At 47.1% G+C, this 41,741-nt stretch carries 46 protein-coding genes (1 of these 46 only partly in view); 15 read left to right on the top strand and 31 right to left on the bottom strand.

Annotated features, from left to right (window positions below; translation table 11 throughout):
- The first annotated feature begins 120 nt into the window (after positions 1-120).
- Complete coding sequence (locus OGH69_RS10815; RefSeq protein ID WP_265174482.1) at positions 121-567, top strand: thioredoxin family protein; 447 nt, start codon at positions 121-123, stop codon at positions 565-567.
- A 433-nt stretch (positions 568-1,000) separates the two neighbouring features.
- The gene (locus tag OGH69_RS10810) at positions 1,001-1,561 is read left to right on the top strand and encodes a dihydrofolate reductase family protein (RefSeq protein WP_265174481.1); all 561 of its coding nucleotides are present in this window, start codon (positions 1,001-1,003) and stop codon (positions 1,559-1,561) included.
- A gap of 77 nt (positions 1,562-1,638) precedes the next feature.
- On the opposite strand, the gene OGH69_RS10805 is transcribed toward OGH69_RS10810, so the two are convergent.
- The 3 genes from OGH69_RS10805 to OGH69_RS10795 form a co-directional block, all read right to left on the bottom strand.
- Positions 1,639-2,145: a DUF6169 family protein gene (locus OGH69_RS10805; protein ID WP_265174480.1), complete on the bottom strand. Its 507-nt coding sequence runs from the start codon at positions 2,143-2,145 to the stop codon at positions 1,639-1,641.
- The gene (locus OGH69_RS10800; RefSeq protein ID WP_265174479.1) at positions 2,129-2,281 is read right to left on the bottom strand and encodes a hypothetical protein; all 153 of its coding nucleotides are present in this window, start codon (positions 2,279-2,281) and stop codon (positions 2,129-2,131) included. The genes OGH69_RS10805 and OGH69_RS10800 overlap by 17 nt, the downstream gene beginning before the upstream one ends.
- A 106-nt stretch (positions 2,282-2,387) precedes the next feature.
- Positions 2,388-4,781, bottom strand: a complete 2,394-nt coding sequence (locus OGH69_RS10795) for a TonB-dependent receptor (RefSeq protein ID WP_265174478.1) — start codon at positions 4,779-4,781, stop codon at positions 2,388-2,390.
- Positions 4,782-5,060: 279 nt separating this feature from the next.
- Here OGH69_RS10795 and OGH69_RS10790 point away from each other — a divergent pair, with 279 nt between their 5' ends.
- Both OGH69_RS10790 and OGH69_RS10785 read left to right on the top strand, forming a co-directional pair.
- Positions 5,061-6,404: a sensor histidine kinase gene (locus OGH69_RS10790; protein WP_265174477.1), complete on the top strand. Its 1,344-nt coding sequence runs from the start codon at positions 5,061-5,063 to the stop codon at positions 6,402-6,404.
- Positions 6,401-7,090, top strand: a complete 690-nt coding sequence (locus tag OGH69_RS10785) for a response regulator transcription factor (RefSeq protein WP_265174476.1) — start codon at positions 6,401-6,403, stop codon at positions 7,088-7,090. Before OGH69_RS10790 ends, OGH69_RS10785 begins: the two co-directional genes overlap by 4 nt.
- Before the next feature lie 153 nt (positions 7,091-7,243).
- Here the strand turns inward: OGH69_RS10785 and OGH69_RS10780 are convergent, their stop codons facing one another.
- Complete coding sequence (locus tag OGH69_RS10780) at positions 7,244-8,209, bottom strand: GlxA family transcriptional regulator (RefSeq protein WP_265174475.1); 966 nt, start codon at positions 8,207-8,209, stop codon at positions 7,244-7,246.
- 301 nt (positions 8,210-8,510) lie between these two features.
- Here OGH69_RS10780 and OGH69_RS10775 point away from each other — a divergent pair, with 301 nt between their 5' ends.
- The 6 genes from OGH69_RS10775 (at position 8,511) to OGH69_RS10750 (ending at position 11,646) form a co-directional block, all read left to right on the top strand.
- Positions 8,511-9,005 (top strand): hypothetical protein, encoded by a 495-nt coding sequence (locus OGH69_RS10775; RefSeq protein WP_265174474.1) that lies wholly within the window; start codon positions 8,511-8,513, stop codon positions 9,003-9,005.
- Between the two features lie 51 nt (positions 9,006-9,056).
- The gene (locus tag OGH69_RS10770; protein WP_265174473.1) at positions 9,057-9,470 is read left to right on the top strand and encodes a DoxX family protein; all 414 of its coding nucleotides are present in this window, start codon (positions 9,057-9,059) and stop codon (positions 9,468-9,470) included.
- A 94-nt stretch (positions 9,471-9,564) separates the two neighbouring features.
- Positions 9,565-10,098, top strand: a complete 534-nt coding sequence (locus OGH69_RS10765) for an SRPBCC family protein (protein ID WP_265174472.1) — start codon at positions 9,565-9,567, stop codon at positions 10,096-10,098.
- Between the two features lie 2 nt (positions 10,099-10,100).
- Positions 10,101-10,598, top strand: coding sequence for an SRPBCC family protein (locus tag OGH69_RS10760; RefSeq protein WP_265174471.1), 498 nt, complete (start codon positions 10,101-10,103; stop codon positions 10,596-10,598).
- Positions 10,599-10,616: 18 nt separating this feature from the next.
- Positions 10,617-11,045, top strand: a complete 429-nt coding sequence (locus OGH69_RS10755; protein ID WP_265174470.1) for a VOC family protein — start codon at positions 10,617-10,619, stop codon at positions 11,043-11,045.
- Between the two features lie 100 nt (positions 11,046-11,145).
- Positions 11,146-11,646 carry a DinB family protein gene (locus OGH69_RS10750; protein WP_265174469.1) on the top strand — a complete coding sequence of 167 codons (501 nt, stop codon included), beginning with the start codon at positions 11,146-11,148 and terminating at the stop codon, positions 11,644-11,646.
- A gap of 66 nt (positions 11,647-11,712) precedes the next feature.
- Here the strand turns inward: OGH69_RS10750 and queG are convergent, their stop codons facing one another.
- The 5 genes from queG to OGH69_RS10725 all read right to left on the bottom strand — a co-directional run bounded on the left by queG (position 11,713) and on the right by OGH69_RS10725 (position 15,519).
- Positions 11,713-12,633: a tRNA epoxyqueuosine(34) reductase QueG gene (queG, locus tag OGH69_RS10745; protein WP_265174486.1), complete on the bottom strand. Its 921-nt coding sequence runs from the start codon at positions 12,631-12,633 to the stop codon at positions 11,713-11,715.
- Between the two features lie 31 nt (positions 12,634-12,664).
- Positions 12,665-13,018, bottom strand: coding sequence for a four helix bundle protein (locus tag OGH69_RS10740; RefSeq protein ID WP_265174468.1), 354 nt, complete (start codon positions 13,016-13,018; stop codon positions 12,665-12,667).
- A gap of 84 nt (positions 13,019-13,102) precedes the next feature.
- On the bottom strand, positions 13,103-14,128 hold the full coding sequence (gene ruvB / locus OGH69_RS10735) for a Holliday junction branch migration DNA helicase RuvB (protein WP_265174467.1): 1,026 nt from the start codon (positions 14,126-14,128) through the stop codon (positions 13,103-13,105).
- A gap of 28 nt (positions 14,129-14,156) precedes the next feature.
- A complete protein-coding gene (locus OGH69_RS10730; RefSeq protein ID WP_265174466.1) occupies positions 14,157-14,459 on the bottom strand; it encodes a GNAT family N-acetyltransferase in 303 nt (100 codons plus the stop codon).
- Between the two features lie 223 nt (positions 14,460-14,682).
- Positions 14,683-15,519, bottom strand: coding sequence for a DUF5694 domain-containing protein (locus OGH69_RS10725; protein WP_265174465.1), 837 nt, complete (start codon positions 15,517-15,519; stop codon positions 14,683-14,685).
- 92 nt (positions 15,520-15,611) lie between these two features.
- On the opposite strand from OGH69_RS10725, the gene OGH69_RS10720 reads away from it, so the two are divergent.
- A complete protein-coding gene (locus tag OGH69_RS10720; RefSeq protein ID WP_265174464.1) occupies positions 15,612-17,030 on the top strand; it encodes an APC family permease in 1,419 nt (472 codons plus the stop codon).
- Positions 17,031-17,578: 548 nt separating this feature from the next.
- Here the strand turns inward: OGH69_RS10720 and OGH69_RS10715 are convergent.
- From OGH69_RS10715 to OGH69_RS10680, 8 genes are read right to left on the bottom strand one after another with little or no spacing between them, the layout of a single operon-like run.
- Positions 17,579-19,390 (bottom strand): cytochrome c oxidase subunit I, encoded by a 1,812-nt coding sequence (locus tag OGH69_RS10715; RefSeq protein ID WP_265174463.1) that lies wholly within the window; start codon positions 19,388-19,390, stop codon positions 17,579-17,581.
- 31 nt (positions 19,391-19,421) lie between these two features.
- Entirely contained in the window at positions 19,422-20,642 is a 1,221-nt protein-coding gene (locus OGH69_RS10710; protein WP_265174462.1) for a cytochrome c oxidase subunit II, read from the bottom strand.
- Positions 20,643-20,661: 19 nt separating this feature from the next.
- Positions 20,662-22,191 (bottom strand): urease accessory protein UreE, encoded by a 1,530-nt coding sequence (locus OGH69_RS10705; protein WP_265174461.1) that lies wholly within the window; start codon positions 22,189-22,191, stop codon positions 20,662-20,664.
- A 25-nt stretch (positions 22,192-22,216) separates the two neighbouring features.
- Positions 22,217-22,759: a c-type cytochrome gene (locus OGH69_RS10700; RefSeq protein WP_265174460.1), complete on the bottom strand. Its 543-nt coding sequence runs from the start codon at positions 22,757-22,759 to the stop codon at positions 22,217-22,219.
- Between the two features lie 8 nt (positions 22,760-22,767).
- Complete coding sequence (locus OGH69_RS10695; RefSeq protein ID WP_265174459.1) at positions 22,768-23,292, bottom strand: DUF3341 domain-containing protein; 525 nt, start codon at positions 23,290-23,292, stop codon at positions 22,768-22,770.
- Between the two features lie 5 nt (positions 23,293-23,297).
- Positions 23,298-24,728 (bottom strand): NrfD/PsrC family molybdoenzyme membrane anchor subunit, encoded by a 1,431-nt coding sequence (gene nrfD / locus OGH69_RS10690; protein ID WP_265174458.1) that lies wholly within the window; start codon positions 24,726-24,728, stop codon positions 23,298-23,300.
- Positions 24,729-24,765: 37 nt separating this feature from the next.
- Positions 24,766-27,828, bottom strand: coding sequence for a TAT-variant-translocated molybdopterin oxidoreductase (locus OGH69_RS10685; protein WP_265174457.1), 3,063 nt, complete (start codon positions 27,826-27,828; stop codon positions 24,766-24,768).
- 34 nt (positions 27,829-27,862) lie between these two features.
- Positions 27,863-29,194 carry a cytochrome c3 family protein gene (locus OGH69_RS10680; protein WP_265174456.1) on the bottom strand — a complete coding sequence of 444 codons (1,332 nt, stop codon included), beginning with the start codon at positions 29,192-29,194 and terminating at the stop codon, positions 27,863-27,865.
- Positions 29,195-29,407: 213 nt separating this feature from the next.
- Between OGH69_RS10680 and OGH69_RS10675 the strand changes: the two genes are divergently transcribed.
- Positions 29,408-29,797 (top strand): SPOR domain-containing protein, encoded by a 390-nt coding sequence (locus tag OGH69_RS10675; RefSeq protein ID WP_265174455.1) that lies wholly within the window; start codon positions 29,408-29,410, stop codon positions 29,795-29,797.
- Positions 29,798-29,929: 132 nt separating this feature from the next.
- On the opposite strand, the gene OGH69_RS10670 is transcribed toward OGH69_RS10675, so the two are convergent.
- A complete protein-coding gene (locus tag OGH69_RS10670; protein ID WP_265174454.1) occupies positions 29,930-31,165 on the bottom strand; it encodes an ABC transporter permease in 1,236 nt (411 codons plus the stop codon).
- Positions 31,166-31,171: 6 nt separating this feature from the next.
- Here OGH69_RS10670 and OGH69_RS10665 point away from each other — a divergent pair, with 6 nt between their 5' ends.
- Both OGH69_RS10665 and OGH69_RS10660 read left to right on the top strand, forming a co-directional pair.
- On the top strand, positions 31,172-32,467 hold the full coding sequence (locus tag OGH69_RS10665; RefSeq protein ID WP_265174453.1) for an exo-beta-N-acetylmuramidase NamZ family protein: 1,296 nt from the start codon (positions 31,172-31,174) through the stop codon (positions 32,465-32,467).
- Positions 32,468-32,711: 244 nt separating this feature from the next.
- Entirely contained in the window at positions 32,712-32,924 is a 213-nt protein-coding gene (locus OGH69_RS10660; RefSeq protein WP_265174452.1) for a hypothetical protein, read from the top strand.
- Here the strand turns inward: OGH69_RS10660 and OGH69_RS10655 are convergent.
- The 3 genes from OGH69_RS10655 to OGH69_RS10645 all read right to left on the bottom strand — a co-directional run bounded on the left by OGH69_RS10655 (position 32,921) and on the right by OGH69_RS10645 (position 34,150).
- Positions 32,921-33,169, bottom strand: coding sequence for a hypothetical protein (locus tag OGH69_RS10655; protein WP_265174451.1), 249 nt, complete (start codon positions 33,167-33,169; stop codon positions 32,921-32,923). The two genes, OGH69_RS10660 and OGH69_RS10655, sit on opposite strands and share 4 nt — an antisense overlap.
- An 85-nt stretch (positions 33,170-33,254) precedes the next feature.
- Positions 33,255-33,659, bottom strand: a complete 405-nt coding sequence (locus OGH69_RS10650) for a PH domain-containing protein (protein ID WP_265174450.1) — start codon at positions 33,657-33,659, stop codon at positions 33,255-33,257.
- Positions 33,656-34,150: a YkgJ family cysteine cluster protein gene (locus tag OGH69_RS10645; protein ID WP_265174449.1), complete on the bottom strand. Its 495-nt coding sequence runs from the start codon at positions 34,148-34,150 to the stop codon at positions 33,656-33,658. Before OGH69_RS10645 ends, OGH69_RS10650 begins: the two co-directional genes overlap by 4 nt.
- 39 nt (positions 34,151-34,189) lie before the next feature.
- Between OGH69_RS10645 and OGH69_RS10640 the strand changes: the two genes are divergently transcribed.
- On the top strand, positions 34,190-34,891 hold the full coding sequence (locus OGH69_RS10640) for a class I SAM-dependent methyltransferase (protein ID WP_265174448.1): 702 nt from the start codon (positions 34,190-34,192) through the stop codon (positions 34,889-34,891).
- A 32-nt stretch (positions 34,892-34,923) separates the two neighbouring features.
- On the opposite strand, the gene OGH69_RS10635 is transcribed toward OGH69_RS10640, so the two are convergent.
- The 10 genes from OGH69_RS10635 to OGH69_RS10590 all read right to left on the bottom strand — a co-directional run.
- On the bottom strand, positions 34,924-35,739 hold the full coding sequence (locus OGH69_RS10635; RefSeq protein WP_265174447.1) for a DUF2059 domain-containing protein: 816 nt from the start codon (positions 35,737-35,739) through the stop codon (positions 34,924-34,926).
- A gap of 113 nt (positions 35,740-35,852) precedes the next feature.
- Positions 35,853-36,251: a hypothetical protein gene (locus OGH69_RS10630; RefSeq protein ID WP_265174446.1), complete on the bottom strand. Its 399-nt coding sequence runs from the start codon at positions 36,249-36,251 to the stop codon at positions 35,853-35,855.
- Complete coding sequence (locus tag OGH69_RS10625) at positions 36,244-36,459, bottom strand: hypothetical protein (protein WP_265174445.1); 216 nt, start codon at positions 36,457-36,459, stop codon at positions 36,244-36,246. Before OGH69_RS10625 ends, OGH69_RS10630 begins: the two co-directional genes overlap by 8 nt.
- A 227-nt stretch (positions 36,460-36,686) precedes the next feature.
- On the bottom strand, positions 36,687-37,319 hold the full coding sequence (locus OGH69_RS10620) for a 7-carboxy-7-deazaguanine synthase QueE (RefSeq protein ID WP_265174444.1): 633 nt from the start codon (positions 37,317-37,319) through the stop codon (positions 36,687-36,689).
- Positions 37,320-37,414: 95 nt separating this feature from the next.
- Positions 37,415-39,118, bottom strand: coding sequence for a tetratricopeptide repeat protein (locus OGH69_RS10615; RefSeq protein WP_265174443.1), 1,704 nt, complete (start codon positions 39,116-39,118; stop codon positions 37,415-37,417).
- A 49-nt stretch (positions 39,119-39,167) separates the two neighbouring features.
- Positions 39,168-40,088, bottom strand: coding sequence for a PstS family phosphate ABC transporter substrate-binding protein (locus OGH69_RS10610; RefSeq protein WP_265174442.1), 921 nt, complete (start codon positions 40,086-40,088; stop codon positions 39,168-39,170).
- Between the two features lie 2 nt (positions 40,089-40,090).
- Complete coding sequence (locus OGH69_RS10605) at positions 40,091-40,855, bottom strand: energy transducer TonB (RefSeq protein WP_265174441.1); 765 nt, start codon at positions 40,853-40,855, stop codon at positions 40,091-40,093.
- A 3-nt stretch (positions 40,856-40,858) separates the two neighbouring features.
- Positions 40,859-41,320, bottom strand: a complete 462-nt coding sequence (locus OGH69_RS10600; RefSeq protein ID WP_265174440.1) for an energy transducer TonB — start codon at positions 41,318-41,320, stop codon at positions 40,859-40,861.
- Positions 41,310-41,558 (bottom strand): hypothetical protein, encoded by a 249-nt coding sequence (locus OGH69_RS10595; protein WP_265174439.1) that lies wholly within the window; start codon positions 41,556-41,558, stop codon positions 41,310-41,312. Before OGH69_RS10595 ends, OGH69_RS10600 begins: the two co-directional genes overlap by 11 nt.
- Positions 41,559-41,570: 12 nt before the next feature.
- Positions 41,571-41,741, bottom strand: partial view of an energy transducer TonB gene (locus OGH69_RS10590; RefSeq protein ID WP_265174438.1) — the end only. The gene runs 657 nt beyond the window's last position; 171 of the gene's 828 nt are visible here — the last part of the coding sequence; the start codon falls outside the window, past its right edge; its stop codon occupies positions 41,571-41,573.

The raw sequence follows: 41,741 nt of genomic DNA, 5'->3' as shown, positions 1-41,741 counted from the left end.
TTTTTTTATTTAAAAATATGAACAATCTTATTAAGTTATCAGTCTCCCCCGGACCCCCTCTTTTAAACATCATCATCAAGAGGTAATTTAATCTTTCAAATCTAAAGGAATCTTTGTGTAATGAAAACAACATCATCACTTATACTTTTATTTTTTGTCTTCATCGGCTACAGCCAAAGCCCAGCCATAACCTTTGAGGAGCTTCCGCAGAAACTGGCCGAAGAGCCGCGCCCTATCCTGGTAAAAGTCTACACCACCTGGTGCGCCGTCTGCAGGATACAGGACAAGAAGATCGAAAAGGATGAAGCGCTCAAAAAGCTGCTGTCTGAAAAATGCTATTTCCTTGAGCTGGATGCGGAATCGCGCAAAACCATTTTCTTCAATAACACCGAGTATCGTTTTTTAGGCAGCGGTACGGGCGGGATGCAAAGCCTTGCCGCTGCCATGGCCAACCCGAAAGACGGCTACCCCACCTGGGTGCTGCTGGATGCCAATTACAAGTTTATTGGCAAGTATAACGGATTGGTGGAGACAGAACAATTGAGGAAATTGCTGGAACAGCAATAATTCCAAAATTCATTTAACCACATAACTTGTCCCGCAACAGCGGGAGGCGGTCTATAGTTCTTTACTGAATGTAAAGTAGATATAGTAAAACATAGTGAAGCGACGCTTCAACTTTGTGGTACTTAGTTGAAACCTGTATCCGCAATTTAAAACCTATGTACCTATGTGGTTAAAAATGAATGGCTGCAAAATTTACATTGTTATCCAATCTTGTCGCATCATCCCCCCGGAATTGTCTTTTTAGCGGGCTTTGAATGTGGCAATTCAATAGTACATTTACAATAGGCATTAGTAAATGTACAAATTCAAAATCTATTCGATCCTATTGTCACTTCGAGCGCAGTCGGGAAGCAAAAAACAACGAAAATGCCGCATTCGACTGCGCTCAATCTGACATTTTCATTGTTTTTTACAATTTTAAATTATGGCAATCATGAGAAAACTGATCTACGGCATAAACGTTACCCTTGACGGGTGTTGCGACCATACCAAAGGAATGGCAAATGAACAGGTGCATGAATACTTTACCGGCCTGCTCCGTGACGCGGACGTACTGCTCTACGGAAGAAAGACCTACGAACTGATGGTGCCGTTTTGGCCCGACATGGCAAAAGACAGTTCCGGCCCTAGTGATGCCACACATGAATTTGCCCGTATATTTGATGCGGTAGGGAAAATGGCAGTAGTATCAAAATCACTGGAAAATATTGACAGCAACAAGACTGAGATAATCCGTTCCAACCTGCGGGACCAGGTACTCCAACTGAAGCAGGAAGAAGGCAGGGCCATTTTAACCGGCGGCGTGGATGTCCCGTCGCAGCTCATGCAGATGGGGCTAATCGATGAGTATCACGTTGTTGTGCATCCCGTTATTGCGGGAGAAGGCAGAAGGCTTTTTGATGGTACCAGCCTGCCGGAACAGCTGGAATTAAAGCTTGCGGAATCAAAGGTTTTTGGATCGGGGCATGTGGCTTTAAGGTATGTGAATCGCTAGTAAAAAATGCGCTTTAGGAGTGTAATTGAACTTATTTAGTTTTTGGAATATTAAAAAGTGCCATAAACATTATGGACTTATTTATCAGACTCCATGATGAAACTAAATGCTTCAATAACGTTATTTGCAAATGGATTTTTAGTATTAACAATTAATGAAACATGTTCAGATTCTGGGGAATCTGGATAAACAAGTTTTCCATCATGCTTCTCAATCATTTCCCAAGAGTAATTTTTATACCACTTATCAAAAAGCTTACTTCTTGCAGCTTGCTTACCATCGCTTTTGTCACAAATGTACAAAATGGCATTTTCTTTAACACTCAGTACATTTTTCATTGAGGTTGCTAAAGTTTCTGCAATCCGTAAATCTTTGATAGGCCTTATTCCCTTGTCTATAGGAGCAAATTGAAATTCTAAAATTTCTGTATCACCAATATCTGAAGTTTCATCAAAATAATAATCAGTTGACGAGACATAGCGAACAACATACTGGATGTTATGCTCAGTGATAAATGTATAAGACACCTCTGTGCCTTCTTGACTTATTAAATCGTATGGGATAATTTCAGACTGGCCTGACAACTCTACGGTTTTCTTGTGATTTGAAATCCTCTACTTTTCCGCCATTAGCAAAATGTTCTACGAAAGCTTGTTTTTCTTTTACAGCTTTCATTAAACCGGCTTTCATTTTAGCTATTTGTTGCGTAGTTGGTTTCATAATACCGCAAATATATAATTTAATTAGTGAATAGCAAAAACAATGCTAAAGTTTTTGAAATGAGGTTTTTTCATTTTTTACGAACACTTGGAGAACCACCGAACCTTTACAGCCTCCCCTTCTCATCCGCATCCTGCCTTTGCTTGTCGCCCAGCTTTTGGTTGCCAAAGCGGTAGCGGAACTGTATGCGGAAACTCTGCGTATCGCCATAGGAATCTGCCACCCTGTCTTGGTTGGCATAGCGCACCGTGGTGGTTTGCTGCTCGCCCCGGTAAATGTCGGAGAAAATAAACGACAGCTCGGCTTTGCCATCGAGCATTGTCTTCCTGAAACTGGCCGAAAGGCTGGACATTTCACCCAAACGGAATGCCCCTGACACTCCCGGCGAAGAGTAATAATAACCTGTCTCGGCAATCCATGTTTTTTTCTTGTCGAGTGTAAAGCGGTGGTTCATGTACACAAAGAAGTTTACAATTTTGTTCTTCTGCATGGTGCCGTCAATTCCCTGGAAGGTATCTTCCTTATACATTGTGCTCGCCTGCAGGCCCGACTGCCACCATTCTTTCAGTTCCAGGTTGGTATTGAAGTCAAGCCCTGCCGCAAAGTTATGGTCGATGTTGGTTACCTTGCTTATGATGGTACTTGTCTCATAATCCTGGTACAACACCTCCATGGCCGGGTCCTTTTCGTAACGGTAGTACAGATCGAAATTATATTTATTCTTCAGGGTATAAAGCAAACTGAAGTTATGCGTTATGGCGGGCTGCAGGCGTGGGTCACCCGTTACGTAAGCATACGGCGTGCTGTACAGCCGGAATGGGTTCAGGTACGAATACGGTGGCCTGCTGATGCGCTTGCCGTATGACAGCCCTATCTGGTGGTTATCGGAAGCCTTGTACAATGTATACAGCGTTGGGAACAGCTTAAGGTAATCCTGTGAATTCACTTCGGCAGTAGTGACCGAGTTGCCGTCCAGCGAGGTGTATTCTCCCCTTAGGCCTGCCTTCAGCGCCCATTTTCCAAACTCCCTGTCAAGCCCGAAATAGCCCGCAAACACGGCTTCGTCATACAGGAAGCGGTTGGACAGCCCGTTGATATTTACGGGCACACCGTCAATTTCCTGCGCATAGTCGAAGTCGTTCTCGGCATTTACGTTGCCAAAGCGCAGTCCCGTCTCAATGTTGTACTTGCCCATTGCCCCGCTGTAATCGGCCTGCGCCGAAAAGAGGCTGATACGGCGGTTGTCATCGCTGGCCAGGAGCTGCGAACGGTAGGGCGCTTCGCCCGGCAGCGAGAACAGGGTGTTCACGTCCTGAGACTGGTTGAAGTAATGCCAGGTATAATCGGACATGAGGATGAGCTTCCCCTTGCGGAACTTATGTTCGAACGAGCCGTTGAGCGTATTGTTCTTCTGCGGGTAGTCGCGGTGGTTTTTGGCATCAAATACCGAATCGAGCACCCCGTTGCCGTCGTAAATGTAAGTCGGCGTATTGATGTTGGCAGTGCTCTTCATGCTAAAGAAACTGTTGCCGCCAAAGGTTACGGTATTCAGGCTGTCGATCTGGTATTCCAAATTCAGGTTGAAGCTGTTTTGCGATGTGGCCCTGTAGTGTGCCTGCTCCCGTATTTTCCAGATGGAGGACACGTCACCGTTGTCATCCCTATATTTTACGGTAGCATAATTTCTGCCATAATAATGCCCCGACCCAAACATGTACCCACCATAGGCCGAAAGGCGGTTGCCCTTGTAATAATGGTTGGTTGCCACAACACCCTTGGGGTACATGCTCTGCTCATAAGCCCCCACAACTGAACCCTTGTAGCCCTCGTTGGAACTGCGCTTCATTTTGATGTTGAGCACGGCACTGCCCTGCGCCTCATATTTGGATGGTGGGGTTGTAATCACCTCTATGGACTTGATGTTGTCGCCATCGGTATTTTCCAGCAGGTTTTTGAGCTCATCGCCGGTAAGGTATACTTTTTTATCGTTGATGGTCACGAGGATGCTGTTGCTCCCGCGGATGGAAATACCGCCTCCGGAAAGGCTTACCCCCGGTGTTTTGCGCAGTATCTCCCACGCGTTTTCAGAAGAGAGTATGGAATTCTCCACATCAAATTCCAGACGGTCGATCTTGCGGTTCACCACCGGCCTGCGGTAGTTGATCTCAACATTGGAAAGCTGTTCGGTACTTTCCTCCAAAACGATGTCGGCCAATACCGAATTTTCAGGAAGGGAAATTTCGGCACTGTACGGCGCATAGCCCATGGTGTTTACCTTAAGGGTGTACTTGCCGTGGGGCATGTCCTTAAACTCAAAGCGCCCGGCCTCATCGGTATACGAGGTTTTGGCAGGATCAGTTTGAAAGAGGGCTACACTGGCGAATGCAATGGGCTGTCCGGCCCCGTCAATTACTTTCCCCGAAAGCCCCGCTGATTGGGCGGAGCATAAAATCGGGAAAACTAACGCAAAAAACAATTTGATGATTGATGATGAACTCATGGTTGAATGATTGGTTGGTGCAAATCTCTGAAAACCGGATTGATGGGTGGGTTAATGGACGGTTAATGCAAGGTTAATGGAATTTCAGATTGTAGATTTTAGATTTTAGATTGAGCTTCACTCGAATGTGCTCACTCATACCTCCATTAGTTTATACGACATGAGTGCAGTTGCTCCCCTCTCCTTCGGAGAGGGGCTGGGGTGAGGACTTTCGGTTAACGCACGGTTAACACACATCATCTCCACCACATAAATCATTAAAAATTATAGCTTTGCAGGATGAAGCGGAAAATATACTTCCTCATTGCCGGATGCATCATCACTGTGGCTGCCCTTGCGCCCATACAGGGGTATTTCATTTACAATACCTATCGATTATACGCGAAGGAAGCCAATGCCCAGATCACCCAGGAATTACTGCGGCTGGAAACCGATGGCAAGCTGGACACCATCAACTCGGTGTGGATGTCGCGCACGCAGCAGTTCATGAGGGATTATGCCGAGGGAAAAGTAAAAAGCACGGAGTACGAAAAAGCCATGCGAGGGCTGTCGGATTCGCTCTCGGGGGAAGTGCAGCAGTGCATTGCAAGCGACTCGATGCTGGCCAAATACGATGTGACCTACACCAACTACGTTACTTCCGCCCGCATTTGTAAAGACACGACCCAACCCGCTGACACCATCTTTAAAGGAAAAATGCTGCTGTATGGCACTAACGTTGAAAACGTGCCCGAAGACAAGGCCTCGCAGTCTACCTGGCGGGATAACACAAGGCAGAACGACAGCCTCTCAGGGGCGTTTGAGGTGGTAACCACCCGCTACTACAGCATTGCCAACTGGGAAAAGCTGGTTTTCGCACGGATGTCGGGGCTGTTGATTTTCTCGGTGCTGCTGCTGGTATTCGTTGTGGTGCTGTTCTACCTTTCGATAAAGAACCTCATTGCCCAAAAGAAGATAGCCGACATCAAGACCGACTTCATCAACAACATTACCCACGAATTCCAGACACCGCTTGGCGCCATGGACATTGCCGTGAAAATGCTGCAACGCAACGATGGCGGACTTACGGAGGAGCAGTTTGGGCACTCCATTTCCATCATCGACAGGCAGAACAAGCGGATGCAGAAACTGTTCGGGCAGGTAACTGACGCATCGCTTTCCACGGAAATTGATACGACACAGGCCACGATAATATCCCACACCGACATTGCCGAAATAGTAAATGATTTTGCGCTTTCGCATCCAGAGATAATGACCATGCAGCCGCAAATGGACGATGCCGCGCTATTTATGGACAAGTTCCACATTGGCACCATCCTGAACAACCTGCTGGACAATGCCGCAAAATATGGGGCGACAAAAATACTGGTATCCCTGAAAGACTGGGAAAAGCAGGCAACGCTAACCATTGCTGATAATGGCATGGGCATTGCCGAAAAAGACCAAAAGCTTATATTTGATAAGTTTTACCGGGTCGAAAAAGGCAACATCCATACCGCAAAGGGCTTGGGCCTGGGGCTATATTATGTAAAGGAAACCGTGGCCGCCTACAAAGGCACCATTACTGTGAAGAGCGAACCCGGCAAAGGCTCGGAATTTACCATTACACTGCCGAAACCATGAAGCACATCCTCTTAGCTGAAGACGACATCGACTACGCCAGCATCCTGAAACAGTACCTTGAAATTTCAGGATTTAAAGTAACGTGGGCCAAAGACGGTGCCGAGGCATTGGAACTTTACCCCACAGCAAAGCCGGATATTTGCGTATTTGATGTGATGATGCCGAAAATGGACGGTTTTACACTAGCAGAGAACATCGTTGCTGCCTACCCCGAAACACCCGTGGTTTTCCTTACCGCCAAAGGAATGAAGGAAGACAAGATAAAAGGACTGAAGCTGGGCGCCGACGATTATGTGGTAAAGCCTTTTGAAGCCGATGAACTCGTACTCCGCATTACCAATATCCTGAAACGTAGCCAGCGCACTGTTGCTGTACCTGCAGAAAAAGGGCAAACCATTACCATAGGGACTTACGCCTTCGATGCCTCGAACTATACACTTACCCACCCCAACATCATGCACCGCCTTACCGAACGCGAGTCGCACCTGATCAGCTACCTGTTTGCCAACCGCAACCGCATGCTGAAGCGCGAAGACATCCTGCTCGAGGTATGGGGCAGCGACGATTTCTTTTCCGGCCGCAGCATGGATGTTTTTATCAGCCGGTTGAGGAAGTACTTTTCCGAAGATGCTTCGATAGCGATTACCGGGTATAGGGGGTTGGGATTGGAGTTTATTGTGAAGTAGATGACGGTTTACGTTCCTCCATTTCGACGATAGGAGAAATCTCAAAATATTTTCGATGATTTGAGATTTCTCACTCCGTAAACTCCGTTCGAAATGGAAAACCGCATTCCTTCCAAAAGACTTACATCCGGGTGAAGCTCAATCTGAAATCCGTTAAACCATCTGCCCGCTAAACTTCTCCCGGTACATCTTGGGTGTCATGCCCACAGTTTTTTTGAACAATGTCCGAAATGTTTTGAGGTCGTTGTAGCCCGATTCGAGCATTACTTCCAGAATACTGTACCGCGACTGTTCCAGCATCTGCTTGGCGGCCTCGATACGGGTTTTTTGCAGGTACTCTATGGGTGTGATGCCCGTTACCTGCTTAAAGCGGCGCACCAGGTTGCGGCGGCTGGCGGGCACATCGATAATCAGTTCCTCAATGGTATTGGCGGTACTGAATTTCTTCTTTATCTCTTCCTGCGCCTGCTTTACAAGGTCGTCACCATGGTCCTGGGACGGCATGAACGTGCCGAAATAGGTCTGGCGATTCCGGTCCAAATCAATCGAAAACACTTTCGCAGCTTTCACAGCAACTTTGCGGCTGCAATACACTTCGAGCAACAGCATCAGCAGGTGAAAGGTATTGGTCGCCCCGCCACTGGTATAGATGCGGTCTTTTTCAGTTACTACGGCTTCGGCCTGCAGCAGTACGTTAGGGAACAATCTGGCAAAAGAAGCTTCGGCGTTGATGTGTGTGGTAGCCGGCTTACCGTCGAGGAGCCCTGTAGCGGCAAGTACGAAGGCCCCGGTACAAAAGCTGGCCAGTGCCGCACCTTCCCGGTATTGGTTTTGCAGCCACGGGATCCAGCCCCGGTTAGCCTGCATAGCTTCTCCTACGCCGTCGTGCGTGAAGGAGGGTATCAGCAACAGGTCATAATAATTGTCGGCATCAGCCTGTACGGCATTATGCCCCGGATAGGTTATGCATTCATGCTCCGGCAGGTGCAGCAGGTCGATGGTAAATGGCGCCGTTTCGCCTTCTTCAACATAAAAGCGGTTGGCGGTCTCCAATACATCCAACAGTGCTGCCACACTGAGCAGGCGGTGGCCTTTGGTCAAAAGAATTCCTATTTGCATAGTTTACATCTTAATTTAATATTTAACCACATAGGTACATAGCATTAACCGAGTGTAAAAGTTTTACCGGGTACACAGAGCGAGAAGCTACGCTTCTTCTATGTGGGCTGTATCATTCCTGGAAAGAAACTAATGACCCCTATGAATCCTATGTAACTATGTAGTTAATAAGTTTCAGGTAGCCATTGTTATAAAACAAATATAAAACTTTTTGTCTCAAACACCCCCTTTGGTTGACTTTTCAGCACACCGTACGCTATAGCACTTCGCCATATCTTTGTAATGCAAACAATTAAAAACTATGGAAACAGCAAAAGACAGCAGGGTGACATCATTGGTTAACCTGTATGACTGGCAAACGACATTCTTTACCAATGTGCTCGACGGAATTTCTGACGCTGATGCCCACAAGCGGCTCGGGACCCCGGCCAACCACGTTGCATGGCTTGCCGGAAGCCTGGTACAGCAGCGCTTTGAATTGGTAAACGAACTGACGGACAGCAGCCATGAACAGCTTGCGGACGAACTTTTTAAAGACAACCAGGGCATAAAGGACGGTGTTACATATCCGTCATTGGAACAATTTAAAACCTCATGGGAAACAATAACACCAATTGCCAAAGAAGCCTTACAGAATGCCACAACCGAAAAGCTAAACAGCATCCTGAAAATGCCGGGCATGGAAATGCCGCTGTATGACTATGTGCTGTTCACGATATACCGCGAGGCCAACTGCATCGGGCAGATTGCACTGTGGCGCAGGCTGTTGGGCTACGGGCCAATGAAGTATATGTAATTGTAGAAAATTTGCTACATTTACTATGCAAACCTTAAAACCAAATAAACCATGAAACGACTTTTAGGCCCGGACGCTTTAGACAAAAACCTTGCGGCATTATTATTACGAATTCTTGTCGGCGGATTGATGATCATGCACGGATGGCCAAAGCTGGCAAATTATGACCAGTATGTAGCTGAATTCAACCCTATCGGATTGGGCAACGATCTTTCACTATCGCTGGCAATATTTGGCGAGTTCATATGTGGCATCTTCCTTGTGTTGGGCTTCATGACGCGTCTCTCTACGATTCCCGTATTGATCACTATGATTGTGGCGTTTTTTGTAGTGCATGCCGCCGACCCTTTCCAGATTAAAGAGCTGTCGTTTCTTTACATGGGACTCGCTATAGTCATCTTCTTCCTGGGCGCAGGCAAGTATTCTGCGGATGCGCTGCTGTTCAAAAAGAAGTCTTTAGAATAAGCATTCAATCATAAAGGATCTTATCTCCCGGATTCCCCCGGGGTGGCTTGCCTTACCTTACATTGAAATAAAACAAACGATAAAAAAACATATCATGAAAATTTTAAAGGGGATAGTATTTACCATAGGAGGGATTATCATCCTGCTGCTGCTGATAGCATTATTCGTCAAGAAAGACTACGCGATAGAGCGTGAGATTGTCATTAACAAGCCGAAAGCGGAAGTGTTCGACTACATAAAGCACATCAAAAACCAGGATGACTACAGTATCTGGAACATGATGGACCCGAACAAAAAACAAACTTTTACGGGTACTGACGGAACCGTAGGCTTTATATATGCGTGGGATGGGAACAGCGACGTGGGTGCCGGCGAGCAGGAAATCACTAAAATTGACGAGGGCAACCGCATAGACATGGAGCTCCGTTTTGAAAGGCCTATGGAAGGTGTCGGGTTTGCGTATATGGCAACCGAAGAAGCCGGCAATGGGGCAACCAAAGTGAAATGGGGCATGACCGGCACAAGCAGCTACCCGATGAACATCATGAACCTGATGATGGATGGGATGATGGGCGACGGGCTGGAGAAAGGCCTTGCCAACCTGAAGAAAAACCTCGAAAGCCAGTAACCATGGAGACTGCAATTATAATTATCGCGCTGTTTGTCCCAAAGGAATACAGCGTAAGGAACGAAATTGTCATCAATGCGCCAAAACAGGAAGTATTTGACTATATAAAAATGGTCAAAAACCAGGATCATTACAGCAAATGGGTGATGACCGACCCGAATATGAAAAAGACTTTCACGGGAACAGATGGCACGGTAGGCTTCATCTATGCCTGGAACGGCAACAAGCAGGCGGGCGCGGGCGAACAGGAAATAACAGGCCTGGCAGAGGGCGAGCGCACTACAACCGAAATCCGGTTTGAAAGGCCCTTCAGGGCAATTGGCCACACCTACATGGCTACCGAGGCAGCGAGCGCGCACAGCACGAGGGTTACCTGGGGATTTACAGGTAAGATAAACTATCCTTTCAACCTTATGACCACTATGATGAAAGGCACTTTGACGAAGGATTTAGGGATCAGCCTTAATAACCTGAAGCAGATAATAGAGAACAAACAATAAACCATAAATAAAAAGACTATGAAATTCATTAATCCGTACCTGAACTTCAACGGCAATACCGAGGAAGCATTCAATTTTTACAAGTCGGTTATCGGTGGCGAGTTTGCCGCAGTAATGCGGTTTGAAGACACACCCGGCTGCGAGGATATCCCTGCTGAGGAGCGTAAAGGCATCATGCACATTGCATTGCCTGTCGGCAGCAGTGTTATCATGGGCACCGATGTACCCAAATCTATGGAGCAGGCAGTACACGGCACCGGCGTATCGCTTTGCGTGAGTATGGACAGCCGCGAGGAAGCCGACCGTATTTTCAACGGCCTTTCGGAAGGCGGAAAAGTGACCATGCCCATGGACGACATGTTTTGGGGCGATTACTTCGGGAGCTTTTTAGACAAGTTCGGCATCCAGTGGATGATAAGCTTCAGCACGCAGGATTACAGCAAATAGTCTTCAGTCGCAGTTTTCAGTCGCAGTCTATGTCACGAGGCTCACTGAAAACTGTGACTGTGACTGGATACTACTAAAAATCAATCAAAAAACGACAGTTATGCATAACGAAATCATTTCCCAACTGGAAACAGCATTGGGTAAGACCATCACGCTGCTTGGTTCTTTCAATGAGAAAGACCTGAATACCGTTCCCTTTGAGGGAAGCTGGACCGCCGCACAGGTGGGCAGGCATTTGTTCAAATCGCAAAACGGCATGGACGGGCTGCTCCTTGCCCCTACCGGGCCTGTGGACCGAAACCCGGAAGAAAAGGCTGCTGAGCTTAAAAACCTTTTCCTTGATTTTGATACCAAAATGAAATCGCCCGACTTTATCATGCCAGAAGAAAAGGAGTATGATAAGGACGAACTCATTGCCTCTTTGCGCGAAGTAAAGGATAAGATGATCCCAGCCGCCAAACAAGCCGACCTTACCCAGGTTGCTCCATTGCCCCAGGGCCATCCGTTTGAAGGCAATACAAAGCTCGAAATGGTGCACTTTGTGGTTTATCACACCATGAGGCACAACCACCAGATTGAAAAGATAGGGGAAGCGTTGTAAGTTTTTCAGTCACAGTCGCAGTTTTCAGTGAGTCTCCTGACTGAGACTGAAAACTGAGACTGGGTACTACTTCAAAAACTCAATATTTCGCCTGAGGCCATCGTATTTGGTGCGCTTTACGGCGGAATTTTTAAATACAGCCCTGAAGGTATCTTCAGTGATTTCCTCCCAGTCCTTTTTGGTCATGGACAACAGTTCGGGATGCGGGTTGAATAGCGGTTCGGAGTGCGGCTTGGAAAAGCGGTTCCACGGGCATACGTCCTGGCACACATCGCACCCGAAAGCCCAGTCATCAAACTTGCCCTTCATTTCCGATGGCAGGTTGTCCTTCAATTCAATAGTAAAGTATGATATGCATTTGCTCCCGTCTACCACATAGGGCTGAATAATCGCTTGGGTTGGACAGGCATCCAGGCAGGCGGTACAGCTTCCGCAATGGTCGGTGACCGCATGGTCGTAGTCCAGTTCGATGTCGACAATCAGTTCGGCAATGAAAAAGAACGAACCTACCTGTTTGCTGAGCAGGTTGCTGTTCTTCCCGATCCACCCCAGGCCGCTTTTGGCCGCCCAGGCTTTGTCGAGCACCGGAGCAGAATCTACAAAAGCCCTCCCCCCTACTTCCCCGATATTCGACTGTATGGAGTGCAGCAATTCCTTCAGCTTTTCCTTAATGACAAAGTGGTAATCCTGCCCGTAGGCGTACTTGGAAATTTTATAGGTATCGTCGGTTTGTTTTTCCGAGGGATAATAATTTAGCAGCAGCGATATCACACTTTTCGCGCCATCCACGAGCAGGGTTGGGTCAAGGCGCTTGTCGAAGTAGTTCTCCATATACTGCATCTGGCCGTGGCGGCCATCATTGAGCCATTTTTCGAGGCGTGGAGCTTCCTCCTCTAAAAAACCGGCTTTTGAAATTCCGCACGAAATGAAACCGAGGCGTTTGGCTTCAGATTTTATGAATTCGGAGTATTTGATTTCAGATTTCAGATTGTAGATTTCAGATTGAGGACGGTGTTTTTCATATTTTCGATTTTACCGTTTTTAACGAACTTACGAAAATCGCCGTAAGTTCGTTTCCTTCTTTCCAGACAGAATCGACAGTAGCCTTTTCAATCCAGTTCTTTTCCTTTATTATTTCCAGCCAAAACAAAGTTTCATCAGCTTCTTCAAGCACAATTTCCATCTTTGCAATGAATTCTTTATCACTTCTCGCACGACACACAGCCCTATAATTTGCTCCTACAGAAGTCCCGCTTTTTGCAATCTGATAGGCCACAATTTTTGAAGCCGCGGTAATAGGAAGCTTTTCTACAAGATTTATTATCGATAATGAATAATGTTTTGTCCTGTTCTTTAATTCCTCAGATGTCATAACCGATTATTTCTTCTTTTACTAAAATAATATTTTTTACGACTGCAGCTCAATCTGAAATCTACAATCTGAAATCTGAAATAATTAATCAAACAACCCACCCTGCGGCCCAAGCTTGTATTTACCCAAATGCCTGTACGCCTTATCCGTTACCTCGCGTCCCCTTGGCGTGCGGATGATAAACCCTTCCTGGATGAGGAATGGCTCGTATACCTCTTCAATGGTCTCCCCGCTTTCCGATACGGCAGTCGCCAAAGTGGACAATCCCACAGGGCCTCCCTTGAACTTGTCGATGATGGTGTTGAGTATGCGATTATCCATTTCGTCAAGGCCGTGGGCATCTACATGCAGCGCTTTGAGTGCGAATTTAGAGATTTCAATATCGATCTTTCCGTTGCCTTTTATCTGGGCAAAGTCGCGCACCCTGCGAAGCAGTGCATTGGCAATACGCGGGGTACCCCGGCTACGGCCCGCGATCTCGATGGCGGCTTCCATGGTGATGGGCATTTTTAATATCATGGAACTGCGCTGCACGATGGTTGTGAGCAGTTCGGTGGTGTAGTATTGCAGGCGGCTGGAAATCCCGAAACGCGCGCGCATAGGGGCAGTCAGCAATCCGGAGCGGGTAGTGGCGCCTACCAATGTAAAGGGGTTAAGGCTGATTTGCACCGAACGGGCGTTTGGCCCCGATTCGATCATGATGTCGATCCTGAAGTCCTCCATGGCAGAATAGAGGTACTCCTCCACAATGGGACTCAGGCGATGTATCTCGTCTATGAAAAGGATGTCGCGTTCCTCGAGGTTGGTCAGCAATCCTGCAAGGTCGCCCGGCTTGTCGAGTACCGGCCCGGACGTGATCTTGATGCCCACTCCCAGCTCATTGGCCAGGATATTGGCAAGGGTGGTTTTCCCCAATCCCGGAGGGCCGTGGAACAGCGTATGGTCCAGCGCCTCGCCGCGCATGTTGGCTGCCTGCACGAATACCTGCAGGTTTTCGAGCACCTGGTCCTGTCCGGTAAAATCGTCAAAGGAGAGCGGCCTTAATTTCTTTTCAAGGTCGAGCTCCTCAGCGTCAAAACGGGTGTTGGTCGGGTCAAGATTTTCATTCATACAGCAAAGATAAACGAAATTGCGGCTACTACATCCTGTATCCTTCAGAAAGGATATCAGCCCATTCAGGATGGTCGTTGACGTATTTTGCCACATACGAGCACAGCGGCATTACCGTAAAGCCGTTGTCTTTGGCGCATTGCAGGGTCATTTGTACCAGTTTTGCTGCAGCACCTTTACCACGCAGGGCTTCCGGCGCTTCGGTATGGGTAAGGAACAGCTTTTCGCCTTCGCGGTAGTATTCGATGAAGGCGACATGGCCATCGACGTGCAGCTCAAACTGGCTGCCTGACTCATTGACTTTAAAACCGTCTTTATTATTATTTTTCATAGCAGGTGGTTTTTTGTAAAGGTAACGGGAATTTGGTTAGGAAGATGGTAAAGGAAGCTTAAAGTACAATAGTCGAAAGTCTTAAAGTCTTAAAGTCTTAAAGTCGAAGGCCTGTGATGCGTACCGTCCGCGTGAGCGATAGAGCCGGTATCCTGCCGCAGGAACGAAGGCAGATAAAGGCGATAGCGCGACGGCGCAGGAACGGAGCCGGCACGCCCAAAAATTACTCCTTAAAATAATCTTCAAACATGACTACCTCGATAAGCGGATGCGCTTCGAACAAGTCCCGCAACGCCTTGACATGGCCGGCACCGTAGAGCACGAGCACGCTCTGCGGCCTGTCGGCGAGGATGTCGCGCATGATGTTGGAATAGATGTTCACGTTGCGCATCATGTTATATTGTGTCCAAAACGCACCCGTACCTTCCGTATTCCTGTCGAGGTAAGTGCTCACGTTCCCATAGTAGAACTTATTGAGGTACTCTTTTGAATTCAGGTTGCGGAAAACGGTTACCAAATCCTGTTTCGGTATGTTGCCATTAAACTCGCTGAGCTGTTTCAGGACGATGTTATCATATACCGTGAAGTCGTTCGTGCCAATTTGCAATGAATCGCACAGGCGGTTCATCTTTGCGGAATATTCGGCAAAGAGCCTGTCGCCGGGCTTACGGCTCCCGTCATACGCCCAGTCGATGCACTTTACGCCGCCGCGGATGTTGAGCCGCTGGGCAAGCTTCACCCCTATCTGGAAAATCTCGTTGCGGAGCGTGACCGGTTTTTTGGTGTAGTAAGCGGTATAGATGCTGTCCCAAAATTTTTGCTTGTCGGGAGTATTCTCTACATAAATTTTCTCAACGTCTTTCTTTTGGAGGATGTCCAAAAGGGCGCTGAGCTGCTTTTGGCGTTCGGGGCCGAGGATATTGTCTTTGGTGCCGTCGACTTTCAGGGCATCGGTCGTGCCGCCCATATGGTAGGTGGCAATGAGGTGCACTTTTATTTTTTGCTGGCCCACGGCAGTAAGGCAAAACAGCAGCAGGCAGATTGCAGGGATAGTTTTCATTCGTAGCATAGTGGTAAAAATAGCAATTATAGGGCATTTGCGTTAACCGAAAGCTTTTTTAAATATCTTTAGGCACCAAACCAAATACCAAAATGGAAAACGAACACGACAACAAACACTTAAAACGCGAACTCGGCCTGCTCGACGGCACCATGCTCGTGGTCGGCTCAATGATCGGGTCGGGCATCTTCATCGTTAGCGCCGGAATGGTGCAGCAGGTAGGCAGCGCGGGCTGGCTCATCCTCATTTGGGTGCTTTCGGGCATTATGACCATGATCGCCGCCGTGAGCTATGGCGAGCTGAGCGCCATGTTCCCCAAGGCGGGCGGACAGTATGTTTACCTGAAAGAAGCCTACAACAAGCTCATTGCGTTCCTGTACGGATGGAGCTTTTTTGCCGTCATCCAGACCGGCACCATTGCCGCGGTGGGTGTGGCCTTCGGGAAGTTTGCCGCCTACCTGTACCCTCCCCTCGGGCCGGAGAACATACTCTATGAAATTGGCGGGTTTAAGCTCAATGCCGCACAGCTGGTATCGATAGCGACCATAATCATCCTTACCTTCATCAACAGCCGCGGGGTGAAGAACGGCAAGTACATCCAAACCGTATTTACCATTACCAAGATCGCTTCGTTGGCAGGATTAGTGGTTTTTGGCTTTGCCCTGGCCTTTAATTCCGATATATGGGATGCCAACTGGGCCGATGCCTGGACGGCACGGCAATGGAGCAAAGAGTCGGAAACCTGGACAGCCATTGGTGGCGGGGTATTGATGTCGGCCATTGCGGCATCGATGGTAGGGTCCCTGTTTTCCAGCGATGCGTGGAACGGCGTGACCTTCATATCCGGCGAGATCAAAGACCCGCACCGCAATGTGGGGCTGAGCCTCTTCTACGGAACGCTCATTGTAACCGTGATTTACATACTCGCCAACATCATGTACCTGGCTGTATTGCCATTGGAAGGCATTGCCTTTGCCGACCAGGAGCGTGTGGCTATAGCCGCGGCGCAGCCTATCTTTGGCAGTACCGGAACGTATATCATTGCCGTCATGATCATGATTTCGACCTTTGGGTGCAACAACGGCCTCATCATGGCAGGGGCCAGGGTGTACTATACCATGGCGAAGGACGGGCTGTTCTTCAAAAAGGCGGCCGACCTGAACAAGGCCAGCGTTCCGGGATGGGGATTGTGGTTCCAGTGCATCTGGGCCTCCGCCCTGTGCCTGAGCGGGCAGTATGGCGACCTGCTGGATTATGTCATGATCATCGTGGTCATCTTCTACATCCTGACCATTGCCGGCATCTTTATCCTGAGACGCAAAATGCCCGATGCCGAAAGGCCGTACAAAGCGTTTGGCTACCCTGTGATCCCTGCATTGTACATCATCCTTGCAGCTGCCTTCTGCATCATGTTGCTCAAGGACAAGCCCGAAACCTGCGGCTGGGGTGTTGCCATCATGCTGGCCGGGATTCCGGTGTATTATTTGACAAAGCCAAAACCAGCCTCCTAACCCCAAGGGTAAATATCCCTCATTAGTGGAAAATTAGCAACCTGAATAAAACCCGTCATGATGAAAGTCGTGGCGGGTTTTGTTTAGAAGAGGGTGTGGCAGGAGGTTTTTTGGAGGGCTTTGAACCCCGCCCACCGGGGAGGGGGAAGAACGTGCCCAATGAAACACGTTCTTCCATTTCGAACGCAGCCTGCGGAGTGAGAAATCTCAATTAACATCCATAAAATAGAGATTCCTCCTGCCGTCGGAATGGAACACCGAAACCTCATGAAACACTCACTTCCATTTCGAACGAAGCCTGCGGAGTGAGAAATCTCAAGTTACCGGAAACATGAAGGGATTCCTCCTGCCGTCGATGCAAGGTTTCAACCACCCCGCCCGCCGGGCACCCCTCCAGGGGAGGGGAAGAGCTGCACTCATACGGTTATGTGACCCTGAAAGGAGCAAACCTCTTAGCCATTGGCAACGCCCTCGGTGTATGAAAACGAGACACAAAAAAAGCGGCAGGTAAAAACCTGCCGCCTTGTATAATTGAGTAAGATTGAATCCTAATGGTGAAGCTGCTCCTCGCCCTCCTTGTACGGAACGGTTTGCGGAACGAAGTCTTCGTCATGGCCCGGCTTGCTGTAGTCATAAGGCCACCTGTATACTTCCGGGATTTCGCCCGGCCAGTTGCCGTGCATGTGCTCTACAGGGGTAGTCCACTCAAGGGTGTTCGACCTCCATGGGTTTTGCGGTGCACGCTTGCCACGGAAGATGCTGTAGAAGAAGTTCCAAAGGAACACCAACTGAAATGCGGCACCTATAATGGCGAACATGGTGATCAGTACGTTTACGTCCGCAAGGTCATCGAACAACGGGAACGCCGAGTTGGTATAGTAACGCCTCGGAAGGCCGGCCATACCTACAAAGTGCATCGGGAAGAATACGCCGTAAGCACATACTGCCGTTACCCAAAAGTGGATGTAGCCAAGGTTTTTGTTCATCATCCTTCCGAACATCTTAGGGAACCAGTGGTACACACCGGCAAAGAAGCCGTAGAGTGCAGAGATACCCATTACAAGGTGGAAGTGGGCTACCACGAAGTACGTATCGTGCACGTTGATATCCAGCGTACTGTCACCCAGGATGATACCTGTAAGACCACCTGTGATGAACGTAGATACAAGGCCGATGGAGAATAGCATAGCAGGGTTAAGCTGCAGGTTACCCCTCCAAAGGGTCGTGATGTAGTTGAATGCTTTTACTGCCGACGGTATCGCGATCAATAGCGTTGTGAAGGTAAACACCGAGCCCAGGAACGGGTTCATACCCGAGATGAACATGTGGTGGCCCCAAACGATAGTTGAAAGGAACGCGATGGCAAGTATGGAGGCGATCATCGCACGGTAACCGAAAATCGGCTTGCGTGAGTTGGTCGCAATGATTTCAGATGTGATACCAAGGGCAGGAAGCAGTACGATGTACACTTCAGGGTGGCCAAGGAACCAGAAAAGGTGCTCAAACAATACCGGGGAACCGCCCTGGTAGTGCAGTACCTCGCCGGCAATGAAGATATCGGAAAGGAAGAAGGATGTACCGAAGCTCCTGTCGAATATTAGCAGTAACGCTGCTGAGAAAAGTACCGGGAATGAGATGATACCGATTACAGCAGTGATGAAGAACGCCCAAATAGTAAGTGGAAGCCTTGTCATCGACATACCTTTTGTACGAAGGTTGATAACGGTTACCACATAGTTAAGCGACCCCATTAGCGACGATGCAATGAATATTGCCATCGAAACCAGCCAAAGCGTCATACCGGCACCTGAACCCGGTATAGCCTGCGGCAGTGCGCTCAGCGGCGGATAGATCGTCCATCCCGCTGAAGCGGGACCCGCCTCAACAAACAATGACATTACCATTACGATAGTCGAAATGAAGAACAGCCAGTATGAGATCATGTTCATGAAGCCAGAGGCCATATCGCGCGCACCAATCTGTAACGGAATGAGGAGGTTACTGAATGTACCGCTCAAACCTGCAGTCAGTACAAAGAATACCATGATGGTTCCGTGTATGGTTACAAGCGCAAGGTAGATATCGTTGCGCATTACGCCTCCCGGAGCAAATTTTTCGCCAAGGAAAATATCGAATACCTTGAACGATTCTTCCGGCCATGCGATCTGCATACGGAATAAAAGTGACATACCCACACCAAGGATTCCCATCAGTATACCAGTGATAAGGTACTGCTTGGCAATCATCTTATGGTCGATGCTAAAGATGTACTTCGTTATGAAGGTATCTTTGTGGTGGTGGTGCTCATCGTGGTGACCGTGATTGTCGTGGCCGTGTATTTCGTGTCCTTCTGCTGACATATTTCTTTAATTTGAATATATTAAAAAAGAATTATTTTTTTGTTACCTGTGCTACTGCTTTGGGCATAACTGCAACAGTATCTGTTGGTGATGGTGTAGCATTCTCTCCCGCAGGCGCTTCGCCTTCACCCCTTGTATCGTTGGTATCCTGACCTTTAGCTGCATCCTCTTTAGATTTGTTTACAGCTACACCAAGCGACTCTTTGCCTTCAAGCCATTTGTTGAAGTCGGCTTCGTCCTCTACCACAACTTTCATCTGCATGTTGTAGTGCGACTGTCCGCATATTTTGTTACACAGCAACAGGTAGTCAAAAGTGTATGGGTCAAGTGCCGGTTTACCATCGGCAACAAGTTCGGCACTTTTCTTAGACCTGATCGCGTTGATATTGGCTACCTTATTCATAATGGCAGGATCCTGGCGCATTTCGTCGGTAGTCATGGTTGGCACAAAGGCAAACTCTGTAACCATACCCGGCACTACGTTCATTTGAGCGCGGAAGTGCGGCATATAGGCTGAGTGAAGTACATCCTGAGAACGGAAGTAGAACACCACCTGCTTACCTTTGGGAAGGTGCAGCTCGGTAGACATGATGTCGTCGAATGATTTAGGGTCAGACATATCGACACCCGTAGTGTTTACACCCTCGATGTAGCGTACGTTGGCTTTACCAAGCATACCGTCTTTACCGGCGTAGCGAACCTCCCAGCTGAACTGTTTGGCATATACTTCTACAAAAATTGTATCTTCTTTTTCCTTATCGATGAACATGATGTTTGTCCATGCATATAGCCCGTAAAGGATAAGCCCTGCAAGAACAATCACCGGAATAATCGTCCAGATGAACTCCAGCTTGTCGTTATCGGCATAGTAAAACGCCGTCTTACCCTGCTTGCCCCTGTATTTGAAGGCAAAGTAGTGCAACAGGAACTGCGTTATCGTCTGTACGAAGAAGATAAGCGCCATTGAGATAGCCATAAGGTTATCGTACTGCGGGCCGTGCTCAGAAGCAGGAGTTCCCAATACCAGGTGGCCGTATTTCCACAATGAGAAAATCGTTACGATGTAGATGAAGCCTACAAAGGCAAACATCAGGTAGCCATTTACATTATTATCCTTATCGGTGGCTACTTCAGACATTCCGTCCTCATACGCCTTCGCCGCTCCGATCTGGGTAAGTTGAAATATTTTAGTTAACTGCCATATTGCAATGCCTAATAAAACTAAAACTATAATTACCAATAAACTAGTCATCTGTTTATTTCTTTAAATATTAATAATGAAAATGCTTGCTTTCCTCAATGAGCGGGTTGCGTTTTGCCAATAGCGGAGCCTTGGTAAGCGCAGTGAACACCACGAATATGAACAAGCCCATAAAGAACAGTATCGCACCTATCTCGCCTGCACCGATGAACCACTGGTTGCCTACGGTAGCCGGCATGATCATGTTGAAGAAGTCAATATAGTGGCCTGCAAGGATTACAGTACCTGCGGTAACAACGATCCATGAAAGGCGTTTGAAATCGGTATTGATAAGGATAAGCACAGGGAACACAAAGTTCATGGCTACCATCCCGAAGAACGGAAGGTTGTAATCCTCGATACGTGTTTTAAAGTAGGTAACCTCTTCCGGTATGTCGGCATACCATATCAGCATGAACTGTGAGAACCAAAGGTATGTCCAGAATACGCTGATACCGAACATGAACTTGGCAAGGTCATGGATGTGGCTTGTATTTACATATTCAAGGTAACCTTTTGACTTAAGGTAAAGCGTGATCATGGCGATAGTAGTGATGCCGCTTACGAAGAAGCTCGCAAACACATACCATCCGAACAGGGTGCTGTACCAGTGCGGGTCAACCGACATGATCCAGTCCCAGGACATGATTGATTCGGTTACGATGAAGAATACAAGGAACCCGGCAGATGCCTTGAAGTTTTTCTTGTAGTAGCTGTTGTCGTTCGACTCATCCTGGGCAAGGGAATTTTTCCTTGCATACTGGCGGTACAATATCCATCCACCCATGAAAAGGGCAGCCCTGATAAGGAAGAATGTTTTATTCAGGTATCCTGATTTAGCTTGTATAAGGTGGTCATGAGCTACAACTTTCTCATCCATCCAGATGAAGATGTGGTGCATGTCAAGCGCTCCCAATACTAAAAGTACGTATACGATGATGGCACCCGGTACAAGGTAAGCCGAAATAGCTTCCATAACCCTGAACAATACCGGTGACCAGCCTGCCGAAGCGGCGTTTTGTATGGCATAGAATGCAAGCGCGCCAAGCGAGATCAGCATGCAGAACAGCGCGGCAACATATACAGCCGACCATGGTTTGTTCTGTAACTGGTGCAGCATGTGCTCCATGTGTTTGTGGTGCTCATCATGTGCGGCATGCGCATCGTCATGGCCGTGTGCAGCTTCAGCGTGTGCTTCGTGGCCTTCATGAGCATCGTGATCATGTCCTTCGTGGCCGGCAGCAACTACAGCCTCTGCGTGAACAGAATCTGTTGTTTTATGTGCAGAGTCAACAGCAACAGCGTGTGCAGTATCGGCAGGTTTTTCGGCCGGTGCAGCGTGTGCTTCTGCGTTGTGCTCTTCTTTTGCAGAACCGTGGGCATCGTGCGCAGGAGCGGCGTGGGCATCACCATGGTGGCCGTGGGCTTGCTCTTCCGCAACAATTTTCTCTACGTCTTCAATTGTCTTTGGTGCAGTGAAAAAACTATAGCCTATCCCCAGGATACCCAGTACCATCAGGACAAATGCAAAAGTTTTTAATCTACTTGAAAATGTGTACATACTTTATGCTTTCAGTGTTCTACAATTATAATTGGCTCTTAAGGTTCATCACGTGGCGGGCCACCTGCCAACGCTCTTCCTGCGTAAGCTGGTTGGCGTGCGATCCCATGGCGTTAAGTCCGTACGTCTCTACGTGGAATACGCTTCCTTCTGTGATAACCCTGTCTTTATAGCTAGGTACGCCCAGGAATTTTTCCCTTTTAGGAAGATTTCCTTTTCCGTCACCTTTGTCACCATGGCAAATGGCGCAGTATATCGTGAATAGCTGCTCTGCCCTTGGCGCATCAAAGCCTACAGAATCAAGCGGTGAAGGGTTAGCTTTGGAAGCCTCATATCCTTCTGTTGTATTAGGTATCTCATAAGGTACAAATCCCCTCGGTATAGAACCTTTGGCAGGCATCTGGCCCTCTTTCCCGTTAGGAAATACTGCATGCTCCGAATAGGTTTCGTAAGGTACAGCTTCATACATGTTCGGCATGTACTGGTAGTTGGGTGCCGATTTGTCAAAGCAGGCAGTAAGCGATGCCGATGCTACTGCAAGTAATGCTATTTTATATATCGCTTTCATACTTTCTCTTAATGCTTTTCTATTACTTTCACTTCCACAGCATGCGTTCCCTCAAAAAAAGAAACCATCTGGTCTACATCGCCGTGAACGGCAACCTCCATAAGGAAGTGGTCATCAGTAGTCCTTACATCCGGGTTTTCCGCATCTTTAAAAGGCCATAATTTACTCCTCATGTAGAAGGTAATCACCATCAAGTGGGCCGCGAAGAATACCGTCATCTCAAACATTACCGGTACAAATGCCGGCATATTCTGGATGTAGCTGAAGCTTGGCTTACCGCCAATATCCTGAGGCCAGTCCTGGATCATGATGAACCACATCATGGATGTAGCTACCGAAAGCCCAACCAAACCATATAAGAATGCGCATATAGCTAACCTTGTAGGTGCCAGGCCCATGGCCTTGTCAAGCCCGTGAACCGGGAAAGGCGTATAGATCTCTTCAATGTGATGATGCGCAGCGCGTGTCTTCTTTACTGCATCCATCAGGATATCATCATCATTGTACAATACATGTATAACTTTATTACTCATGGTTCTTAGTGATGGTTATTTTCTGAATGTGAATGATTGTCGTGTCCGTGGCCTTCTGAAGCCCATTTCTTTTTGTAAGTTTCGCTCGATGTCTTCATGATCGACTTCACCTCTGCCTGTGCGATTACAGGGAAGCTCCTTGAGTAAAGAAGGAACAATACGAAGAAGAAGCCTATGGTACCGATGAAGAAGCCCGCATCAACGAATGTTGGTTGGAACATCGTCCATGATGACGGAAGGTAGTCCCTGTGCAGCGATGTAACGATGATTACGAAACGCTCGAACCACATACCGATGTTTACCACGATAGAAATTACGAATGATACATAGATGCTCGTCCTGATCTTTTTGAACCACATTACCTGCGGAGAAATCACGTTGCACGTCATCATCAGCGCGTATGACCACCAGTAAGGACCTGTAGCCCTGTTAAGGAAGGCATACTGCTCATATTCAACTCCCGAGTACCAGGCCACAAAAAGTTCGGTGATGTAAGCGATACCTACTATCGAACCCGTGATCATGATGATGATGTTCATCAGCTCGATATGCTGGATGGTGATGTATGCTTCAAGGTTGGATACCTTCCTCATGATGATAAGGAGGGTGTTTACCATCGCGAATCCGGAGAAGATCGCACCCGCAACGAAGTATGGAGGAAGGATCGTGGTGTGCCAGCCCGGGATTACCGACGTGGCAAAGTCAAAGGATACAATGGTGTGTACAGAAAGTACAAGTGGTGTTGCAAGTCCGGCAAGTACCAGTGATACTTCCTCAAAGCGCTGCCAGTCTTTAGCACGGCCGCTCCATCCGAAACTTACAATTGAATAAACTCTTTTTGTAAAAGGTGTAATGGCCCTGTCGCGAAGCATCGCAAAGTCAGGAAGAAGTCCTGTCCACCAGAAAACCAATGATACCGAAAGGTAGGTAGAGATCGCAAATACGTCCCAAAGAAGCGGCGAGTTGAAGTTAACCCAAAGCGAACCGAACTGGTTCGGGATTGGCATCACCCAGTATGCTAACCACGGACGGCCCATGTGGAATACCGGGAACATTGCAGCCTGGATTACCGAGAAGATGGTCATCGCTTCCGCAGAACGGTTGATCGCCATCCTCCACTTTTGACGGAACAAAAGAAGTACCGCCGAGATAAGCGTTCCGGCGTGGCCGATACCTACCCACCAAACGAAGTTGGTGATGTCCCAGGCCCAGCCGATTGTTTTATTTGAACCCCATGTACCGATACCGGTTCCAACTGTATAAGCAACGCAACCAACACCCCAAAGGAAAGCGGCAAGCGCAATGGAGAATGCAATCCACCATTGCTTGTTGGCCCTGCCTTCCACCGGCCTTGCAACATCAACTGTTACATCGTGATAATTTTTGTCACCTATAATTAAAGGTTTTCTAATGGGTGCTTCGTAATGAGACGACATAATCCTTTATCTTGTTTCTTATTAATATTTCTTCTAACTATGTATTCCTCACTTTAACATGGTAGAACACATTTGGCTTGGTGCCAATCTGGCTCAAAAGGTGGTAAGCCCTGTCACCTTCCTTAAGCGCCACGATCGGGTCTTCCTGGTTGTTCACGTCGCCGAATACCATTGCCCCGGTACCGCACGCTTCAGAACAAGCCGTGTAGAATTCATTCTTATCAACCGGACGGCCCTCCCTCTTAGCTTTAAGGATGGTGGCCTGAGTCATCTGGATACAGAAAGAACATTTCTCCATAACACCCCTTGAACGAACGTTCACATCAGGGTTAAGCACCATACGGCCAAGGTCATTGTTCATATGGTAGTCGAACTCGTTATTCTTGTTATAAAGGAACCAGTTGAAACGGCGCACTTTGTACGGACAGTTGTTAGCGCAGTAACGCGTACCCACACAACGGTTGTAAGCCATGTGGTTCTGCCCCTGGCGTCCGTGCGATGTTGCAGCTACCGGACATACGGTCTCACAAGGAGCGTGGTTACAGTGCTGGCACATTACCGGCTGGAATACAACTTGCGGGTTTTCCGCAGGGTCTTCCATTGCGTTGAATGTAGAAACCGAATCGAACAAACCTGAAGTACCTTCCTTAAGCGTAACGTCGCCCGCGAAAGTCTCTTCGTGCGAGTAGTACCTGTCGATACGCAGCCAGTGCATATCGCGGCTCCTCCTGATTTCCGACTTCCCTACTACCGGTACGTTGTTCTCAGCGTGACATGCGATAACGCAAGCGCCACAGCCTGTACAGGCATTAAGGTCGATAGAAAGGTTAAAGTGGTGGCCCGTAGTCCTGTCGAATGATTCCCAAAGGTCGATTGACGCAGCAGGAACCTCTTCGTGGTTGAAGGATACCACCGGCATGATGTTCCACTCTGAAGCATCTTTGGCATTGAAATCCTTAAGGGTAGTTTCCTTAACGATGTCGCCCCTACCCATCAGTGTCTTCTGAAGCTGTACGCAGGCAAACTCATGCTCGCCGCCCTGCTTCTCCAAAGTTACATTCTGGAAAGAGCTGAAGTTATTATATAGTGTGTAAGCGTTTACGCCTACCTGCATTTCTTTTTGCATTGCTGCCTGGCGGCCGTATCCGAGGGACAGACCCACAGATCCTTTAGCCTGGCCCGGCTGGATGATTACCGGCACATCCTTAAGCTCTTTGTTGCCAAGTTTCACGGTAACAACGCTACCGTTCAAGCCGCCGTTGGCTACGTTCCAGTTTTCAAGGCCAAGCGCTTCGGCATCCGCTTTGGAAACTGTGATATAGTTATCCCACGATACCCTTGTAATAGGGTCCGGGAACTCCTGAAGCCATGGGTTATTGGCCTGTTGGCCATCGCCCATACCGGTTTTAGTGTAAAGTACAAGTTCAAGGCCGCTTCCTTTTTTGGCAGCAGAAAGTTTCGATGCCGCACCATTGTAGTCAGCGCCTGCACCTGCAGCAGCTGCCGGAACTTCGGTAACAGCAAGGCCATCATGCACAAGCTGGTTCCATGACTTACCGGCCGACCATGCAGGGGCAGCAGCCCTCACGTAGTCATAGAAAGTCTGCGAACTGCCCGACCATGCCAATAGCGCATCCTGCAACTGTTTCGTTTTGAACAGCGGGCGGATGGTAGGCTGTGTAATGGCGTAGTTGCCTTTTGCGATGCTTACATCTCCCCATGATTCAAGGTAATGAGGTGCAGCAGCAGCAATATTTGATTTAGAAGCGGTTTCATCAGCCTTAAGGGCAAATGCAACCGAAAGTTTTACTTTTTTAAGCCCCTCAACAAAGTCAGCGCTGTTAGGCAGCGTGTACACAGGGTTTACATTGCTCATGATAAGCGTGTGCACCTTACCTGCCTTCATATCGTTTACAAGCTGGGCAACCGCTTTGGCATCACCCTTACGGGTAAGGCGGGCAGCACCGGGCCTGAAAGCTTCCGATGCCAGCGCATTATTGATAGCTATGGCAAGAAGCTGCGCGTTAACATCATCAAGGCCTGTTACGAAAACACCTCTTGAACCTTTAGCCTTAAGCTCAGCAGCAGCAGCGTTAACTGCTTTTTCGTAAGCAGCATTACCGATGGCAGGCACACTTACATTAGCACCTGTAACGGCATTGTATATTTTAACAAGGGCGTATTTCTGCTCAGTAACCGTAAGCGGGATACGCTTGTCGGCGTTAGCACCAGCCAGAGACATATTCGCCTCGATCTGGATATGCCTTGACATTTTACCTTTTGAAGGGATGCGGCTTTTTGTATAACCGCCATCGTAGTTACCACCCTGCCAGTCACCAAGGAAATCGGCACCCACAGAAACGATAACATCAGCGTTTGCGAAATCATAGTCCGCAAGCGCCCTCTCACCATACACCATCTGGAAGGCATCAAGCGCTTCAGAAGAAGATACAGCATCGTAAACAACGTGCTTAAAGCCCGGGTATTTGGCACCGAACTCAGCAATAAGCTTATCTGTAGAAGGACTGGCCGTAGTACCTGTAAGCACCACTACCTGCCCGCCGCCCGCAGCTGCCTGCGAAAGCGCTTCTTTAACTTTGGCATCAACCGCTTCCCATGTAGCAGGCTTTTCAGCAATCATCGGTTCTTTCAGCCTCATGCTGTCATAAAGCGAAAGCACCGAAGCATACACCCTTCCGTTGGCAGTAAATTTAGCACCCGGAAGCGTATTATTCTCTACTTTTATAGGACGGCCCTCACGGGTTTTGATCAGTATGTTTGCGAAATCGAAACCATCAGCGATTGTTGTTGCGTAATAATCGGCAACGCCCGGGATGATTTCTTCCGGCTGGACTACATAAGGGATTGATTTGATAACCGGGCCCTCACATGCCGCAAGCGATGCAGCAGCAGTGGTAAACCCAACATATTTCAAAAAGTCACGACGGCTTGTTGATGAAGTTTCGAGCGCCTCTTTATTACCAAGGAACTCATCAGTAGGGATCTCCTCAACAAACTCATTGTTTCTTAGCGTCTCAACAATAGAGCTGTTTTCATTGAGCTCTTCAACACTTTGCCAGTATTTTTTGTTTGATGCCATGTTATATACAGATATTTAGCTTCTTATAGATTGATTAATAGTGACATTTTCCACACTCGGTACCGCCCATGTCAGCCGCGGTAAGCTTTTGCTTGCCATATTTCTTAGCAAGCTCATCGTGGATCTTGGTGTAGTATTCGTTGCCTTCCACCTTAACATCGGTCTCGCGGTGACAGTTCACACACCAGCCCATTGTAAGCGGCGCATGCTGCCTCATAACCTCCATGGTCTCAACAGGGCCGTGGCATGTCTGGCACTCAACACCTGCCACAGAAACGTGCTGTGAGTGGTTGAAGTAAACGAAATCCGGAAGGTTGTGCACCCTAACCCATTTAACAGGCTTTTGTTTTCCGGTATATTTTTGAGCTGCAGCATCCCAGCCTACAGCATCATAAAGCTTCTTGATTTCACCGGTGTAGAATTCTTTTGAATGGTCTACATAGGTCGAGTCTTTATCACCCACAAACTCATTGATGTTCTTGTGACAGTTCATACATACATTTAGGGATGGTATGCCAGAAGCCTTGCTTACCCTTGCAGAAGAGTGGCAGTACTTACAATCGATGTCGTTATCGCCGGCGTGGATTTTGTGGGAGAAGTGGATCGGCTGAACCGGCTCATAGCCCTGGTCAACGCCAATCTGCATCAGGTAGCCATACACGAAGTATGAAGATGCCAAAAGCAGCAATATTGCAGTAACCAGCACAAGGAACTGGTTTTTCACATACGCTTTCCAGATCGAAGTGCGTTGCTCGGCAACCACCACAACACCGTTGGCAGCAGCTACCCTCCTGAGGGTCCTGTTCACCAAAACAAGCATTACGATAAGCACTACAAGTACCAACACCAAAGCACCAAGGATGAGAGTATTTGAAGAACCTCCTCCTGCCGCAACAGTCGGCCCTGAAGGCGGTGGCGGTGGCGTAGCAGCCTCTTCAGACGTATATGCCAAAATATTATCGATATCACCCTCGCTCAATTGCGGGAATGGTGTCATTACCGAGTTGTTGTTCTCTGCAAACAGCTTTACCGCCACAGGGTCTCCCGACTTAATAAGCTCGCTGCTGTTATGGATCCACTTGTAGAGCCATGCACGGTCATGCTTATCTGCCACGCCACGAAGGGCAGGGCCTGTCGATTTGGCATCAAGCTTGTGGCATGCAGCACACAGGCTATTAAAAAGCTCCTTTCCTTTTACAGGGTCGCCAGCTCCTGCAGCAGGTGCCGCGGAAGCATCAGCTTCGGTGGCCGGAGCCGCGGGAGCCGCAGTTTCCTGCGCAAAAGATGTAAAAGGGATGGTGAGCGATAACGCCAGGAAGAACAATAAAATTCTTGAAAACGAAGTATGGTTACCCACTTTTTTCATATTAAAAATGATTATCGACTAAAATTGGTACAGTTTTTTCAGTACATAATTACGGATAACTATGCTTTTTCAAAAACTCCCACAAAAATACGACTTAGGAGTTATTCTCAAACCTTAAATAAATCTTAATGCACAATTTATAACAATTCTAAATAAATGCAAATTGTACAAATAATGCATTATGTCGTACATTTGTACTAAAGACACTTCATTATGAGAATTTTAAAGACAGGGACATTAATTTTAGGAACGGTTTCTCTTTTTATCGCTACAGAAAAAACCTACTCACAAGAAGGAACGGTAACCGTTGTGCAGGACAGCAAATTTGAGCAGCTTTTAGCCGAAAAACGCAGGATGAATGCGTCAATCACTGTAAATGAGAAGTATAAGATCCAAATCTTCTACGGAGACAATAACAAGGCCCGCAAAACACTTTCGGACTTTAAAAAAGAATTTAAGACCCTTGATGGCACCATCGTGTTTGAAAGCCCTACATATAAGGTGTGGGTAGGTAATTTCAAGACACGTTTTGAAGCAGAAAAAAGCCTTGCGGTCATCAGGAAAAAATATCCGTATGCGCTGCTGATCAAACCGAACAAGTAAGCCGTACAATATTAAAGAAGGAAGCAGCGTTATAGGCTGCTTTTTTTGTTTTGGAAAGGTCGCTATGCGCTAAGACACAAAGATGCGGAAAGGTTTTTCACTTTTCTCCCCTGAAAAGATCCATATGCCCATTTAGTCGAAGCGCAATGCCTTTACAGGTGAGATTTTGGTGATGATATAGGACGGTATGAGCAGCAGCGTAACGCACACTACTATCGTACCTATATTAATAAGGAGTATAGCCGGCACATCAATGGTTACCGGAGCCACACTTACGTAATAATTTTCGGGCGGAAGGGTGATGACGCCAAAGTACTTCTGGATAAGGATAAGGCCAAGGCTGATGCCGTTGCCCCAAAGCAAACCTTTTACAATAAGGTAGGCCGCGTTGTACAGGAATATCTTGCGTACGCTCCAGTTGTTCGCCCCGAGCGCCTTGAGCATGCCCACCATTTGGGTGCGCTCCAGTATGAGCACCAGCAGCGCCACCACCATGTTGATGGTTGCAACCACCACCATAATGATGATGATGACCATGATATTGACATCGAACAGGGTGAGCCACTCGAAGATATTGTAGTATTTCTGCCTGATGGTACGTGCCTCAAGGGTTGGCGGGACCGCATCGTGGATTTCCCTTCCCTTTTGGTCAATCTCGTCGAAATCGTCAATGAAGACCTCGAAGGAACCTACCTCGCCGTTACGCCATTTATTAATACGCTGCACATGCCGGATGTCGCCTATCACATATACGGCATCAAATTCCTGGAAGCCTGAGTTGTAGATACCCACCAGCTTAAAGCGCCTCAGGTTGGGTATGCCGTTGCCCCCCTCCTTCATAAAGTAGGTATTGAACTCATCGCCCACTTTCAGCTCGAGCCGGTTCGCTAAATATTCCGATAAAATGACCTCATTATTGAGCGCAGCATTGAGGTTGGGCTTTTTACCGTCGATGATGTACTCATCGAGTATGTCCCATTTGTATTCCCTGCCCACACCTTTGAAGACAATACCGTCGAATGCCTTCTCCGTACGTATGATGCCTGCCTTGGACGCCACCGCCTGTATGTGCTCTATTCCCTCTACCCCATTGAACTTCGGGTAGAAATCCTGCTTTATGGAGAGCGGCTCTACGCTGACCTCAGACTGGTTGTCATCGAAAGCAGAAATGATTACGTGCCCGTTGAACGCCGACACCTTTTCGCGTATCTTGTCCTGAAGCCCGCGTCCCGTGGCCACCGCGACCACCATCATGGTAATACCAATGGCAATGGCAATGATGGCGATTTTTATAATTGGCGCAGATATACTACTTTTATGGCTTTTTGCAGAAACCAGCCTCCGGGCTATGAAATATTCTAAATTCAAACGGGTATGGTATATAATTCGTTTTTCAAAAGTACAGTTTTATTCTCAATACTATTTATGGTTGCGTGCGGAAAATCGATTCGCCCAACCACTACCCCGCCCGCAATTGGAGAACCGAATAGCAAACATGTTTCCCTGGCTTCAAAAAATGACAGAAAAGAGATTGTAACCGGCGCTGATAATTTTGATGCCTACCTCCCCCTGCTGGAGGGCAAGCGCGTGGGCGTGGTAACCAACCAGACCGGGATCATCACCTACCTTAAAGATGTTTATGTAGAGAAAGACGGAGGATCCTGGGTGAGCCACGAGAAAGACACCGTTAGCATCGTTGATTTTCTTTTAGAGAAGAAAGTGAACCTGCAAAAGATATATGCCCCGGAACATGGCTTTCGCGGTAAGGCCGATGCGGGAGAACTGATAAAGGACGGGAAGGACACCCGAACGGGATTGCCTATCATCTCGCTGTATGGCGATAATAAAAAGCCAAAGCCGGAGCAGTTGGACGGAATTGACATACTGGTATTCGACCTTCAGGACGTCGGCGCGCGCTTTTACACCTACATATCATCGCTGCACTACATTATGGAGGCCTGTGCCGAAAAGAACCTGCCGCTGGTTGTATTCGACCGCCCAAACCCAAACGGTGCCATTGTCGACGGGCCGATACTCGAAAAGGAAAATTCAAGTTTCATAGGGATGCATACCATACCTGTGCTGCACGGCATGACCATTGGCGAATACGGCAAAATGATTAACGGCGAAAAGTGGCTCAAGGACAGCGTGCAGTGCGAGCTGACCGTAATCCCCTGCCTCAATTACCGCAGGAATATGTTTTACCACCTGCCGGTAAAACCCTCACCCAACCTGCCGAACGACAAGGCTATCAACCTGTATGCCAGCCTGTGCTTTTTTGAAGGCACCAATGTGAGCCTGGGCCGCGGCACCGACAAGCAATTCCAGATATACGGCTCGCCCGACCTCCCTGATACCGGGTTCAGCTTTACGCCCATGCCTAACGAGGGCGCCAAGGAACCGCCACAAAAAGGGAAACTTTGCTATGGCGAAGACCTGAGCAACGTACCCAAAGTGAAAAGACTGGAACTGAAATGGCTGCTGAAAGCCTACGAAGAGACCAAGGACAAATCGGTTTTCTTTACCTCGTTCTTTACCAAGCTCGCCGGAACGGAAACGCTGCGCAGGCAAATTGAAAGCGGCATGACCGAGTCGGAGATTCGCGACACCTGGAAGGAGGGGCTTACCGAGTTTAAGAAGGTAAGGAAGAAGTATTTGATTTACAGATAGGAAAAAGGAACGCGGATGACGCGGATTTGACGGATTTTGCAAACAATTCGCTAAGGTATTTTCACCTTGCTAATGATCGTATATTTTCAGGAATAGGAAATTCTTTAGGCTGAGAGAAATTTGCATAATCCGCCCAATCCGCGTTCCAAAACCACAGTCAAAATCATAATGTTTTTACAAAGTGTTTCCGCATACCGATAGCGTTTCGTAATTTTCAGTTGTATTAATCTTAAAACATACCGCCATGAATATTACAGAAAAAATAAACGACTTTATCGAGATGATCCTTGGCCTGATTGAAAGGGCAAAAGGCTATGTTGACGATATCATTGCCTTCTTTGAGAGCCTTAGGGATAAGATTGAAGGATTACTGGAATATGTGGAAGACAAGATCCACAGCATCGAGAGCTTTGTGGGCGAACTGAAACAGCACGCCACCGAAGAGCTTGCCGCTTAAACTTTAGGGCCTTCCGGATCGGAAGGCTTTTTCTTTGTTACGGCTTTTGCACCTTTCATTACCGTACGCGCAATAAGGTACAATACGAATGTGAAGATAAAGATAAACACTCCTACCGTGGCGATCTCCCCAATCTCGTCGGCCCACGAAGCGGTTTTTACCACGTCATTATTTTTATAATAGAAAAGTGCCGAAAGTCCCATGGAAAAGACTGCGATGATAAGTATGTTGCGTAAAAGTTTCATAGTATTAGCAGTTAACAGCGGGCACATCAAGAACCCTTATGGGCAGTAAAACTATTAAAAAAAGCAATTTAATTTTACGACGCAATTAAAATTTAACCTGTATTCCGGGATTTATTTCGAGCAGGTCGTTGATGAAGGCATCGCGGTCTGTGGGTGAAATGAGCGCAAAGTCATATTTGCCATACATAATCTCCAGTCGTTTAAGGGACATGGCAGGAGCACTCAGGGGATTACGGGTCTTCTCTACCGACTTTATGCCTGAAATGGGAATTTTGGTTTTGCCCAAAATGCCGGTGCGTATTTCGAGTACATCGCCATCGATGATGTACCGGAGTGAGTACATGAGCAATGCGATGAAAATTATTACAGGCAGGATTATTGCCAATACGAGCCACTCCCGCACTAGTATACTCTCAATAAGGATGCCACCCAAGATTCCAAAAATAAGGAGGAAGAGCCAAAGGTCGATTTTGGAACGGTAGATTTTCATACGGTTATCTTCTTTTTCATTTCCTCTACAATGTTATATGCCGCGGGGCATATCGCCACATTCTTCATGGTGAGGCTGGCGATCTGCTGGAATTTTTTCCTGTCGGTGTGGGGGAACTCGCGGCAGGCTTTGGGACGAACGTCGTATATAAGGCAGTAGTTCTCGCTGTCGAGGAAAGTACACGGCACGCTTTGCAGTACGTAGTCGTTGTCCTCATCGATGCGCAGGTACTTGTCTATGAACTGCTGGGGCTTCAGGCGAAGGTGCTTTGCGATGCGCTCGATATCGGCCAGGGTAAAAAGCGGCCCGGTGGTCTTGCAGCAATTGGCACAGTCAAGGCAGTAGTCTTTCTTAAACTCCCTGTCGTGCAGCTCCTGCATTACATAATCCAGGTTTTTGGGTGTTTTCTTTTTAAGCTTATCGAAAAACTTTTTATTCTCGTTATGCTTATCTTTGGCAAGCTTAGGAAGCTGCTTTAAAAAATCCTCCATTCCGCAGTCATTATCGTTCTGTGGCAAAAGTATGAAAAAATGAAAGACCTTTTCGGGAAAGCCATATTAGACTACCAGACCGGCAATGCACCGGAAGACCTCATTACCGAAACTTCCATATCCGAAGAGGATGAAATGAGCATAGCCTACCTGTTCAGGGAATATAAGGATATGCCCAAAATAGAGCAGAAAGCCCTGATGATGGCCAAAGGGCGTGTACTGGATGTGGGTTGCGGCGCCGGGAGCCACGCCCTTTTCCTGCAAAAGGGGCTTGAGGTGATGGCAATCGATATTTCGGCGAATGCCATTGCGGCCTGCCAACTGCGCGGGGTAAAAAATGCCGTGTGCGTAAACGTACTCGAACTGGAAAATGAGAAGTTCGACACCATAATCCTCCTGATGAACGGCACCGGGATATTCGGGAAACTGAAGAACATCACCACCTACCTTGAAAAACTAAAATCGCTGCTGAACGAAGGCGGGCAGATCCTTATCGATTCGTCCGACATCATCTATATGTTCGATGAAGATGAGGACGGCGGCAAGTGGATCCCTTCGGATGCCGACTACTATGGCGAGGTGACCTTTACCGTAAAATATAAAGGTGAGGTGGAAGACACCTTTGACTGGCTGTACATTGACTACAACACCTTACAGAATGCCGCACACTCTAACGGATTCAACTGTGAACTTGTAATGGAGGGCGAACATTATGATTACCTGGCAAGGCTGACACTATAAAAACAAAACCCGGGACGGTGCACGGGTTATCATCATTCTTTATTTTCACGGAAATATTCCCGCTGGAATTTCCCGAAATTAATATCTTTATGTATCCTGAAAACGTTATCAACAAACTCATGATCAGCTTTAATTGTAGCCGCTATAAGCGGTCCTGTACTAACTATAACTTTCTTTCCAACTGGTGTCGCATAAAACTGAAATATTTCAACGAACTCCACATCAGTATAGTTATCCCGGAAATATTGCTTCAAATCAGCTAAATATCCGTCGGACATCCTATCAAAAGCTTTAACGTAATCCATCTCGAAACGAGGTTCAATCTGCATTACTTTATTTGCTTTGATAATATTAAGATATTTCTGAGTTTGCAGTAAACGAAGTAAAGAGTCTGCACCGGCACGGTTTTGAACAATTACCTTTTCATTTGCCGGCTGCCAATCCCTAAACTTTTTCTTTAATTCCGACAGCCTTTGGTATAGGGGTTTGTCTTCGGTAAGGTTACCTTGATATAATCGCCCCATATCAGCAGCAAACCTTTTTCCCGTTTTAGTTTTGCAGAAGACTAAAAACTGTTTCAATTCTTCTTTTGTATACTGCTCTTTATAATAATATTCAAGCCTGTCCTCAAATACTTTAGCTATTGAGTCGTACGCTCTTTTAAAACCCTTTCTCTCTATTGAAAGTAGGTCACTTGAAATTACTTCCCTCATTGCATGTACAGAACTTGTATCAATAGTCAAATCGACTAAGTCTTTTGCTTCAATATTAACGAGGTTTTCCTGAGCCCTTATACTATTTACAATAGTCAAAGAAATAAGAATCGTTAAGGAAACATTCTTTATCATTCCAATTCTCATAACATATACTCGTAAGTAATTATAGCACTATGATCTTGGACAGAGTTCTGGATCACAGAGACACAGACACCATCCAAATCTTCGGTTCACCCATTGCTTGTCTAAATAAATTGCAAATTAGCAACAGCCGTCGCGCTGGCCCCTGCAACAGGATTAGCTACAGCAAAAGCATTTGCCTGACGCAAAGCCACCCTATAGGCTTGAGCAGCTTGCATAAAGCCATCATTTGCTTCATTCCTACATTCAAATATACATTCATTGTTGCTAGCCACAAAATCCGGAATGGGAATAATTAACTCATCCCACTCATCTTTATCCCATTCAGTTTCAAAAAAATCTTTATTGTCAGCTAGAACAAGTTCAAATTCATCCTTTACAGCTTCCCAGGCAGTTACCGCATCGTTATAAGTTGCAAAGTCGGTTTTAGATAAATTATTGTCAATCCAGTCAAGCATCGCCGTTTCATCATCGAAGTTTTCCTCTTCGGCATCTTCACCCATTTTTAGTTACAAAAATGCTTAACGATGTTTCGTAGTCGGCATAAAGAGGCGATGCGAGCATTTGATCATAATAAAACTGCAAATCCTGCGCGGAAGTACGCATGGCATTCCCCCCAGCCGATTCCTGCAATTGTAAATCTTCCGTATCTTTTGTACAAGATACAAATCCTACAACGAATAACGTTGAAATTAAAACAACTTTTTTCATAAATGTTGGTGGTTTTTGATTACTATTAAGTATTGTAATTAAACCATTTTACAGCAAAAAGTATCAAATCAAAATATAGACAAACCATAGACCGCATTACCGTTCACGTTATTTTTTCAGCATTTCACGACATTGCTAAATTAAAGCTGGGATTTTTTTTCCTAAGCCGGGCCTAAAAATAAAAAAACCGGAACATCGTCCGGTTTATGTTTCTCAAAGCTAATCGCTTAAGGTATGTTCAGGTATTTATGCGTTTGCAACGACACCCGCCACTTGGGATTGTTCATCACATAGTCTACGATAAGCGGGGTCATTTCCTCTTTCTTGCTCCACTCGGGCTGGAGGAATAATATAGCATTGGGGTTCACTTTGGCAGCCTGTTCTTCGGCAAAAACAAAATCGTGCCTGTTGTGTATGATCACCTTAAGCTCGTGCGCGTGGGAATAAACAGTCTCTGTAGGCAGTTTGGTTTTCTTAGGTGAAAGGCAAATCCAGTCCCACGTACCGGAGAGCGGGTATGCACCCGAGGTCTCAATGTGTGTCCTCATGCCTTCGGCTTTCAGTTTTGAAGTAAGCGGACCCATGTCCCATGTAAGCGGTTCACCCCCGGTAATCACTATGGTCTTGCAGTATTGCTTTGCATTGGCTACAATAGCGTCGATATTGGTTGGTGGGTGCAGGTCGGCATTCCAGCTTTCCTTAACGTCGCACCAGTGGCAGCCCACATCACAGCCGCCCACACGGATAAAGTAGGCCGCCGTACCGGTATGGTAGCCTTCACCCTGTATGGTGTAAAATTCCTCCATCAGCGGAAGCATAAGGCCTTTCTCAACCTCAGTCTGTATTTCCTTCTTCAGCATTGTTTCAAAAATAGGGTGCAAAGATACGTATAATCAGGCAAATAAAAACCGTCCCGAAAGCATCGGGACGGTCCTGTATATAATTCAGCAGTAAATTATTTCTTAAGCTTAGACAATTCGGCTTTCACATAGTCATCAGCCGGGTCGATGGCAAGCGCCTTGGTATAGTAATCGGTAGCCTTAGCCTTGTCACTCAGTGCATAAATGCCCGCAGCGTTAGAGTAAGCTTCCACAAGGTACTTCTTCACATTGTCTTTAGACGTTTCCTCCGCGCCTTTCTCGTTTACTACCCTGATGTAGCCATCATATGCCTCAGCCATCGTTTTATACGAAGCATCAGTTCCTATCTGCCTGTTGATCCTTGCCTTGAACAGGTACGCATCCTGCGATGTTGGCGAAAGCTCAATTACCTTATCCATGGCGGCAGAGCCAGTCTTAAGACGCTCAATGTTGGTTTTCTGCTCTTCCTCCGGCATATTCAGGTGGCCGTAGTAAATCGCATACCCGAGGTAGAAGTTATCATAGAATGCATTCTTGTTATCCGGCACTGTGGTACCGATTTCAAACACTGCCGCAGCAGGACGATAAAGCTTTTGCCCAAAAAGTTTTTTACCAACCTCGTTGTATTCCGTAATCAGGGTCGGGTCAAGCTCAATGGCTTTTTTAAGGTCAACTATCGCCTGGTCAAACTTGGCCTGGTCGGTTATGATATTATTATCCTTGTCATCTTTGCCTACTGTTGTAGCCAGATTTGCAAGGCCAAGGTAAAGGTAGTCCCTTCCGATAACCCTCTTAGGGTCAACTTTAGCAAGGAATTCCTGCATGGCTGTCGCACTTGCTGCATAGTTGCCATTCTCATAAGCCGAGTAAGCCAGGTAACGAAGGATTTTAGCGTTTACCTTATCCATTTTTTGCATGGCTGCAGCTTCAGCCTCGAGGGCTTTCCATTCGCGGGTAAGCACCAGGAAGTCGGCATGCCTCATCCTTGAGTTAAGGGAATAATCCGTAAGCGACATATACTTTTCGTAGTACTCAAGCGCTTTTTTCGTGTACTCCTTATATTTTGCGGTATCTACATTAGCCCACAGGTAGTACGTTTCAGCAAGCTCCCTGTATACCGGTCCGTAGTTCGGGTTAGCTTTTATAACCTCGTCAAAGGCCTTTATCGCTTCCGGGAACGCTGCCCTGGTATTCTTGGTAATGGTACCTATCTGCAGCTTGGCCCTTAGCAGCGTGTTATCAAGTGATAATGCAGTCCTGTACGAAGCATAAGCTTCATTTTGGTTGCGGTCACGATAGTAGGCATCGCCAAGGCTAAGGTATGCCTGCGCGTTTTTAGAATCCTTCTCAATTGCCTTTTTCAGGTAAGAGATGGCTTTCTTGTAATCAGGGTTGTCTGATCCGATATAAGCACGCCCGATATAAATCAGCTGGTCAACATCTTTTCTCCTCAATTCTTTTTCAACCGCATCAAATTTTGCCTGTGCGGCGGCTGCGTTATTGTCATCAAGGTCAATATGGCCAAGACCGATGGTATTATATTCAGGGTCATTCTTAACGGCTTTCCCCCTGTTGAAATAAATCGCGGCAGAGTCCTGCTCCTTTTGCTTTAGGTAAATGTCCCCCAGAAGGAAATAATTTTTACCTTCATCAGGCGAACTTGCAATAAGCGTGTTTAGAATTTTCTTTGCTTTTTGGTACTGTTCGGCATCGATTGCTTTTTTGGCCTCGCTGACATCCTGTGCGGAAGCAACACCAAAAACGAGCAACGATAAACCTAAGAACTTGAAATTTTTCATCTTGGTCATTTTTGTTTCTCCTATTAATATTTAGTAGTTTCTAATTTATTTACTGCACCTCTACTTCCCTCGTAGGGATGGTTATCGGCAGCAGGCCCGACTTCAATATGATGCGCTGGCCTTCCGGTGCACTTATGTAAGTTGCAAAACCCATGCCCAAGCCCTTTTTACCCTGGTAATTTAACACATACAGCTTACGCGTAAGCGGATAGGAACCCGTGGCAATATTGGACTGGGACGGTTTGTAATACTTTTTAACACTCTTGTCAATTTTAACATTATCCACTGACAAAACCATGACACCCTCCACATATTTCACCATGTCTGTTGGGGGCTGCAACAGCCAGTTAACTCCTACAATTCCGATCGCCCCGGGGTTGTGGTGTACAAATTTAATGACTTCTTCATTAGTTTTCAAGGAATAAATATTTTCTGACGGAATTGTTTTTACTCCTGCCAGGCGCATCAGTTCCTTTACAGTGCTTGAGTTGGGGTTATCAAACACCAGCTTTGGCCCCCTGGCCGAAGCTTTGCCCTGCATCACCGCATACACGTCCTCAAGGTTAATTACCGTGTCTGCAGCCTTCTTATTAGTGATAAGCGCTATGGCATCTATTGCAAATTCGGTAATCCTTGGGGTTATCTTCCTGTTACGGAAGTGTGCCTCCTCCTCTGTGGTAAGCTTGCGGGGCATTACCAGCACCCTGGCCGAGTCTTTAGTAATGGCCTGCAATATCTCGTTCTCGGTAATGTTTACCTGCTTTATCTCAGCATGGTCGTATACGCTGTGGAAAACCGCCAGCACATCTTCAACAATGGGCTGTATGGTATTATCAACCACAAAAGTAGCTTCTCCGTAGGTTAGCGATTCGCCTTCAAATCCGCCCTTGCCATCGGTATCGCCTTTGCAGGCAAACATCAGTACGGCCGTGGCAGCGCAGACAAAGAATATCCGTATCGTATTTTTCATGTTTATTCTGTCATGTTTATGATAACCGGTAGCGAATAACAAGTACGAACCGGCTTGCCGTCCTTTTCGCCTGGCTTCCAGTTCTCCTTATACAGGTTCAGCACCCGAATGGCCTCCTGCTCCACTTTATACCCATACTCGCTCTTTGCCTTAAAACCGGTCATGGATCCATTTTCTTCAATTGTAAAGGTAAGCTCAATTTTAAGGGCTCCTTTGGTTTCTATTTTCGGCAACTTGTAGTTGTCACTGAATTTTTTATAAAAAGCCGAAATTCCGCCGGGATAAACGGGCTTGGCATCGGTATCTTCAGAATTGTATATTTTGCTGTCGCCGGGCAATAGTGTAGTTGGCGCTAAAGCCGGTGTTTTTGGCTTGAATACAGTGAATGGCAAGGAATAGCCTGAACGTACTTTCTTACCATTAATTTCCCCCGGAGTCCACTTCTCCATGAGTAGCAACACCCGTATAAGCTCTTTATCCAGATCATAACCCGGATGTCGGAGCACCTTAATTCCCGACATACTGCCATCTTTCTCAATCACGAAATAAAAATAAGCCCTAACTGTATTTCCAGAACTAACCAACGCTTCCGGAATCTTAACATTTTTAGAAAGGAATTGGTAAAATGCCTCCATTCCACCCGGATACTGCGCCTTTACGGGAAGGCCCTGAGAATTGTAAATCGTATCGTCCGGAACAGCAACAGCGTTGCCCTGCCCAAAAGCAGAAATACCTAACAGTAACAATACAGCGAATAGTTTTTTCATAGATTATCCCCTTTTACGTTTCTTTACCTTCATCGCTTCGATGTTAATGGTTATCGGCAGCAGGAACGACGCCCTTACCACCTTGTCATTCTGAATACCCGGCGACCATTTTTTAGAAAGCGAAAGCACCCTTTTAGCCTCATCGCCCAACCCGTATCCGGGATCGCGAATCGCCCTGATTTCCGACAGGGTCCCATCCTTTTCAACAATGAAAGCAACATATATTTTTAGCGAAAGGTCGGTTTCCGACTCTATAGGCGGTACAACCATCGTTTCGCCTACAAATTTGTAAAAGGCACTAATGCCGCCGGGATACTCCGGCCGTACCTGTAGTCCCTGTGAGTCGAATATCTTACTGTCGTAATCGATAAGCGTTGCGGGATCGGGCAATGCCAGCGAATCCTGCTGCGCCTGCACCATTACAGTAAACATTAACGCCACCAGGGCCACTATATTATTCCTCATTACCCCTTCTGTTATTCTTTTGGATAAGCCTGATGAAACGCAGGAACGAATAGCCAATGAGCAGTAACCCGAAAGCCAGCCTGCCGGTAGATGTAAGCTGCAGCGGCAGCTGCTTCCAGAATATGACCATTATCCCCAATGCGAAGTACAGCAGGAAGAAGATTAGCCCAAAAACAAACAGAAATCGCTGTTGAGGCGATTTCTGTGTTTGGTTTCGAGATTTATTTCGTGAAAGCATCTCTGAATTGTATTATGACCTGATGTTAACAGTAATCGGAAGGCTGAAAGATGCCCTTACGTTCTTACCGTTCTGTACACCCGGTTCCCATTTCTTCTTCATGGATTTCAGTACGCGCTCGGCTTCTTTTCCAAGTCCGTGGCCCGGATCCCTAAGCGCCTTAACGTTGCTCATGCTACCATC

This window comes from Flavobacterium sp. MFBS3-15 (assembly GCF_026107645.2).
Classification (GTDB): Bacteria; Bacteroidota; Bacteroidia; order Flavobacteriales; family Flavobacteriaceae; genus Flavobacterium.
The sequence above is the reverse complement of the archived record's forward strand: the minus strand, read 5'-3'. Positions and strand labels throughout refer to the sequence as shown.

Coding starts and splice junctions, on each gene's coding strand:
- OGH69_RS10815 (WP_265174482.1), top strand. CDS start 121: ATGAAAACAACATCATCACTTATACTTTTATTTTTTGTCTTCATCGGC.
- OGH69_RS10810 (WP_265174481.1), top strand. CDS start 1,001: ATGAGAAAACTGATCTACGGCATAAACGTTACCCTTGACGGGTGTTGC.
- OGH69_RS10800 (WP_265174479.1), bottom strand. CDS start 2,281: ATGAAACCAACTACGCAACAAATAGCTAAAATGAAAGCCGGTTTAATG.
- OGH69_RS10795 (WP_265174478.1), bottom strand. CDS start 4,781: ATGAGTTCATCATCAATCATCAAATTGTTTTTTGCGTTAGTTTTCCCG.
- OGH69_RS10790 (WP_265174477.1), top strand. CDS start 5,061: ATGAAGCGGAAAATATACTTCCTCATTGCCGGATGCATCATCACTGTG.
- OGH69_RS10785 (WP_265174476.1), top strand. CDS start 6,401: ATGAAGCACATCCTCTTAGCTGAAGACGACATCGACTACGCCAGCATC.
- OGH69_RS10780 (WP_265174475.1), bottom strand. CDS start 8,209: ATGCAAATAGGAATTCTTTTGACCAAAGGCCACCGCCTGCTCAGTGTG.
- OGH69_RS10775 (WP_265174474.1), top strand. CDS start 8,511: ATGGAAACAGCAAAAGACAGCAGGGTGACATCATTGGTTAACCTGTAT.
- OGH69_RS10770 (WP_265174473.1), top strand. CDS start 9,057: ATGAAACGACTTTTAGGCCCGGACGCTTTAGACAAAAACCTTGCGGCA.
- OGH69_RS10765 (WP_265174472.1), top strand. CDS start 9,565: ATGAAAATTTTAAAGGGGATAGTATTTACCATAGGAGGGATTATCATC.
- OGH69_RS10760 (WP_265174471.1), top strand. CDS start 10,101: ATGGAGACTGCAATTATAATTATCGCGCTGTTTGTCCCAAAGGAATAC.
- OGH69_RS10755 (WP_265174470.1), top strand. CDS start 10,617: ATGAAATTCATTAATCCGTACCTGAACTTCAACGGCAATACCGAGGAA.
- OGH69_RS10750 (WP_265174469.1), top strand. CDS start 11,146: ATGCATAACGAAATCATTTCCCAACTGGAAACAGCATTGGGTAAGACC.
- OGH69_RS10740 (WP_265174468.1), bottom strand. CDS start 13,018: ATGACATCTGAGGAATTAAAGAACAGGACAAAACATTATTCATTATCG.
- ruvB (WP_265174467.1), bottom strand. CDS start 14,128: ATGAATGAAAATCTTGACCCGACCAACACCCGTTTTGACGCTGAGGAG.
- OGH69_RS10730 (WP_265174466.1), bottom strand. CDS start 14,459: ATGAAAAATAATAATAAAGACGGTTTTAAAGTCAATGAGTCAGGCAGC.
- OGH69_RS10725 (WP_265174465.1), bottom strand. CDS start 15,519: ATGAAAACTATCCCTGCAATCTGCCTGCTGCTGTTTTGCCTTACTGCC.
- OGH69_RS10720 (WP_265174464.1), top strand. CDS start 15,612: ATGGAAAACGAACACGACAACAAACACTTAAAACGCGAACTCGGCCTG.
- OGH69_RS10715 (WP_265174463.1), bottom strand. CDS start 19,390: ATGTCAGCAGAAGGACACGAAATACACGGCCACGACAATCACGGTCAC.
- OGH69_RS10710 (WP_265174462.1), bottom strand. CDS start 20,642: ATGACTAGTTTATTGGTAATTATAGTTTTAGTTTTATTAGGCATTGCA.
- OGH69_RS10705 (WP_265174461.1), bottom strand. CDS start 22,191: ATGTACACATTTTCAAGTAGATTAAAAACTTTTGCATTTGTCCTGATG.
- OGH69_RS10700 (WP_265174460.1), bottom strand. CDS start 22,759: ATGAAAGCGATATATAAAATAGCATTACTTGCAGTAGCATCGGCATCG.
- OGH69_RS10695 (WP_265174459.1), bottom strand. CDS start 23,292: ATGAGTAATAAAGTTATACATGTATTGTACAATGATGATGATATCCTG.
- nrfD (WP_265174458.1), bottom strand. CDS start 24,728: ATGTCGTCTCATTACGAAGCACCCATTAGAAAACCTTTAATTATAGGT.
- OGH69_RS10685 (WP_265174457.1), bottom strand. CDS start 27,828: ATGGCATCAAACAAAAAATACTGGCAAAGTGTTGAAGAGCTCAATGAA.
- OGH69_RS10680 (WP_265174456.1), bottom strand. CDS start 29,194: ATGAAAAAAGTGGGTAACCATACTTCGTTTTCAAGAATTTTATTGTTC.
- OGH69_RS10675 (WP_265174455.1), top strand. CDS start 29,408: ATGAGAATTTTAAAGACAGGGACATTAATTTTAGGAACGGTTTCTCTT.
- OGH69_RS10665 (WP_265174453.1), top strand. CDS start 31,172: ATGGTATATAATTCGTTTTTCAAAAGTACAGTTTTATTCTCAATACTA.
- OGH69_RS10660 (WP_265174452.1), top strand. CDS start 32,712: ATGAATATTACAGAAAAAATAAACGACTTTATCGAGATGATCCTTGGC.
- OGH69_RS10655 (WP_265174451.1), bottom strand. CDS start 33,169: ATGAAACTTTTACGCAACATACTTATCATCGCAGTCTTTTCCATGGGA.
- OGH69_RS10650 (WP_265174450.1), bottom strand. CDS start 33,659: ATGAAAATCTACCGTTCCAAAATCGACCTTTGGCTCTTCCTCCTTATT.
- OGH69_RS10645 (WP_265174449.1), bottom strand. CDS start 34,150: ATGGAGGATTTTTTAAAGCAGCTTCCTAAGCTTGCCAAAGATAAGCAT.
- OGH69_RS10640 (WP_265174448.1), top strand. CDS start 34,190: ATGAAAGACCTTTTCGGGAAAGCCATATTAGACTACCAGACCGGCAAT.
- OGH69_RS10635 (WP_265174447.1), bottom strand. CDS start 35,739: ATGATAAAGAATGTTTCCTTAACGATTCTTATTTCTTTGACTATTGTA.
- OGH69_RS10630 (WP_265174446.1), bottom strand. CDS start 36,251: ATGGGTGAAGATGCCGAAGAGGAAAACTTCGATGATGAAACGGCGATG.
- OGH69_RS10625 (WP_265174445.1), bottom strand. CDS start 36,459: ATGAAAAAAGTTGTTTTAATTTCAACGTTATTCGTTGTAGGATTTGTA.
- OGH69_RS10620 (WP_265174444.1), bottom strand. CDS start 37,319: ATGCTGAAGAAGGAAATACAGACTGAGGTTGAGAAAGGCCTTATGCTT.
- OGH69_RS10615 (WP_265174443.1), bottom strand. CDS start 39,118: ATGAAAAATTTCAAGTTCTTAGGTTTATCGTTGCTCGTTTTTGGTGTT.
- OGH69_RS10610 (WP_265174442.1), bottom strand. CDS start 40,088: ATGAAAAATACGATACGGATATTCTTTGTCTGCGCTGCCACGGCCGTA.
- OGH69_RS10605 (WP_265174441.1), bottom strand. CDS start 40,855: ATGAAAAAACTATTCGCTGTATTGTTACTGTTAGGTATTTCTGCTTTT.
- OGH69_RS10600 (WP_265174440.1), bottom strand. CDS start 41,320: ATGAGGAATAATATAGTGGCCCTGGTGGCGTTAATGTTTACTGTAATG.
- OGH69_RS10595 (WP_265174439.1), bottom strand. CDS start 41,558: ATGCTTTCACGAAATAAATCTCGAAACCAAACACAGAAATCGCCTCAA.